The 57,671-nt window shown below is 71.8% G+C and carries 53 protein-coding genes, 1 tRNA gene and 1 riboswitch (2 of these 55 cut by a window edge); of the genes, 49 read left to right on the plus strand and 5 right to left on the minus strand.

Annotated elements, in window-relative coordinates:
• From carB to ACFQU3_RS15160, 15 genes are all read left to right on the plus strand, one after another.
• Positions 1–2,076, plus strand: the 3' portion of a protein-coding gene (carB, locus tag ACFQU3_RS15090; protein ID WP_385911165.1) for a carbamoyl-phosphate synthase large subunit. The gene continues 1,257 nt to the left of window position 1, outside the view; 2,076 of the gene's 3,333 nt are visible here — the last part of the coding sequence; its start codon lies beyond the left edge, outside the window; the stop codon is at positions 2,074–2,076.
• The gene (locus ACFQU3_RS15095; RefSeq protein ID WP_385911167.1) at positions 2,073–2,963 is read left to right on the plus strand and encodes a dihydroorotate dehydrogenase electron transfer subunit; all 891 of its coding nucleotides are present in this window, start codon (positions 2,073–2,075) and stop codon (positions 2,961–2,963) included. Before carB ends, ACFQU3_RS15095 begins: the two co-directional genes overlap by 4 nt.
• Complete coding sequence (locus ACFQU3_RS15100; protein ID WP_385911169.1) at positions 2,963–3,913, plus strand: dihydroorotate dehydrogenase; 951 nt, start codon at positions 2,963–2,965, stop codon at positions 3,911–3,913. Before ACFQU3_RS15095 ends, ACFQU3_RS15100 begins: the two co-directional genes overlap by 1 nt.
• Before the next feature lie 29 nt (positions 3,914–3,942).
• Positions 3,943–4,785, plus strand: coding sequence for an orotidine-5'-phosphate decarboxylase (gene pyrF / locus ACFQU3_RS15105; RefSeq protein WP_385911171.1), 843 nt, complete (start codon positions 3,943–3,945; stop codon positions 4,783–4,785).
• A gap of 84 nt (positions 4,786–4,869) precedes the next feature.
• Positions 4,870–5,346, plus strand: coding sequence for a hypothetical protein (locus ACFQU3_RS15110; protein ID WP_385911173.1), 477 nt, complete (start codon positions 4,870–4,872; stop codon positions 5,344–5,346).
• A 69-nt stretch (positions 5,347–5,415) separates the two neighbouring features.
• Positions 5,416–5,826: a hypothetical protein gene (locus ACFQU3_RS15115; RefSeq protein ID WP_385911174.1), complete on the plus strand. Its 411-nt coding sequence runs from the start codon at positions 5,416–5,418 to the stop codon at positions 5,824–5,826.
• A gap of 153 nt (positions 5,827–5,979) precedes the next feature.
• On the plus strand, positions 5,980–6,297 hold the full coding sequence (gene mihF / locus ACFQU3_RS15120) for an integration host factor, actinobacterial type (RefSeq protein WP_385911176.1): 318 nt from the start codon (positions 5,980–5,982) through the stop codon (positions 6,295–6,297).
• Positions 6,297–6,914, plus strand: a complete 618-nt coding sequence (gene gmk, locus ACFQU3_RS15125; RefSeq protein WP_188031844.1) for a guanylate kinase — start codon at positions 6,297–6,299, stop codon at positions 6,912–6,914. Before mihF ends, gmk begins: the two co-directional genes overlap by 1 nt.
• A gap of 100 nt (positions 6,915–7,014) precedes the next feature.
• The gene (gene rpoZ, locus ACFQU3_RS15130; RefSeq protein WP_045192274.1) at positions 7,015–7,278 is read left to right on the plus strand and encodes a DNA-directed RNA polymerase subunit omega; all 264 of its coding nucleotides are present in this window, start codon (positions 7,015–7,017) and stop codon (positions 7,276–7,278) included.
• Positions 7,279–7,305: 27 nt separating this feature from the next.
• The gene (coaBC, locus tag ACFQU3_RS15135; RefSeq protein WP_385911179.1) at positions 7,306–8,544 is read left to right on the plus strand and encodes a bifunctional phosphopantothenoylcysteine decarboxylase/phosphopantothenate--cysteine ligase CoaBC; all 1,239 of its coding nucleotides are present in this window, start codon (positions 7,306–7,308) and stop codon (positions 8,542–8,544) included.
• A gap of 81 nt (positions 8,545–8,625) precedes the next feature.
• On the plus strand, positions 8,626–9,846 hold the full coding sequence (gene metK / locus ACFQU3_RS15140) for a methionine adenosyltransferase (RefSeq protein WP_385911181.1): 1,221 nt from the start codon (positions 8,626–8,628) through the stop codon (positions 9,844–9,846).
• A 16-nt stretch (positions 9,847–9,862) separates the two neighbouring features.
• Complete coding sequence (locus ACFQU3_RS15145; protein ID WP_385911183.1) at positions 9,863–11,899, plus strand: primosome assembly protein PriA; 2,037 nt, start codon at positions 9,863–9,865, stop codon at positions 11,897–11,899.
• Between the two features lie 57 nt (positions 11,900–11,956).
• Entirely contained in the window at positions 11,957–13,234 is a 1,278-nt protein-coding gene (locus ACFQU3_RS15150; protein ID WP_385911185.1) for a saccharopine dehydrogenase family protein, read from the plus strand.
• An 81-nt stretch (positions 13,235–13,315) separates the two neighbouring features.
• Entirely contained in the window at positions 13,316–13,876 is a 561-nt protein-coding gene (locus ACFQU3_RS15155; RefSeq protein WP_385911187.1) for an ArsR/SmtB family transcription factor, read from the plus strand.
• Positions 13,873–15,186 (plus strand): MFS transporter, encoded by a 1,314-nt coding sequence (locus ACFQU3_RS15160; protein WP_385911189.1) that lies wholly within the window; start codon positions 13,873–13,875, stop codon positions 15,184–15,186. Before ACFQU3_RS15155 ends, ACFQU3_RS15160 begins: the two co-directional genes overlap by 4 nt.
• A 20-nt stretch (positions 15,187–15,206) precedes the next feature.
• Here ACFQU3_RS15160 and ACFQU3_RS15165 read toward each other — a convergent pair whose 3' ends face one another.
• Complete coding sequence (locus ACFQU3_RS15165; protein WP_385911191.1) at positions 15,207–16,016, minus strand: hypothetical protein; 810 nt, start codon at positions 16,014–16,016, stop codon at positions 15,207–15,209.
• 331 nt (positions 16,017–16,347) lie between these two features.
• On the opposite strand from ACFQU3_RS15165, the gene def reads away from it, so the two are divergent.
• From def to ACFQU3_RS15240, 15 genes are all read left to right on the plus strand, one after another.
• Positions 16,348–16,893: a peptide deformylase gene (gene def, locus ACFQU3_RS15170; RefSeq protein ID WP_385911193.1), complete on the plus strand. Its 546-nt coding sequence runs from the start codon at positions 16,348–16,350 to the stop codon at positions 16,891–16,893.
• Position 16,894: 1 nt separating this feature from the next.
• Positions 16,895–17,842 (plus strand): methionyl-tRNA formyltransferase, encoded by a 948-nt coding sequence (fmt, locus tag ACFQU3_RS15175; RefSeq protein WP_385911195.1) that lies wholly within the window; start codon positions 16,895–16,897, stop codon positions 17,840–17,842.
• Positions 17,835–19,406, plus strand: coding sequence for an RsmB/NOP family class I SAM-dependent RNA methyltransferase (locus ACFQU3_RS15180; RefSeq protein ID WP_385911197.1), 1,572 nt, complete (start codon positions 17,835–17,837; stop codon positions 19,404–19,406). The genes fmt and ACFQU3_RS15180 overlap by 8 nt, the downstream gene beginning before the upstream one ends.
• A gap of 52 nt (positions 19,407–19,458) precedes the next feature.
• Positions 19,459–20,049 (plus strand): class I SAM-dependent DNA methyltransferase, encoded by a 591-nt coding sequence (locus ACFQU3_RS15185; protein WP_385911199.1) that lies wholly within the window; start codon positions 19,459–19,461, stop codon positions 20,047–20,049.
• 67 nt (positions 20,050–20,116) lie between these two features.
• Complete coding sequence (locus ACFQU3_RS15190; RefSeq protein ID WP_385911201.1) at positions 20,117–20,254, plus strand: hypothetical protein; 138 nt, start codon at positions 20,117–20,119, stop codon at positions 20,252–20,254.
• 19 nt (positions 20,255–20,273) lie between these two features.
• Positions 20,274–20,930: a ribulose-phosphate 3-epimerase gene (rpe, locus tag ACFQU3_RS15195; RefSeq protein ID WP_385911203.1), complete on the plus strand. Its 657-nt coding sequence runs from the start codon at positions 20,274–20,276 to the stop codon at positions 20,928–20,930.
• 110 nt (positions 20,931–21,040) lie between these two features.
• A riboswitch (FMN riboswitch) is annotated at positions 21,041–21,169 on the plus strand.
• A 153-nt stretch (positions 21,170–21,322) separates the two neighbouring features.
• The gene (locus tag ACFQU3_RS15200) at positions 21,323–22,084 is read left to right on the plus strand and encodes a nicotinamide riboside transporter PnuC (RefSeq protein WP_385911205.1); all 762 of its coding nucleotides are present in this window, start codon (positions 21,323–21,325) and stop codon (positions 22,082–22,084) included.
• Positions 22,085–22,087: 3 nt separating this feature from the next.
• Positions 22,088–23,215, plus strand: a complete 1,128-nt coding sequence (gene ribD, locus ACFQU3_RS15205; protein ID WP_385911207.1) for a bifunctional diaminohydroxyphosphoribosylaminopyrimidine deaminase/5-amino-6-(5-phosphoribosylamino)uracil reductase RibD — start codon at positions 22,088–22,090, stop codon at positions 23,213–23,215.
• Between the two features lie 24 nt (positions 23,216–23,239).
• Positions 23,240–23,845, plus strand: coding sequence for a riboflavin synthase (locus tag ACFQU3_RS15210; protein ID WP_385911209.1), 606 nt, complete (start codon positions 23,240–23,242; stop codon positions 23,843–23,845).
• Complete coding sequence (gene ribB, locus ACFQU3_RS15215) at positions 23,842–25,083, plus strand: 3,4-dihydroxy-2-butanone-4-phosphate synthase (RefSeq protein ID WP_385911211.1); 1,242 nt, start codon at positions 23,842–23,844, stop codon at positions 25,081–25,083. The genes ACFQU3_RS15210 and ribB overlap by 4 nt, the downstream gene beginning before the upstream one ends.
• Positions 25,080–25,562, plus strand: coding sequence for a 6,7-dimethyl-8-ribityllumazine synthase (ribH, locus tag ACFQU3_RS15220; protein ID WP_385911213.1), 483 nt, complete (start codon positions 25,080–25,082; stop codon positions 25,560–25,562). The genes ribB and ribH overlap by 4 nt, the downstream gene beginning before the upstream one ends.
• A gap of 44 nt (positions 25,563–25,606) precedes the next feature.
• Positions 25,607–25,870: a phosphoribosyl-ATP diphosphatase gene (locus ACFQU3_RS15225; protein WP_385911215.1), complete on the plus strand. Its 264-nt coding sequence runs from the start codon at positions 25,607–25,609 to the stop codon at positions 25,868–25,870.
• Positions 25,871–25,884: 14 nt separating this feature from the next.
• A complete protein-coding gene (gene hisG, locus ACFQU3_RS15230; protein ID WP_385911217.1) occupies positions 25,885–26,730 on the plus strand; it encodes an ATP phosphoribosyltransferase in 846 nt (281 codons plus the stop codon).
• Positions 26,731–26,761: 31 nt separating this feature from the next.
• Complete coding sequence (locus ACFQU3_RS15235; RefSeq protein WP_385911219.1) at positions 26,762–27,253, plus strand: PH domain-containing protein; 492 nt, start codon at positions 26,762–26,764, stop codon at positions 27,251–27,253.
• Positions 27,250–27,834 carry a flavin reductase family protein gene (locus tag ACFQU3_RS15240; protein WP_385911221.1) on the plus strand — a complete coding sequence of 195 codons (585 nt, stop codon included), beginning with the start codon at positions 27,250–27,252 and terminating at the stop codon, positions 27,832–27,834. Before ACFQU3_RS15235 ends, ACFQU3_RS15240 begins: the two co-directional genes overlap by 4 nt.
• A gap of 129 nt (positions 27,835–27,963) precedes the next feature.
• Here the strand turns inward: ACFQU3_RS15240 and ACFQU3_RS15245 are convergent, their stop codons facing one another.
• The 3 genes from ACFQU3_RS15245 to ACFQU3_RS15255 form a co-directional block, all read right to left on the minus strand.
• Positions 27,964–31,824, minus strand: a complete 3,861-nt coding sequence (locus tag ACFQU3_RS15245) for an IPT/TIG domain-containing protein (protein WP_385911223.1) — start codon at positions 31,822–31,824, stop codon at positions 27,964–27,966.
• Positions 31,825–32,008: 184 nt separating this feature from the next.
• Positions 32,009–33,205: a CynX/NimT family MFS transporter gene (locus tag ACFQU3_RS15250; RefSeq protein ID WP_385911225.1), complete on the minus strand. Its 1,197-nt coding sequence runs from the start codon at positions 33,203–33,205 to the stop codon at positions 32,009–32,011.
• A 2-nt stretch (positions 33,206–33,207) separates the two neighbouring features.
• A complete protein-coding gene (locus ACFQU3_RS15255) occupies positions 33,208–33,795 on the minus strand; it encodes a hypothetical protein (protein WP_385911227.1) in 588 nt (195 codons plus the stop codon).
• A gap of 46 nt (positions 33,796–33,841) precedes the next feature.
• Here ACFQU3_RS15255 and hisF point away from each other — a divergent pair, with 46 nt between their 5' ends.
• Entirely contained in the window at positions 33,842–34,615 is a 774-nt protein-coding gene (gene hisF, locus ACFQU3_RS15260; RefSeq protein ID WP_385911229.1) for an imidazole glycerol phosphate synthase subunit HisF, read from the plus strand.
• A 4-nt stretch (positions 34,616–34,619) separates the two neighbouring features.
• On the opposite strand, the gene ACFQU3_RS15265 is transcribed toward hisF, so the two are convergent.
• Positions 34,620–35,261: a TIGR03085 family metal-binding protein gene (locus ACFQU3_RS15265; RefSeq protein ID WP_385911231.1), complete on the minus strand. Its 642-nt coding sequence runs from the start codon at positions 35,259–35,261 to the stop codon at positions 34,620–34,622.
• Between the two features lie 74 nt (positions 35,262–35,335).
• Between ACFQU3_RS15265 and ACFQU3_RS15270 the strand changes: the two genes are divergently transcribed.
• From ACFQU3_RS15270 to ACFQU3_RS15355, 18 genes are all read left to right on the plus strand, one after another.
• Positions 35,336–36,364, plus strand: a complete 1,029-nt coding sequence (locus ACFQU3_RS15270) for a GNAT family N-acetyltransferase (protein ID WP_385911233.1) — start codon at positions 35,336–35,338, stop codon at positions 36,362–36,364.
• Between the two features lie 49 nt (positions 36,365–36,413).
• Positions 36,414–38,306, plus strand: a complete 1,893-nt coding sequence (locus tag ACFQU3_RS15275) for an ABC transporter ATP-binding protein (RefSeq protein WP_385911235.1) — start codon at positions 36,414–36,416, stop codon at positions 38,304–38,306.
• Positions 38,303–40,114 carry an ABC transporter ATP-binding protein gene (locus ACFQU3_RS15280; protein WP_385911237.1) on the plus strand — a complete coding sequence of 604 codons (1,812 nt, stop codon included), beginning with the start codon at positions 38,303–38,305 and terminating at the stop codon, positions 40,112–40,114. The genes ACFQU3_RS15275 and ACFQU3_RS15280 overlap by 4 nt, the downstream gene beginning before the upstream one ends.
• A 75-nt stretch (positions 40,115–40,189) precedes the next feature.
• A complete protein-coding gene (gene hisI / locus ACFQU3_RS15285) occupies positions 40,190–40,585 on the plus strand; it encodes a phosphoribosyl-AMP cyclohydrolase (protein WP_385911297.1) in 396 nt (131 codons plus the stop codon).
• Between the two features lie 327 nt (positions 40,586–40,912).
• Positions 40,913–42,496, plus strand: coding sequence for an anthranilate synthase component I (locus tag ACFQU3_RS15290; RefSeq protein ID WP_385911239.1), 1,584 nt, complete (start codon positions 40,913–40,915; stop codon positions 42,494–42,496).
• Positions 42,493–43,077, plus strand: coding sequence for a Trp biosynthesis-associated membrane protein (locus ACFQU3_RS15295; RefSeq protein ID WP_385911241.1), 585 nt, complete (start codon positions 42,493–42,495; stop codon positions 43,075–43,077). The genes ACFQU3_RS15290 and ACFQU3_RS15295 overlap by 4 nt, the downstream gene beginning before the upstream one ends.
• Before the next feature lie 61 nt (positions 43,078–43,138).
• Positions 43,139–43,408, plus strand: a complete 270-nt coding sequence (locus tag ACFQU3_RS15300) for an HGxxPAAW family protein (protein ID WP_385911243.1) — start codon at positions 43,139–43,141, stop codon at positions 43,406–43,408.
• A gap of 5 nt (positions 43,409–43,413) precedes the next feature.
• The gene (trpC, locus tag ACFQU3_RS15305) at positions 43,414–44,250 is read left to right on the plus strand and encodes an indole-3-glycerol phosphate synthase TrpC (RefSeq protein ID WP_385911245.1); all 837 of its coding nucleotides are present in this window, start codon (positions 43,414–43,416) and stop codon (positions 44,248–44,250) included.
• A gap of 2 nt (positions 44,251–44,252) precedes the next feature.
• The gene (gene trpB / locus ACFQU3_RS15310) at positions 44,253–45,521 is read left to right on the plus strand and encodes a tryptophan synthase subunit beta (RefSeq protein ID WP_385911247.1); all 1,269 of its coding nucleotides are present in this window, start codon (positions 44,253–44,255) and stop codon (positions 45,519–45,521) included.
• Positions 45,518–46,318 (plus strand): tryptophan synthase subunit alpha, encoded by an 801-nt coding sequence (gene trpA, locus ACFQU3_RS15315; protein WP_385911249.1) that lies wholly within the window; start codon positions 45,518–45,520, stop codon positions 46,316–46,318. The genes trpB and trpA overlap by 4 nt, the downstream gene beginning before the upstream one ends.
• On the plus strand, positions 46,315–47,301 hold the full coding sequence (gene lgt / locus ACFQU3_RS15320; RefSeq protein WP_385911251.1) for a prolipoprotein diacylglyceryl transferase: 987 nt from the start codon (positions 46,315–46,317) through the stop codon (positions 47,299–47,301). Before trpA ends, lgt begins: the two co-directional genes overlap by 4 nt.
• Positions 47,302–47,500: 199 nt before the next feature.
• Positions 47,501–52,066 (plus strand): glutamate synthase large subunit, encoded by a 4,566-nt coding sequence (gltB, locus tag ACFQU3_RS15325; protein WP_385911253.1) that lies wholly within the window; start codon positions 47,501–47,503, stop codon positions 52,064–52,066.
• Positions 52,059–53,516 carry a glutamate synthase subunit beta gene (locus tag ACFQU3_RS15330; RefSeq protein ID WP_385911255.1) on the plus strand — a complete coding sequence of 486 codons (1,458 nt, stop codon included), beginning with the start codon at positions 52,059–52,061 and terminating at the stop codon, positions 53,514–53,516. Before gltB ends, ACFQU3_RS15330 begins: the two co-directional genes overlap by 8 nt.
• Before the next feature lie 178 nt (positions 53,517–53,694).
• Positions 53,695–55,152: a pyruvate kinase gene (gene pyk / locus ACFQU3_RS15335; protein WP_385911257.1), complete on the plus strand. Its 1,458-nt coding sequence runs from the start codon at positions 53,695–53,697 to the stop codon at positions 55,150–55,152.
• Positions 55,153–55,266: 114 nt separating this feature from the next.
• Positions 55,267–55,349 (plus strand) — tRNA-Leu (locus ACFQU3_RS15340).
• Between the two features lie 141 nt (positions 55,350–55,490).
• Positions 55,491–56,102: an ANTAR domain-containing response regulator gene (locus ACFQU3_RS15345; protein WP_385911299.1), complete on the plus strand. Its 612-nt coding sequence runs from the start codon at positions 55,491–55,493 to the stop codon at positions 56,100–56,102.
• Between the two features lie 151 nt (positions 56,103–56,253).
• The gene (locus tag ACFQU3_RS15350) at positions 56,254–57,399 is read left to right on the plus strand and encodes a branched-chain amino acid ABC transporter substrate-binding protein (protein WP_385911259.1); all 1,146 of its coding nucleotides are present in this window, start codon (positions 56,254–56,256) and stop codon (positions 57,397–57,399) included.
• A 114-nt stretch (positions 57,400–57,513) separates the two neighbouring features.
• A protein-coding gene (locus tag ACFQU3_RS15355) for a branched-chain amino acid ABC transporter permease (RefSeq protein ID WP_385911261.1) crosses the window boundary here: on the plus strand, positions 57,514–57,671 show its 5' portion. Its footprint extends 832 nt past the window's final position; the window shows 158 of its 990 coding nt (coding positions 1–158); it begins with the start codon at positions 57,514–57,516; the stop codon falls past the right edge of the window.

Below are 57,671 nucleotides of genomic sequence, written 5' to 3' on the forward strand. Positions count from 1 at the left end.
GAGCGCGCCCTCGAGGAGGCGAAGGTCCCGACCGACGGTCGGATCGTCCTCGTGCAGCAGGCGCTGCGCGGCGGGTGCACGGTGGAGGAGGTCCACGCGGCCACGGGGATCGACCCGTGGTTCCTCGACCAGATCGCCCTGATCAACGACGTGGCGGCGATGCTCGCCGACGCCGCCCAGCTGACGCCTGAGCTGCTCCGCCTCGTCAAGCGCCACGGCTTCAGTGACGCCCAGGTGGCCTCGATCCGGCGTATGCCGGAGGCCGTGGTCCGCGGGGTGCGGCACGCCCTCGGCGTGCGCCCGGTCTACAAGACCGTCGACACGTGCGCGGCCGAGTTCGCGGCCACGACCCCCTACCACTACTCGACCTACGACGAGGAGACCGAGGTGGCGCCGCGCGAGCGCCCGGCCGTCATCATCCTCGGCTCCGGTCCGAACCGCATCGGTCAGGGTGTCGAGTTCGACTACTCCTGCGTGCACGCGTCGTTCTCCTTGCGCGACAAGGGATTCGACACAGTCATGGTCAACTGCAACCCCGAGACGGTGTCGACCGACTACGACACGAGCAGCCGCCTGTACTTCGAGCCGCTGACCCTCGAGGACGTCCTCGAGGTCATCCACGCCGAGAGCCAGGCCGGGCCGATCGCCGGGGTCATCGTCCAGCTGGGCGGGCAGACGCCGCTCGGCCTGGCGCAGGCGCTCGAGGACGAGGGCGTGCCGATCGTCGGCACGTCGCCCAGTGCCATTCACCTCGCCGAGGACCGGGGGGCCTTCGGCCAGGTGCTGGCCAAGGCGGGGCTCATCGCGCCCAAGCACGGCACGGCGTACAGCTCGGACGAGGCCCTCGTCATCGCTCGGGAGATCGGCTACCCGGTGCTCGTGCGGCCCTCGTACGTCCTCGGCGGCCGCGGCATGGTCATCGTCTACGACGACGACTCGCTCGTGACGTACGTCGAGAAGGCGACCGAGGCCTCGCCGGACCACCCGATCCTCATCGACCGGTTCCTCGACGACGCCATCGAGATCGACGTCGACGCGCTCTTCGACGGCGACGAGATGTACCTCGGCGGGATCATGGAGCACGTCGAGGAGGCCGGCATCCACTCGGGCGACAGCTCGTGCACGCTGCCGCCGGCGACGCTCGGCGACGGCGAGCTGGTCCGGGTCCGGGAGGCGACGCGCAAGCTCGCAGAGGGCATCGGCGTGCGTGGCCTCATGAACGTCCAGTTCGCCCTCGCCCAGGACATCCTCTACGTCATCGAGGCCAACCCCCGCGCCTCGCGCACGGTGCCCTTCGTCGCGAAGGCCACCGGTGTGCCGCTCGCGAGCGCGGCCGCCCGCGTGATGCTCGGCGCGACGGTCAAGGAGCTGCGCGAGGAGGGCATGCTGCCCCCGACCGGCGACGGCGGCACGATGCCCGCGCACGCGCCGGTCTCGTGCAAGGAGGCAGTGCTGCCGTTCAAGCGGTTCCGCACCAAGGAGGGTGTCGCCGTCGACTCGCTCCTCGGGCCGGAGATGCGCTCGACGGGTGAGGTCATGGGGATCGACGTCGACTTCGGCTCCGCCTTCTCCAAGGCCCAGCAGGGCAGCGGGTCGGCACTGCCGCGCTCCGGAGCGGTCTTCGTGTCGGTCGCCAACCGCGACAAGCGCGCGATGCTCTTCCCGGTCAAGCGCCTCGTCGACCTGGGCTTCACGATCCTCGCGACGAGCGGCACCGCAGCCGTGCTCAAGCGCAACGGCATCGAGGCCACGGTGGTCCGCAAGATCACCGAGCGCGACACGGACGCGACCGCCGAGAAGTCCATCGTCGACCTCATCCTCGACGGCACCGTGCAGATGGTCGTCAACACGCCCTCTGGCCAGGATGCCCGCGCCGACGGCTACGCCATCCGCGCGGCGACGACGAGCGCCGACAAGCCGATCATCACGACGATCGCGACCCTCGCGGCGGCCGTCCTCGGCATCGAGGCGCAGCTGACCGAGGAGGTGCGGGTCAAGTCCCTCCAGGACCACGCCCGCGACCTCGACCTCTACGGCCGGCGGGAGTCGCTCGCCGGGGCCGGAGCCCGCGCATGAGCGAGGCCACCCTGCGCGCCCGCGTCGCCCAGGAGGTCGCCGAGGTCATCGCGACCCGCCGGGTCGGCGCGTACCAGCACCTGACCCTCGTGGCGCCCGGTGTGGCCGAGCTCGCCCGACCGGGCCAGTTCGTCGCCCTCGCGGTCGGCGGCGAGACGTCGGGCACGCTGCTCCGGCGCTCGTTCTCGATCCACAAGGTCAGCCCCTCCGGCACCTACGGCGGCACCGTCGAGATCGTCGTCTCGGCGGTCGGCAGCGGTACGCAGTGGATCGTCGACCGCGCCCCGCACGACACGATCGACGTCGTCGGCCCGCTCGGCAAGGCGTTCCCGCTGCCGACCGACCCGGTTGCGTGCGTGCTCGTCGGCGGCGGCTACGGCAGCGCCCCGCTCTTCTGGCTCGCCCGCGACCTGCGCGAGCGCGGCTGCCACGTCGAGATGGTGCTCGGTGCCGCGAGCGAGGACCGGCTCTTCGGCGTCGTCGAGGCGCGACGGAGCAGCGACGGCGTCACGGTCACCACCGACGACGGATCGGCCGGCCAGCAGGGGTGGGTGAGCGACGTGCTGCCCGAGATCATCACCCGCACGAAGGCCGGCGTCGTCTACGGCTGCGGGCCGATGGGCATGCTGCACTCGATCACGCAGGTGGCCGAGGCGCACGGCGCCGTGGCCCAGGTCGCGGTCGAGGAGTCGATGGCGTGCGGCGTCGGCGTCTGCATGACCTGCGTCATGCCCGTCGTCGGCGCCGACGGCCGGACGCGCATGGTCCGCTCGTGCGTCGAAGGCCCGGTCTTCCGCGGTGACCGCGTCCGGTGGGACGCCTTCGACGGAGGACACGCCCACGTCCCCGACGACGCCGTTGGCGCCCCGAAGGTGGGTGGTCACTGATGGTGGACCTCTCCGTCGACCTCGGGGTCGGACGCCGCCTGCCGAACCCGCTCATGACGGCATCCGGCTGCGCGGCCAACGGTCGCGAGCTGCACCGCTTCTTCGACGTGGCCGAGCTCGGGGCCTTCGTCACGAAGTCCGTCATGGCCGACCCCCGCTCCGGCCGCGGCACGCCGCGCATGGCCGAGACCCCGTCGGGCATGCTCAACTCGATCGGCCTGCAGGGTCCGGGGATCGACGTCTTCGTCGACGAGGACCTGCCCTGGCTCCAATCGGTCGGTGCGCGCGTGCTCCCGTCCATCGCCGGCAGCTCGAGCACGGAGTACGCCCACGTCGCGGCGACCCTGCGCGCGAGCCGCGCCTTCGACGCCGTCGTCGGCGTCGAGGTCAACATCTCCTGCCCCAACGTCGCCAACCGCGGCCTCGTCTTCGCGTGCGACCCGATGGCGTCGGCCAAGGTCATCGCGCTGGTGCGTGAGCAGCTGCCGCGCGACATCCCGGTCTTCGCCAAGCTGAGCCCCGACGTCACCGACATCACGGCGATCGCGGCCGCGTGCGTCAAGGCCGGCGCCGACGGGCTGACGATGATCAACACCCTCCTCGGCATGGTCATCGACACCGACCGGATGCGACCGCAGCTCGGGGGCGTCACGGGTGGCCTGTCCGGTCCCGGCATCCGGCCCGTCGCCGTGCGAGCCATCTGGCAGGTGCGTCAGGCGATGTTCGAGGGACGCATCCCGACGGTGCCGATCATCGGCGTCGGGGGAGTCCGCACGGGCCGCGACGCCCTCGAGCTCGTCGCCGCCGGTGCCAGCGCGGTCCAGGTCGGCACCGTCGTCTTCAACGACCCGTCGGCCCCGGTCCGGGTACTGCGGGAGCTGTGCGAGCTGCTCGAGTCCAAGGGCTACGCCCACTTCACCGACGCCGTCGCCGTGGCCCACGGCCGGTGACCGCGAGCGACCAGAGAACGGCGGCCGACGTGACGCAACCCTTCGGAGCCCGGCTCCAGCACGCCATGCGCGAGCACGCCCCGCTGTGCGCCGGCATCGACCCGCACCGCCGGCTCGTCGAGTCGTGGGGGCTGACCTACGACGTCGCCGGCCTCGAGCGCTTCGCCCTGACGTGCGTCGAGGCGTTCGCCGGCCGGGTCGCCGCCGTGAAACCGCAGGCGGCGTTCTTCGAGGTCTTCGGCAGCAGGGGCATCGCCGTCCTCGAGCGTGTGCTCACCGAGCTGCGCGAGGCGGGCACGCTGACGATCCTCGACGCCAAGCGCGGTGACATCGGCTCGACCATGACGGCCTACGCGGAGGCGTACCTCGGCAAGGACGCCGTCGCACCGCCGGACGCCCTCACGGTGAGCCCGTACCTCGGCTACGAGTCGCTGCGTCCGGCGATCGACCTCGCCGAGCAGACCGGTCGAGGCCTGTTCGTCCTCGCCCTGACCTCGAACCCCGAGGGCGCGAGCGTCCAGCACGCGACTCGCGACGGCGAGTACGTCGCGGGATCGATGGTGCGTGGAGCGGGCGCCGACAACGCCGGCGCCCGCAGCCGCGGCGAGCTGGGCAGCATCGGGCTCGTCATCGGCGCCACCGTCGGCACCGCGGTGCACGACCTCGGTCTCGACCTCGTCGGGGCGGCGACCCCGGTGCTCGCCCCGGGCTTCGGTGCGCAGGGCGGCACCGTCGATTCCATCTCCGAGACGTTCGGGAGCGCGCGCGACCAGGTCCTGGTCGCCTCGAGCCGCGAGATCCTGGCCGCCGGCCCCGAGCCGAGCCGCCTCGTCGGGCAGCTCGGGCGCGTCTCGGACTCGCTTCGCCGCTGAGGGCCCCCGGCTCGGGTGCAGGGTATGACCTGCCGCATGACTCGAGGCATGACTCGGAGCCTGACTCAGGGTATGACTCACGGTATGACCCACACCGTGTCCGCCCGCCGACTGCTCGCCGTGGCCGCGCTCGCGCTGGCCCTGCCTTTCACCGCGGCGTGCGGGTCGGGCACGCCGCCGCCCACGACGGACTCGCGCCCGGTTGCCTCGAGCTCGGTCGTCTCCAGCTCGGCTGCCTCGACGACGTCGAGCGAGACGACGCCCGCCGCGGGCGACGAGGCGTACTGCGACGCGCTCAAGGACGGCCAGAAGCAGCTCGAGTCGATCTGGAGCAACATCACCGACCAGGCCGCGCTCAAGCAGGGCCTCGCCGTGCTGCAGAAGATCAGGGACTCCGCGCCGGCCGAGGTCGAGCAGGCCTGGGGTGACTTCATCGCGTTCGTCGAGGCGGCAGCGGCCGGCAACACCAGCGCCCTCGTGGGTGCCATGGAGAAGATGCAGGCGGCCGGGACGACGATCGAGGCCCACGCGAAGGCGACGTGCAACCTCGACATGTCCTGACGCGGTCCTGAGCCCACCCGCGGTCGGACACCCCGGGCCGGGCCGGGGCGCACGGCATACGGTGTCCCCATGCGAACGACCGCACTGCGCGTGAGCAGGTCGAGCCGGTCGAGTCGGTCGGTCCCGTGGGTGGCCCTCCTGCTGCTGGCGACGGCACTGTCCCTGGCGGCCTGCTCCAACGGGTCCCCGTCGTACTGCGACGCGGTCACGGCCGCCGAGCAGGAGTGGAGCGAGGCGGGCGCGAGCCTGCGCGACCCCGCCGCCGCGGCCCGCTTCGTGACGACCGTGAGACGCATCGAGGCGAGCGCGCCGGAGGAGGTCAGGGCCGACTGGAGGAAGCTGCTCGACCTGTTCGAACGGTTCACCGTCGACAACCCCGACCTCAGCTCGCTCACGAAGCAGATGGCAGAGCTCGAGAGCGCGGCGAAGCGGGTCGAGACGCACGCGAAGGAGACCTGCGGCGTCGACCTCGGTCGCTGACACCGCGACGGGAGCACGTCTCGCGCGCCATGCTGGCACCCCGCGTTGCGGCGCGGACGGACGACTGGCTAGGTTCGGCGGAGACAACACGCCAGACGTGAACGACGGCGGGGCGCACGGGCGTTTCCGCAGGCAGCGAGGAGACCGAAGACCGTGGCGCTTCCACCGCTCACCCCCGAGCAACGGGCCGCAGCACTCGAGAAGGCTGCAGCCGCACGGCGGGAGCGAGCCGCGGTCAAGAACCGGCTCAAGTACTCAAGCGGCTCGCTCGCCGAGGTCCTCGAGGACGGCAAGGCCGACCCCGTCATCGGCAAGATGAAGGTCACCGAGCTGCTCGAGTCGATGCCCGGCGTCGGGCGCGTTCGGGCCAGGGCGATCATGACCGAGGTCGGCATCGCGGAGTCTCGCCGTGTCCGCGGGCTCGGCGCCAACCAGGTTGCTGCGCTGCTGCGCCGCTTCGAGAAGCCGTGATGTCGGCTGAGCAGACCGCGGAGACGACCCAGCACGACGCACCCGAGAGACCGCGCGGCCGCCTGACCGTGCTGGCCGGTCCGACCGCGGTCGGCAAGGGGACCATCGCCGCGTACGTGCGCACGCACTTCCCCGGCGTCTGGTTCTCCGTCTCGATGACGACGCGTCACCCGCGCCCGGGCGAGGTCGACGGCGTGCACTACCACTTCGTCGACGACCACGAGTTCGACCGCCTCGTCGAGGCGGGGGAGTTCCTCGAGTACGCCGTCGTGCACGGCGCGGCGAAGTACGGCACGCCACGCGGTCCCGTCGAGCGGGTCATCCGGGAGGGTCGTGACGCGCTCCTCGAGATCGACCTGCAGGGCGCGCGCCAGGTGCGTGAGACGTGGCCCGACGCGCTCTTCGTCTTCCTCGAGCCCCCGAGCTGGGACGAGCTCGTGCGCCGTCTCGTCGGCCGCGGCACCGAGGGGGAGGCCGAGCGGGAGCGGCGCCTCTCGACCGCGCGGGCCGAGCTGGCCGCGAGGAGCGAGTTCGACGAGGTCGTCGTCAACGACGATGTTCGTCGTGCGAGCGAAGAACTCGTATCATTGATGAGGTCGGGACGCGCCGAACGGTGAGTCCCGACCTGATGTGTGCACGCTGAGCGGCGCGATCCGCACCCGGCCGACGTCCCAGCGCACACCTCGAACCCGCTGAAACCAACGAAACGAGATCACTGTGTCCGGTACCCAGGCTGCTCCCATCGGCATCACCAACCCGCCGATCGACGACCTCCTGACCGCCGCCGACTCGAAGTACGCGCTCGTCATCTACTCCGCCAAGCGCGCCCGTCAGATCAACGCGTACTACTCCCAGCTCCAGGAGGGGCTGCTCGACTACGTCGGGCCCCTCGTCGAGACCGAGGTCCACGAGAAGCCCATGTCGATCGCCCTGCGCGAGATCAACGAGGGCCTGCTGACCTCCACGCCGACCGAGGCCTGAGCCCTCCCGGGCCGGCCGGTGCCGCAGATGCGTGTCGTCCTCGGCGTGAGCGGTGGGATCGCTGCCTACAAGGCGGCGTCCCTGCTGCGCCTTCTCACCGAGCACGGCCACGACGTCACGGTCGTGCCGACCGCGGCGGCGCTCCGGTTCGTCGGGGCACCGACGTGGTCCGCCCTGTCGGGCAAGCCGGTCAGCACCGAGGTCTGGACGTCGGTGCACGAGGTGCCGCACGTACGCATCGGCCAGTCGGCCGACCTCGTCGTCGTCGCACCGGCCACGGCCGACCTGCTCGCCAAGGCCGCGCACGGCCTCGCCGACGACCTGCTGACGAACACCCTGCTCACCGCCCGGTGCCCCGTCGCCTTCGCTCCGGCGATGCACACCGAGATGTGGGAGCACCCGGCCACGCAGGCCAACGTCGCGCTGCTGCGATCACGCGGCGCTCACGTCATCGACCCCGCAGTGGGGCGCCTCACCGGCAAGGACTCCGGAGCGGGCCGCCTGCCCGAGCCCGAGCAGCTGTATGCCGCCTGCCTCGCGATCGTCGAGGGCCGGGCGCCGGGCGTGGCCGACGAGGCTACCCGCGACCTCGAGGGGCGGCGCGTGGTCGTGTCCGCGGGTGGCACCCGCGAACCGCTCGACCCGGTGCGCTACCTCGGCAACCGCTCGTCGGGCAAGCAGGGGCTGGCCATCGCGCGGGCCGCTGCCGACCGCGGTGCGAAGGTGACGCTCGTCGCCGCCAACGTCTCGCTGGCCGTGCCCGACGGAATCGACGTCGTGCCCGTCGAGACGACGCTCGAGCTGCAGCGCGCGGTCGAGGAGGCCGCCGCCGCGGCAGACGTCGTCGTCATGGCGGCCGCGCCGGCCGACTTCCGACCCGCCACGGTCAGCCACAGCAAGATCAAGAAGTCGTCCGCTCCCGACGCCGGTCTTCGCCTCGACCTCGTCGAGAACCCCGACATCGTCCGAGGCCTCGTGTCCGCCCGTGACGCGCGCGGGTCGAGCACGCCGTTCGTCGTCAGCTTCGCGGCCGAGACCGGCGACAGCGTCGGCAGCGTCATGGACCACGCCCGCGCGAAGTTCGCCCGCAAGGGCAGCGACGTGCAGGTCGTCAACGAGGTCGGCACCGACCTCACGTTCGGCAAGGACGACACCACCGTCCACATCCTGCGCCGCGGCACCGACGACGTCGTCACGGTCGGGCCGGCCACCAAGGACGCCGTCGCCGACGCCCTCTGGGACGCCGTGTCACCCCTGCTCGGCTGAGCACTAGACTCTCGCCCCAACGCGCCCGCGCCACCCGCGCACGCCCCGCACACCGCCACGCACCCGACCTAGGGAGAGCAAGTGTCCGCACGTCTGTTCACGTCCGAGTCCGTCACCGAGGGCCACCCGGACAAGATCTGCGACCAGATCAGCGACTCGATCCTCGACGCGCTGCTGACGGAGGACAAGAACGCTCGCGTCGCTGTCGAGACGATGGTGACGACCGGGCTCGTCCACGTCGCCGGCGAGGTGTCGACGACCGGCTACGTCGAGATCCCGAAGATCGTGCGCGACACCATCCTCGAGGTGGGCTACGACGGTTCGCAGAAGGGCTTCGACGGTCGCACGTGCGGCGTGTCCATCTCGATCGGTGCCCAGTCGCCCGACATCGCGCAGGGCGTCGACACCGCCCACGAGAACCGTCACGGTGGCGTCGACCCGCTCGACAAGCAGGGCGCCGGCGACCAGGGCCTGATGTTCGGCTACGCGTGCGACGACACCGCCGAGCTGCTCCCGCTCCCGATCTTCCTCGCGCACCGGCTGGCCGAGCGCCTGACCCAGGTCCGCAAGAACGGCGAGCTCGCCTACCTGCGTCCCGACGGCAAGACCCAGGTCACCATCGCCTACGACGGCGACCGGGCCGTCAGGCTCGACACCGTCGTCCTCTCGACGCAGCACGCACCCGACGTGTCCCTCGAGGGCATGCTCGAGCCGGACATCAAGGCCCATGTCTTCGCGCCCGTCCTGGCCGAGCTCGCCGACAACGGCACCGACCTCGACACGTCCGACTTCCGCGCGCTCATCAACCCCACGGGCCGTTTCGAGATCGGTGGCCCGATGGGCGACGCCGGGCTGACCGGCCGCAAGATCATCGTCGACACGTACGGCGGCATGGCCCGCCACGGCGGCGGCGCCTTCTCCGGGAAGGACCCGAGCAAGGTGGACCGCTCGGGTGCCTACGCGATGCGCTGGGTCGCCAAGAACATCGTCGCCGCGGGTCTCGCCAGCCGCTGCGAGGTGCAGGTGGCGTACGCGATCGGCAAGGCACAGCCCGTCGGGCTCTACGTCGAGACGTTCGGCACCGAGACCGTCCCGGTCGACAAGATCCAGGACGCGATCACGTCGGTCTTCGACCTGCGCCCCGCGGCCATCGTCGACGCGCTCGACCTGCTCCGCCCGATCTACAAGCCGACCGCTGCCTACGGCCACTTCGGCCGCACCAAGGCCGACGGCGTCGACAATGGCTTCACGTGGGAGCGCACCGACCGTGTGGATGCCCTGAGGTCCGCCGTCTCCGCCTGAGACTAGATTCGCCCCCGTGGGCGAGACCGACGACATCGAGCAGCGACCGGCCGGGCGGCCGGTCGCTGCCGTCGTCGTGGAGACCGCCCTTGCGCACCTCGACCGGGTCTTCGAGTACGCCGTCCCCGAGGAGCTCGATGCCGACGCCGTCCCGGGGGCCAGGGTGCGGGTGCGCTTCTCGGGCCGCGAGCTCGACGGCTTCGTCGTCGAGCGTCGGGAGCGCCCGACCCACGAGGGCCGGCTGACACCACTGCGCCGCGTCGTGAGCCCCGAGCCCGTGCTGACGCCCGAGGTGCTCGCGCTGTGCCGTGCCGTCGCCGACCGGTATGCCGGCACGCTGAGCGACGTGCTGCGGCTCGCCGTCCCCAAGCGCCACGCCACGGCCGAGAAGGCACTCTCGGCCGAGTGCCCGCCGCAGGAGCCCGTCACGGTGCCCGACGCGGGTCCGTGGACGGCCTATCCGGCCGGGACGGCCTGGCTGCGACGCGTTGCCGCCGGCGAGGGCCCGGCGGCTGCGTGGGCTGCCCTTCCAGGACGCTCGGGGGACGCGGACTGGCCCGCGGCCCTGGCGGTCGCGGCCGCAACCGCGCTCGCAGCGGGACGCGGCGCGGTCCTCGTCGTGCCCGACCACCGTGACCTCGAGCGCCTCGACGCGGCCCTGACCGGCCTGCTCGGCAAGGGCCGGCACGTGCGCCTCACGGCCGACCAGGGGCCCCAGGCGCGCTACACCGCGTGGCTCAAGGTCCTGCGCGGGCACGTCAAGGTCGTCATCGGCACCCGGGCTGCCGCGTTCGCGCCCGTGCACGACCTCGGCCTCGTCGCGTGGTGGGACGACGGCGACGACCTGCTCGCCGAGCCGCGGGCGCCGTACCACCACGCCGGGGTCGTGCTGGGCCTGCGAGCAGCGGCCACCGGGGCTGCCCTGCTCACCGGAGGCTTCACCCGTAGCCTGCGCGTCCAGGTCGCCGTCGAGGCAGGCGCGGTCGCGCCCGTCGACGCCGACGCGGCGACGCTGCGAGCCGCTGCGCCCCGCGTCACGGTCGCGGGCGAGGGCGTCGACGAGGAGCGTGACGGGCCCGCTTCCCGCGCCCACCTCCCGTCGCGAGCCTGGCGCGTCGCCAAGGACGCGCTCGTCGACGGGCCGGTGCTCGTCCAGGTGCCACGTCGGGGCTACCTGCCGTCGCTCAGCTGCGCCGAGTGCCGCACTCCGGTGCGTTGCGCACGCTGTCGCGGACCCGTTGCGCTCGGCGCCTCGGGAGCCGCCCCGGCATGCCGGTGGTGCGGGCTGCAGCTGGCGCCGCAGGGCTTCGAGTGCGGTCACTGCGGCTCGCGGCGGCTCCGCTCGTCCGTCACCGGTGCCAAGCGCACCGCGGAGGAGATCGGGCGGGCCTTTCCCGGCGTCACGGTGCACACGTCCGGCTCGGGGGAGGTGCTCGCGACCGTGTCACGTGAGCCGTCGCTCGTCATCGCGACACCCGGCGCCGAGCCGGTCGCCGAGGGCGGTTACACCGGCGTGCTGCTCCTCGATGCCTGGGCGAGCCTCGACCTCCCGGTCCTCGACGCGCCACTCGAGGCGGTGCGTCGCTGGATGGCGGCGGCCGCGCTCGCGCGGGAGGGGCGAGCCGTCGTGCTCTGCGGTGCACCCGAGGCGGTCGCGCTGCCCGCCGTCGAGGCGCTCGTCCGCTGGGACCCCACCTGGCTCGCGGCCCGAGAGCTGGCGGAACGACGCGAGCTCGGCCTGCCGCCGGCGGCGCGTGTCGCGCAGCTCACCGGCGCTCGCCGAGCGCTCGAGGAGGCCCTGGAACAGGCCGATCTGCCGGCCAGCGCACAGGTGCTGGGGCCGGTGCCGCTCGTCGGGGGCGCGGCCCCGCGCCGACCGCCCTCCGACGGCGAGGTCTCGCGGACGCCTGCAGACCACCACGTGCTCGTCCGGGTGCCCGCCGTCGACACCGCTGCGCTCGCCCGATCACTGCTCGCGGTCAAGGCGTTCCGTTCGGCGCGCAAGGAGACGGACGTCGTCACCGTACGGGTCGACCCGCTCGACACGTTCTGAGTGACCGGGCACACGCGCACAGGGCGTCCGACCGGCGGCCGTGGCAGCATGGCGGCCATGCCCGCACGCGAGCTCGACATCGTCCTGTACGGCGCGACCGGCTTCGTCGGGCCCCTGACCGCCGTACACCTCGCCCGGCACACCGGCCCGGACGTGCGCGTGGCGCTCGCGGGCCGCTCACGGCCCAAGCTCGAGGCTCTCCGGGCCGAGCTGGGCCAGGATGCCGCACAGTGGGAGCTCGTCACCGTCGACGCGTCCGACGGGCCCGGCCTGCGCGTCCTCGCGGCGCGGACGCGGGTGCTCGCCTCCACGGTCGGCCCCTACGTGGCCTACGGCAAGGAGGTCGCCCGAGCGTGCGCCGAGGAGGGCACGCACTACGCCGACCTGACCGGTGAGCTGCTCTTCGTCCGTTGGTCGCTCGACGAGCTCGACGTGACGGCGCGCGAGACCGGGGCAGCGATCGTCCACGCGTGTGGCTTCGACTCCATCCCGTCGGACCTCGGTGTCCTGACCACCGCGCAGCGGGTCGCCGCGGACGGCGAGGGCACCCTCGCCGCGACCACCCTGCTCGTGCGGTCGCTCAAGGGCGGGCTCTCCGGCGGCACCATCGACTCGATGCGGCGGCAGGCCATCACGGCGCGGTCCACGCCCGGCGCCCGGCGCGTCCTCGGTGACCCGTACGCGTTGAGCCCGCGCCGCGCCGACGAACCGTCGTCGGGACGGCGACGCAGCTCCGGTCTCCGCGGCCGGCTGCGTCGGCTCGTGCCGATCGACCGTGACCCGGGCACCGGACGCTGGACCGGTCCCTTCGTCATGGCGTCGTTCAACACGCGCATCGTGCGGCTCTCCAACACCCTGTCCGACTGGTCGTACGGCCGCGACCTCCGGTACCGCGAGGTCACCGACTTCGGCTCGGGCCCCATGTCCCCGGTCATGGCCGGCGGGATGGCCGTCGGGCTCGGTGGCCTCGTCACAGGTCTGTCGTGGACGCCGACGCGCGCCGTCCTCGACCGCTTCCTCCCGAGGCCCGGCGAGGGGCCGGACCCCGAGGCTCGCGCGGCGGGCCGCTTCCGCTTCGACATCCGCGCCACGACGACGACCGGCGCCCGTTACCGCACGCGGGTCGGCGCCGACCGCGACCCGGGCTACGGCGGCACCGCGGTGATGTTCGGCGAGACGATCCTGTCGCTCGCCCTGGACGCCGACGTGCCGCAGCGGGTCGGCGTGGCCACGCCCGCGACCGCCCTTGGCGAGGTGCTCGTCGACCGGCTCCGCGCCCAGGACTTCACCTTCGAGGTCGAGCGCGACGATTCGGGCGGACCCGTCACGGGCTGAGCGGGGGCACGGACTCGGGTGACCCGCCACCTCCAAAGAGATGCTTGACGGTCGTGCGCGCCACCCGGCATACTCCCAAACGTGTCTTTGGAGGAAGAGCGGATCAGCGAGCTCCGCGCCACGGCGCACCCCCTGCGGCTGCAGATGCTCTCGCTGCTGACGGGCGCCGAGCTGAGCGCCGCCGAGGTCGCTCGCGAGCTCGACATCACGCAGGCGAACGCGAGCTACCACCTCCGGCTGCTCCAGTCGGCCGGCCTGCTCGAGGTCGCCGGCGAGGAGACGGTCCGCGGAGGGAAGGCCAAGAAGTACCGCCACCGGTGGGACGCACCGGTCGTCCGCTCGCAGGCGAACCGCGACGAGGACCGGCTCGCCTACGTTCGAGTGCTCGCCGACATGATCCCGAGACGGTTCGTCGAACGCGAGCCCGGCATCCCGAGCCGGTTCACCGACGCCGACCTCTGGGTCGAGCCCGAGGTGTGGGACCGGGTCGTCGCCCTCGTCGAGGAGGCGAGCGGGCTCATGCACGCCTCCGCGCGCCCTCCGCGGACCCGCGGGACGGTGCGAGCGGCGCTCTCCGTCGCGGCCTTCCGGCTGCGCGGGGACAAGGCCAGGGCCGACCTGCCCGGGCCGGTGTCGTCATGAAGGTGCAGGAGTCGTTCGGCGCCCTGACAGACCGGCGCTTCGCGTGGTACTTCACCGCCCGCACGGTCTCGACGGCCGGGCACGTCATGGTGCCCGTCGCGCTCGCCTTCGCCGTGCTGCACATCGACCAGTCCGCCGCTGCTCTCGCTCAGGTGCTCGGAGTGCGCACCCTGACGATGGTCGTCTTCCTCCTCGTCGGGGGAGTGGTCGCCGACCGGTTCTCGCGGATCGTCGTGCTTCAGGTCTCGCACGTCCTGACGTTCGTCACCCAGGCGCTCGCCGCCACGCTCATCATCAGCGGGCACGCCACCCTGACGCAGCTGACCGTCATCGAGGGCGTCAACGGCGCCGTCGCGGCCTTCACGATGCCCGCCATGATGGGCATCGTCCCTCTCGTCGTCGACCGCGCCCGGCTCCAGCAGGCCAACGCGCTGCTCTCGTTCAGCCGCAGCGGGCTGGCCATCATCGGCCCCGCCGTCGCGGGGCTGCTCGTCGTGGGCGTCGGCCCGGGGTGGGCGCTCGCGGTCGATGCCCTGACGTATGCCGTCGCCATCGTCTGCCTCACCCGCGTCGGACTGCCGCGTCCCTCCGATGACACACGGTCGCGCCGCCAGTCCATGGTCCGCGAGCTGCGGGAGGGGTGGAGCGAGTTCACCAGACGTGAGTGGCTCTGGGTCGTCGTGCTCGCGTTCGGGTTGACGAACGCCATCCACGCCGGTGTCATCGGCGTGCTGGGGCCGCTCGTCGCGAAGTCCACCGAGGCGATCGGTGAGGCCGGCTGGGGCCTCGTGCTCAGCGCCGAGGCGGTCGGCACGGTGCTCATGACCCTCGTCATGCTGCGGCTGAGCCTGGCGCACCCGTTGCGCGCCGGCATGGTCGCGGTCTGTGTGCTCGCGGTGCCGATGGCCCTGCTCGGCGTGGCCCCGGCGATCGTCCCGGTCGCCGTCGGCTTCCTCCTGGCCGGCGCCGCCGGCGAGGTGTTCGGTGTCGGCTGGAACACCGCCCTGCACGAGCACGTCCCGGTCTCGGTGCTCTCGCGCGTCTCGAGCTACGACGCGCTGGGCTCGTTCGTCGCGATCCCCATCGGCACCTTCCTCTACGGCTGGCTCGCCACCATCGCAGACCTCGAGACGCTCATGGTCGTCAGCGCGGTCGTCTACGTCGTCATCTCGCTGTCCGCCCTGCTCTCGCGCTCGGTCCGCGACCTCGGCCGTGCCACGGAGGAGCCCGACGAGCCCACGGCTCGCCGTGGCCCCGCCCGCGGCGCACCCGGTCCCGAGGGGCCGGTGGCTGTCGGCCCCGGATCCTGAGGGGGCCGACAGCACCAGCGTCAGCCGACGACGACCCCGTTGTGGGCCGCGATGACCTTCTGCAGGGCCCGCGAGTCGACCAGCGTCGGGTTCGACGACGACTGGTGGCTCCACCCGTAGGCGTAGTCCATGACAGGAGACGGAACCAGGCGGTCCCACTCGGCGTGCATCGCGCGCATCTGGTCAGCCGTGGGCAGGCGGTAGTAGCCGCCCGAGATCCCCTCCTGGCCGAAGGCCTGGTAGACGGGGACGATGGCGGCGCGCGGGATCCCCGCGGCGAGGGCGGCATTGACCTTGTCGGTGATCTTGCGCACCGGGCAGGTCGGCGAGGCCGTCGAACACGGGTAGGGGTCCAGCCCGACCAGGTCGACGTGACTGCTCGCAGGCTTGAAGGCACCGTAGTCGGCGATCTTCGACAGGACGATGAACGACTTCTGGACGCCCCCGGTGCGGGACCGGATGTAGTCGGCGCGGCTCGCCAGAGCTGCGGCGCCACCCGGGCAGTCGGCGATGTGAGGCTCGTCCGACAGGTAGTAGCCGAAGACCCGGGTGTTGGACGCCAGCTTGTCGATCGTGGCGCGGAAGGTCGCGTCTGCCGGTGTCGGGCACTTCTGGCCCAGCCAGACCAGACCCTTGACCCCGGTCGGCAGCGTCGCGACACCCGAGACGCCGGTGTCGAAGACGTTGAACCCGAGGCCGGCGGGTGCCGTGGACCCCTTCAGGTTGGTGATGAAGTGCTTGGTCGTCCGGGAGACGGCCTGGCCGGTCTGCGGTGCGCTCGTGACGAGGAGGGCGACTACCGCGGCGATGGTGAGGAGGAGACGCTTCATCGAACGGCACCCTCCGCTCCGGCGTGGAACGGGCAGCGGTCTCGCCCGGCTCGCGGTTGAGGGGAGGCTTCCGGACGGGGGTTGCTGTGGTGCATCGTGACTCGCTCTCTGGTTGCGTAGAGACTGTGCAGCCTCGGAGAAGGGGGTGAATGATCCCCTAATGTCCCTGATGCGTGGGCAGTCTAGGGCGTTTTCGCCACACTTCGCGGGGCCGTCTCACGGCTCGCGCCGGCGTCCGACCGCGGGCGTCTCGCTGGCGCCCCGCTGTCCTACGGGTGACGCGGCCACCTAGGATTGGCCCTGCCCACCGGCCCAGACTGAGGACGACACCGTGTCGATCAAGGACATCCGACTCTTCGGTGATCCGGTGCTGCGCACGCCAGCTGTCGACGTCGTCGACTTCGACAAGCAGCTCCGGGTGCTCGTCAAGGACCTCGAGGACACCATGCTGGACGCCCCTGGCGCCGGCCTGGCCGCCCCGCAGATCGGTGTCGGGCTGCGGGTGTTCACGTACTGGGTCGACGGCGTGCTCGGGCACCTCGTCAACCCGGTCCTCGACCTGTCGAGCGAGGAGCAGGACGGGCCCGAGGGCTGCCTGTCGATCCCGGGGCTCGCCTTCGACACGAAGCGGGCCCTCTCGGTGGTCGCCAAGGGCCAGAACATGCACGGCGAACCGGTCGTGCTCGAGGGCACCGAGCTGCTGGCCCGGTGCGTCCAGCACGAGACCGACCACCTCGACGGCATCCTGTTCCTCGACCGCCTCGACCCCCAGGCGCGCCGTGAGGCGATGCGGGCGATCCGTGAGGCCGAGTGGTTCGCCGAGAACCAACCCGAGGTGCGCATCAGCCCGCACTCGACCTTCGGCCGGGCGATGTGACATGAGGGTCGTCTTCGCCGGCACCCCCGACGCGGCGGTGCCGAGCCTCGATGCGGTCGCGTCATCGAGTCACGAGCTCGTCGCCGTCGTCAGCCGCCCCGAGGCTCCCGCCGGTCGTGGGCGGCGTCTTGAGGCCTCTCCCGTGCGGCGCCGTGCCGAGGAGCTGGGCGTCCCGGTGCTGACCCCGGGCCGGGTCAAGGATCCCGACTTCCTCGACGACCTGCGAGAGCTCGCACCCGACGCATGCCCCGTCGTGGCGTACGGCAACCTCATCCCGGCGGACGCTCTCGCGATTCCGAGACTCGGGTGGGTCAACCTGCACTTCTCGCTGTTGCCCGCCTGGCGCGGTGCGGCTCCGGTGCAGCACGCCCTCATGGCCGGTGACGAGGTGACCGGCGCGTCCACGTTCGTCATCGAGAAGGGTCTCGACACCGGCCCCGTGCTCGGCGTCATGACGGAGACGATCCGTCCTCGCGACACGGCAGGCGACCTGCTCGCGCGGCTCTCGACGGCTGGGGCCGGCCTGCTCGTCGCGACGCTCGACGGGCTGGAGTCGGGGCAGCTCGTCGCGAAGCCCCAGCCCGCCGAGGGCGTCTCGCTGGCGCCGAAGATCGAGGTCGACGACGCACGCATCGCCTGGGAGCGGCCGGCTCTCGCGGTCGACCGGCTCGTCCGCGGCTGCACGCCCGCCCCCGGCGCCTGGACGACGTTCCGCGGCGAGCGGCTCAAGGTCTCGCCCGTGACGGTGGTGGCCGCCGACGAGGTGCCGGGAGACATCACCCTCGTCCCCGGTGCGCTGCTCGTGACGAAGAAGGCCGTCTTCGTCGGCACCGGCACGCTGCCGGTCCGCCTCGGCACCGTGCAGGCGCACGGCAAGAAGCCGATGGCCGCGGCCGACTGGGCGCGCGGCACGCGCATCGAGGTGGGGGAGCGAGTCGGAGATGAGTGACGAGCGAGGTTCGGCCGGGCGTCAGGGAGGACGCGACCGCGGCCGCGACGGCAGTGGTCGTCAGGACGGCCGTCGGGGAGAGCGCCAGCGTCCTCAGGCGCGTGAGCGGTCGGCCGGGCACCGGTCGGAGCAGCGCCCGTCCGAGCGGGCGCGGCGCACCGACGCGACACGCGTCGCGGCATACACGGCGATGCGGGACGTCGCGGCCGGCGGCTACGCCAACCTCGTCCTACCGAAGCTCTTGCGCGACAAGCAGATCCGCGGACGCGACGCCCGGTTCGCCACCGAGCTCGTCTACGGTGCGACGCGCCTGTCCGGGCTCTACGACGCGGTCATCGCCGCGGCAGCCGCGCGTTCCCTCGACACGATCGACGCCAACGTGCTCGACACGCTGCGCCTCGGCGCCCACCAGCTGCTCGGCATGCGTGTCCCGACGCACGCCGCGGTCGACGAGACCGTGGCCCTGGCGCGGCAGGTCAACGGGGCCGGTGCGTCCGGCTTCGTCAACGCCGTCATGCGCCGGATCAGCGAACGTGACCCTGACGAGTGGCTGGACGTCGTCACCGAGGGCGTCACCGACCCCGTCGAGCGCCTGGCGCTGCGTACGTCGCACCCGGTCTGGGTCGCCAAGGCGCTGCGCGCGGCGCTCATCGGCCACGGCGTCGCGTCGGCCGCCGATGTCGAGGCCTCGCTCGCGACCCTGCTCGAGAGCGACAACGCTCCGGCGAAGGTGTCGCTCGTCGCGCGGCCCGGGCTGGCCTCGCTCGACGAGCTCGAGCACGACGGTGCCGAACGTTCCGGGCTCAGCCCGGTCGGTGCCACGCTGCCAGAGGGTGACCCCGGCGCCATCCCCGCGGTTCGTGACGGGCGCGCCGCCGTGCAGGACGAGGGCTCGCAGCTGCTCGTCCTCGCCCTGGCGTCCGCCGAGGTCCATGGCGAAGCGGCCGCGACGGAGCGATGGCTCGATCTCTGCGCCGGTCCCGGCGGCAAGGCGGGCCTGCTCGCAGCCCTTGCCATCGAGCGGCGAGTTCCCTTTGTGGCCAACGAGATCAGTGAGCACCGCGCGGACCTCGTGTGGCAGACCCTGGCGGCAGCGCGCGTTGCCGCCCGGGATGCGGACGTGAGTCTCAAGGTTCGGCACGGCGACGGACGCGACCTCGGTGAGACGGAGCCCGCAGGCTTCAGCCGGGTGCTCATCGACGCACCGTGCACCGGGCTGGGCGCGCTGCGGCGGCGTCCCGAGGCGCGGTGGCGGCGCACCCCTGACGACGTGGCAGTCCTCGCCGGGCTCCAGCGCGAGCTCCTGTCGTCCGGGATCGACGCGACGGCCCCGGGAGGGCTCGTCGGCTACGCGACGTGCAGCCCGCACCTCAACGAGACGCGGTTCGTGGTGCTCGACGTCCTCAAGCGACGTGATGACGTCGAGCTGGTCGACGCACGGGAGCTGTTCATCGACGCCACAGGCCGCGAGCTGCCGGGTCTCGGGGAGGGTCCGTTCGTGCAGCTGTGGCCCCACGTCCACGGCACGGACGCCATGTTCTTCGCCCTGCTGCGCAAGCGCTGAGCGGACCGAAACTCGCTCGCCCCGACGGCGCTCCGGTGGGCAGGGTGGGGGCATGACGGCATACCCGACGGACGACCTCGTGCCCAGCCCGTTCGACGAGAAGGTGGCGCCGACGTACGACGCGGGCTCGGCCCACATGTTCGACCCGGCCGTGCTGGGGCCGACGGTCGACGTGCTGCACGAGCTCGCAGGGTCAGGCCCGGCGCTGGAGCTCGCCATCGGCACCGGTCGGGTGGCGCTGCCGCTGCACGAACGTGGGGTGGAGGTCCACGGGATCGACTTCTCGGAGGCCATGGTCGCCGAGCTGCGGAGCAAGCCCGGCGGCGACCGCCTGCAGGTGGTGGTCGGCGACATGACGACGACGCGGGTCGGCAGCGGCTACCGGGTGGCGTACCTCGTCTACAACACGATCACCAACCTGCTGACGCAGGACGACCAGGTCGAGTGCTTCCGGACCGTTGCCGAGCAGCTCGCTCCCGGAGGGTCGTTCGTCGTCGAGGGTCTTCGTCCCGCAGCTGCGTCGGCTGCCACCCGGGCAGAAGGCGGTGCCGTTCCACGTGGGGGAGCGGCACGTCGGCTTCGACACCATCGACGTCGTCTCGCAGCGCTCGGTGTCGCACCACTACGTCCGGACCGGACATGATGGGCAGGATGGGCAGGATGCGCAGGGGCGTCCGCTGGCGACCTACGAAGCGTCGGCGCACCGCTACGTGTGGCCCTCGGAGCTCGACCTCATGGCGCGGATCGCCGGCCTGACCCTGCGCGACCGGTGGGCCGACTGGACGAAGGCTCCGTTCACGGCGGAGTCGGAGTCGCACGTGTCGGTCTGGTCGAAGCCCACCGCGTGACCGCCTCTAGGCTGTGCGCGTGCAGATCTCACCGAGCATCCTCTCCGCCGACTTCGCCAACCTCGAGGCCGAGCTCGGGCGCATCGCGAACGCCGACTGGGCGCACGTCGACGTCATGGACGCCCACTTCGTGCCGAACCTCACCCTCGGGCTGCCTGTCGTCGAGGCCCTGCTCAAGGTGAGCCCCGTCCCGATCGACGCGCACCTCATGATCGAGGACCCCGACCGGTGGGCGCCCGGCTACGCCGAGGCCGGGTGCCAGTCGGTGACCTTCCACGTCGAGGCCGCCCGTGACCCGAGGAGGCTCGCGCGGACGCTGCGCGCGGCCGGCGCGCGGGCCTCGATGGCCCTCAAGCCGGGCACCGACTTCGGGCCGTACGAGGAGCTGCTCCCCGAGGTCGACATGGTGCTCGTCATGACGGTCGAGCCGGGGTTCGGCGGCCAGTCGTTCATGGCCGACCAGATGCCGAAGGTACGCCAGGTGCGCGAGGCGGTTCGCCGGCACGGCGGCGAGATCTGGATCCAGGTCGACGGCGGCGTCAGCGCGGACACGATCGAGCAGTGCGCGGATGCCGGCGCCGACGTCTTCGTCGCGGGCTCGGCGGTCTACGGCGCCGAGGATGCGGCGGCCGCCGTCGAGGACCTGCGCGTCCTTGCCGCCTCTCACCACCACTGACTCGACCCGTCCCCGTCACCACCGTCGTACGCCGACGGTGCCCATCCGTCGTGGCGGCCGTCACGTGGGCGCGGTGTGCGCGGCCGGTTGCGGCGGGTGCATACTGGCTCTACGTGCTCCGGGGTCGGTGTAATTCCGAGCCGGCGGTTACAGTCCGCGACCCGACCGCATCCAGCGGCCGGTTGACCTGGTGAAACTCCAGGACCGACGGTGAAAGTCCGGATGGGAGGCAGCACGAGGCAGGCCAGGCTCGCTCGCGAGCCGCGCCGACCTCGCGACACGAGCGATGGATCCGTCCGGCTCGTGCCGCCCGCGTCGGGGCACCGGTCCGCGCAGAGTGTTCCCCGGAGTTCGTCCGTGCACCCGACGAACGACCAAGGACGAACACCCTCATGCAGGCTCTTGCTCTCGCGGACGACGCGAAGAACGTCTTCCAGCAGACCCTCGACGCGTCCATTCCGATCGGCCCGTACCAGCTGCACTGGACCGAGCTGGTCGGCGTCCTCATCGGCCTCGCCTCGGCCTACCTCGGCATGCGCCGGTGGGTGTGGGCCTGGCCGGTCGGCATCATCGCCAACGTCATGCTCTTCTTCGTCTACCTCGGCGCCCTCTTCGGCGCCGACGAGCGGGTCCCGCTCTTCGGGCAGGCCGGACGCCAGGTCTTCTTCATCCTCACGAGCCTCTACGGCTGGTGGCGCTGGTCGCAGGTGCGCAGGCTCAACCACGCGGACGACGTGAGTGGGGCCGCCATCACCCCCCGGTGGGCCACGGTCCGTGAGCGCACGGCCGTCCTCGTCTTCTGGCTCGTCGGGACGGTGGTGGTCCACCAGGTCTTCGTCTGGCTGTGGAACCTGGCCCCCAACCCGTTCTTCACGCCGGAGTGGTGGTTCTACTGGTGCGACGCCTGGATCTTCGTCGGTTCGATCGTCGCCACCTACGCCATGGCGCGCGGCTGGAACGAGTTCTGGCTCGCGTGGATCGGCGTCGACCTCGTCGGGGTCCCGTTCGGCTTCGCGACGAACTACGTCCCCACCGCGGTGCTCTACTCCTTCTACGGCCTGTTCGTCATCTACGGCTTCACGCAGTGGGTCAAGGCGTCGCGGCTCGAGAAGCCCGACACCGAGCCCCAGCTCGCCGGGACGGCGACGAGCTGACCCATGGGAGACACGGCAGCACCGGCCTGGATGCGGCGAGCGCTCCAGCTCGCCGCGGCGGGACCGTGGCCTGACGCCAACCCACGCGTCGGCTGCGTGCTCGTCGCGCCCGACGGGACCGTCGTCGGTGAGGGCTTCCACCACGGCGCGGGCACACCTCATGCGGAGGTCGAGGCGCTGCGGTCGGCAGGTGACGCGGCCCGGGGCGCCACGGCGTACGTGACGCTCGAGCCCTGCTCGCACACGGGTCGCACCGGTCCCTGCTCGGAGGCTCTGCTGCGGGCGGGCGTCGTACGCGTGGTCTTCGCGCAGTCGGACCCGAACGTGGATGCTGCCGGGGGAGCCGAGCTGCTCCATGCGGCGGGGGTCCAGGTCACCGGGGGTGTCCTCGCCGACGAGGCGGCCGCGCTCAACGACCGCTGGGCGCGCACGGTGGCGCTCGGACGTCCGCTCGTGACGTGGAAGCTCGCGACGACCCTCGACGGACGCAGCGCCGCCGCCGACGGCAGCAGCCAGTGGATCACCGGCGAGGCCGCGCGCGCCGACGTCCACGTGCTCCGTGCGACCCGCGACGCCGTCCTGGTCGGCACCGGCACCGCCCTGGCCGACGACCCGCGCCTCACCGTGCGCATGCCGGACGGCTCGCTCACCGAGAGACAGCCGGTACGCGTCGTCATGGGTCTGCGTGACATCCCTCCCGCGGCGCGCCTGCGCGAGGCCTCCGGCGAGGTCGTCCACCTCGCGACGCGCGACCCGCGGGAGGCCCTCGGCGTCCTGTGGGAGAAGGGGATCCGTGACGTGTGGCTCGAGGGCGGACCGACGGTCGCCGCAGCGTTCCTCCGCGCCGGGCTCGTCGACGACGTGTACGCGTACGTCGCGCCGGCCCTGCTCGGCGCCGGCAGCTCCGCCGTGGGTGACCTCGGCATCGGGTCCATCGACGGGCTGCAGCGTCTCGAGCTCGTCGACGTCGACGTCGTCGGGGGCGACGTGCGCATCCATGCCGAGGTGCCGAGCGGCCGAGCGACACCCACCGGGCACACGACCCAGCACACCACGTTCCACACTCCCGACCAGACCACCCGCCACACCACGCAGCGTGGCGGCGAGCACGAGCCAGCCGTCAGCCACTGACGCGAGAACCCTGAGGAGACAGTCATGTTCACCGGAATCGTCGAGGAGCTCGGCACGGTCTCGGCCATCGAGCGCGGCGCCGAGTCCGCCGTGCTGCGCATCGACGGGCCCGTCGTCGTGAGCGACGCCACGCACGGCGCCTCGATCGCCGTCAACGGCGTCTGTCTCACCGTCACCGAGCACGACGCGACGAGCTTCACCGTGGACGTCATGGCCGAGACGCTCGAGCGCAGCAGCCTCGGTTCCCTGGCTCCCGGCGACCGCGTCAACCTCGAGCGCGCGATGCCGGCCGACGGCCGGTTCGGCGGCCATGTCGTCCAGGGGCACGTCGACGGCACCGCAACCATCACGGCGCGAACGCCCGGGGACCGTTGGGAGACGGTCGACTTCACGCTCCCAGCGGGCCTCGCGGCATACGTCGTCGAGAAGGGCTCGATCACGGTCGACGGGGTCTCGCTCACCGTGGCCCAGGTGGGTGACGACGCCTTCGGAGTCTCGCTCATCCCCACGACGCTCGCCCTGACGACGCTGGGGCACAAGGGGGTCGGCGACGTCGTCAACCTCGAGGTCGACGTCATTGCCAAGTACGTCGAACGACTGCTCACCCACCGACAGGAGGTCGCGCCATGACCACGCTCTCGACCATCGAGGCCGCCCTGGAGGCACTACAGGCCGGTCGTCCCGTCCTCGTCCTCGACGACGAGGACCGCGAGAACGAAGGAGACCTCGTCCTCGCGGCAGAGACAGCCACAGAGGAGTGGATGGCGTGGACCATCCGGCACTCGTCCGGCTACCTGTGCGCGCCGATGCCCGACGAGGTCGCCGACCGGCTCGAGCTGCCGCTCATGGTCGCCGACAACCGTGACCCGCTCCGCACGGCCTACACGATCTCGGTCGACGCAGCCTCGGGCGTGACGACGGGCATCAGCGCGGCCGACCGCCTGCGCACGGTGCAGGTGCTCGCCGACGTCGACTCGACTCCTGCCGACCTCATCCGCCCCGGCCACATCCTGCCCCTGCGAGCCCGTCACGGTGGGGTCCTGACGCGTCCCGGGCACACGGAGGCGGCTGTCGACCTCACGCGCCTCGCGGGTCTGTCGCCCGTCGGTGTCATCGGCGAGCTCGTCCACGACGACGGCACGATGATGCGCTTCGACGCCGTCGTCGAGCTCGCACACGAGTCCGGCCTGCCGGTCATCACCATCGAGCAGCTGATCGACCACCGCCAACGCCTCGACCGCGTCGAGCGGCTCGCCACGACGCGTATCCCGACCGTCCACGGCACGTTCACCGCGCACGGTTACCGCGACACGCTGACCGGCGACGAGCACGTCGCACTCGTCAGCCCGCGTGGCCTGCAGGGCCTGAGCCGCTCTGGCCCGGTCCTGACCCGGCTGCACTCCGAGTGCCTCACGGGTGACGCCTTCGGGTCGCTGCGCTGCGACTGCGGCCCGCAGCTCCAGTCGGCCCTGGCGCGGGTCGGGCGCGAGGGTGGCGTCGTCGTCTACCTCGGCGGGCACGAGGGACGCGGCGTCGGTCTGGTCGACAAGCTGCGCGCGTACGCCCAGCAGGACCGCGGGGCCGACACGGTCGACGCCCAGACGGCACTCGGGCTTCCCGTCGACGCACGGGAGTACGCCGCGGGCGCGGCCATCCTGCACGACCTCGGCGCCACGCAGATCGTGCTCCTGACGAACAACCCCAGCAAGGTCGCCGCGCTGCGGCACCTCGGCCTCGACGTCGTCGCGGTCGAGCGGCTGCACGGGCCGATGGGCGAGGAGAACGAGCAGTACCTCATCACCAAGCGCGAGCGCCTGGGCCACGACATCCCGGTCGCGAGCGGCCGGCACGGCAAGGAGACGGCATGAAGGACGGCGCCCCCACCATCACGACGGACGGCAGCGGACTGCGCGTTGCCGTCGTCGCCGCGAGCTGGCACGAGCAGGTCATGGGTGGCCTGCTCGACGGTGCGCGTCGCGGTCTCGCCGACGCCGGCGTGACCGAGGTCGACGTCGTCCGGGTCCCGGGCACGTTCGAGCTGCCCGTGGCCTGCGCGGCCCTTGCCGAACGCTACGACGCGCTCGTCGCGCTCGGGGTGGTGATCCGCGGCGGCACACCCCACTTCGAGTACGTCTGCCAGGCGGCCACGGTCGGACTCACCGACGTGTCGGTGCGCACGGCGACGCCCGTCGGCTTCGGCGTCCTCACCTGTGACGACGAGCAGCAGGCCATCGCCCGGGCGGGGCTGCCGGGCTCGGACGAGGACAAGGGTCACGAGGCCGCCACTGCAGCCGTCGCCACCGTCGTCGCGCTCCGTGCGGTCGACCGGCGCGTCGCCACCAGTTGAGCGCCGGTGAGACCGTCGCCGGGCGGCCCGTAGGGTGGTCCACCGTGAAGAGCTTTGAGCAGCTGTATGCCGAGCTGGCCGAGAAGGCGCAGACGCGACCCGAGGGTTCGGGGACCGTGGCGCAGCTCGACGCCGGCGTGCACGCCATCGGCAAGAAGATCGTCGAAGAGGCGGCCGAGGTCTGGATGGCCGCGGAGTACCAGTCGACCGACGCGGCGGCCGAGGAGATCAGCCAGCTGCTCTACCATCTGCAGGTCCTCATGATCGCCAAGGGCATCTCGCTCGACGACGTCTACACCCACCTCTGAGGATCCCCACTCCCATGCTGCGAATCGCCTTGCCCAACAAGGGCGCCCTGTCCGAGGCCACCGTGGAGCTGCTGCGCGAGGCGGGCTACCGCACGCGCCGCGACACGAAGGAGCTCGTCGTCACCGACGTCGAGAACGACGTCGAGTTCTTCTACCTCCGTCCCCGCGACATCGCCGTCTACGTCGGGTCCGGCACCGTCGACGCCGGTGTGACGGGCCGCGACCTCCTCCTCGACTCCGGCTCGTCGGCCGTCGAGGTCATGGAGCTCGGCTTCGGCGCCTCGACCTTCCGGTATGCCGGCAAGCCCGGTCACGTGGGCACCGTCGACGACATCGCGGGCAAGCGCGTCGCCACGTCGTATGCCGGTCTCGTCCGCGCCGACCTCGCCTCCCGGGGGCTGACGGCCGAGGTGGTCCGCCTCGACGGCGCGGTCGAGACGGCCATCACCCTCGGGGTCGCCGACTGCATCGCCGACGTCGTCGAGACCGGGACGACCCTGCGGCAGCAGGGGCTCGAGGTCTTCGGTGACCCGATCCTGCGCTCGGAGGCCGTCCTCATCCGCGGCGACCGTCCCGGCGAGGCCCAGGCCATCGAGGTGCTCCAACGCCGCGTGGCCGGGGTCATCACCGCCCGCACCTACGTCATGCTCGACTACGACTGCCCGAAGGAGCTCGTCGACCGCGCGTGCGAGCTGACACCCGGGCTCGAGTCGCCGACGGTCTCGCCGATGCAGGACGAGGCCTGGGTCGCCGTGCGTGCGATGGTGCCCCGCATCGGGCGAAACCGCCTCATGGACGAGCTGTACGACCTCGGCGCCCGCGCCATCCTCGTCACCGACATCGCCGCCTGCCGGCTCTGACCCGGCACGGCGGGAGGACGGACGTGAGCAGGTGACCGAGCAGACCGGGTCGTCCTCCACCGACGCGCTGGCTCCGTTCCGGCCCAGGCGTGGGCGTGCGGTGGCCATCGGCGTCGTCTGGGCCTCGCTCGCCGTCTTCGGCGTCATCGCCGTGGTCATGCCGGCGCAGGCCGGCGGCCGCTGGGGCCTCGGTGACCGGCTCATGTTCTTCGGGCTCGGGGTGGCGATCGCCTTCATCGCCTGGCGCTACGCCTCGATCGTCGCGGTGCCGAGCCGTGAGGGACTCGTCGTGCGCAACCTCGTCCTGACCCGCTCGCTCGAGTGGCCCGAGATCGTGGCGATCCAGTTCGGCGGTGGCGAGCCGTGGGTGACGCTCGACCTCGAGGAGGGCGACACCGTCGCCGTCATGGCCATCCAGAAGGCTGACGGTCCGGTCGCGGGGCGGGAGGCCTCCCGACTCGCCGCGCTCGTCCAGGCCTTCGGCGAGGCGGCCGAGCCGCGCCGGCCCGGGGACCTGACGTGACGACCGACGCCACAGACCCCACCGACGCCAGCGACCCCACCGACCGGCCCGCCCCCACGCCGGACCGGATGCGTCACGCCCTGGGGCACTTCGCGACCGGTGTCACGATCGTCACCGGCTTCGCCGACCGCGGGGAGCCGGTCGGGTTCGCATGCCAGTCGTTCGCGTCCGTCTCGCTCCACCCGCCCCTCGTCCTCTTCTGCGCCGACCACCGGGGACGGTCGTGGCCGCGGATGCGCGAACAGGGTCGCTTCACCGTCAACGTCCTGGGCCATGACCAGCGCGACCTCATCGGTCGCTTCGGATCGACCTCGGGCGCCCGCTTCGAGGGCCTCGACTGGACGCCGTCGGCCCACGGCGGCCCGAGCCTTCCCGGCGTACTCATGCGGGTGCACTGCATGGTCGAGCAGGTCCACGTCGCCGGCGACCACGACGTCGTCATCGGCCGCGTCCGCGACCTCGAGGACGGCGAGTCCGGCCGGCCGATGCTCTTCTACCGCGGCCGCTTCACGGTGACCGAGCGGCGTGCGCCGGCCGGCGCCGACGACGGCGCCCCGCCGATGGACGACTACTGGGGCTGAGACGGCTGGAGGACGGCGGGCATGTCGCCGACGGCGTCGCAGATGCTGGGGGCATCGACGCAGGCTCCCACCTCACGGGCGGCCGACAAGGCCCGGGACCCGCGGCGGTGTGGTCCCGGGCCGTGTCGGTCAGCGGAAGTGGATGAAGTTCGACGGCCAGGAGTAGCTGCCGCGCGCCATGATCCGGCGACCGCTCATCGACGTGTAGGTCCTGCCGAGGACCGTTCCGCCGTATCCGCTCTCGGAGATCGCGATCGTGTCACCGTCGGCGCTGACCCAGTCCACGTAGGCGACGTGGTTCGAGTTCCACTGCGCGATGTCACCGACACGGGGCCTCTGGTCGACGACGAAGCCCTTGTCGCGAGCGTAGTTGTCCCACGTGGCGGCGTTGCCGAGGTTGCCCGGGTTCCGCACGCCGTCGCGCGCGAGCCGGTAGGCGGCGAAGTTGGTGCAGTTGTTGCCCCATGCGTCGACGGGGTAGTTCCACGCGCGCTGACCGTAGTAGCCGAAGCGTTCGATGCAGTTCTGCGTGGCGCGCGAGTAGCAGCTCCAGTTCGCCGGTGCCGGACCGCCGGTGATCGCCCAGAGGACCGACGAGGTGCCGTACACCGCGACGTTGGCGTTGCCGAGCACGCGCACGACGGAGCCGGCGCCGCTCGTCTTCGTCGACCAGAGCGACACGCCGCTCCGGTTGCGCACGACGAAGTTGCCATCGGCCTGCATCGAGGCCGTGCTGCCGGTGCCGGTCGTGAACGTGGCCCACTGGCGCACGCCCGCGGCCGAGCTGAGCACGAGGTTGCCGTCGGTGCCCATCTTGAGGAACCACGCCCGGTTGGCGGACATGATCTGCTCGCCAGACCGGAGCACCTGGCCGGGAAGCATCCGGTCGTAGCGGATGCCGCGGTGGTCCCAGACGGTCGTCGTGCCCTGACGCACCTGGAGCAGGCCGTCGTTCGTCAGGGTCAGCAGCGAACCCGTCCAGCCGTTGGTGCCGCTGGACCACGCGACGGTGCCGTTGGCACGCCACATGACGAGGTTGCCGTCGGGCCGGACCTGGAGCCGGTTGCCGGCCCCGATCGTGCCGCTCGCCCAGCGCCGTACGCCGGTGGCGGTCGTGATCACGAGGTTCCCGTCCGCCTGCATCGTCGCGAAGTAGCTGCCCGTCGAGGAGCGCAGCGCGGTGCCGGACGACAGGACCTGTCCGTTCTGGAGCGTCGCTCCCGCGACGTAGGTGAACGCACGGTCCCTGACGACGGTGCCGGCCGGCGTGGTCACGCGCAGGGGCACGGCCCCGGTCGCGATCCGCGCAGGCACGACAGCCGTGATCTGCGTGGCGGAGATCCGGGTGAACGAGGTCGCTGCGACGCCGTTGAACCACACGCCGCTGACGTTGGTGAAGGACGTTCCTCGGAGGGTGACGACCGTGCCACCCCGCAGGGGGCCCGCCGACGGGGTGACCGAGGCGACCACGGGCGGGTCCTGGAAGGTGAAGCGGCCGGCGGCCACGACGGGCGACGTGCCGCCGGGCGTCGTGACGCGCACGTCGACGACGGACTCGGCATGCGGCGGCAGCGTGACTCGCAGCTGGGTCGCGGAGACGCGCGTGACCGCCGTGGCCGGCGTCGAGCCGAAGACGACTGCCGAGACCCGGTCGAACCCCGTGCCGGTCAGCGTGACGACCCCGCCGCCGCGCGTCGGTGCGAGGGTGGGCGACACCGACGTGACGGTCGGCACGGGCTGGTAGGTGAACATCGCCGCTGCGGACGCGGCCGAGACGCCACCGGGCGTCGTGACGCGGACGAGCAGCGTGCCCGCGGTGGCTGCAGGCGTGGTGAACCGCAGCTGCGTGTCTGACACCCGCACGAGGCCGGTGGCCGGCCGGCCACCGACGTCGACCGCTGAGGCGAGGGACAGGTTGGTGCCGGTGAGCGTCAGGACGGTGCCGCCGAGCAGCGGTCCGGCGGGGGCGGACAGCGCGGTGACGGTCGGGACGCCGACGTAGGTGAAGGTGGCGCGCGCGTTCTCCGGGCTCGTCCCGTTGGGGTTGGTCACGCGTACGGCGACGGTGCCCGCAGCGTGCGCAGGAGCGGTGACGCGCAGGGTCGTCTCGGACACGCGGACGAGGCCGGTCGCGGCGACGCCGCCGAAGCGCACCTCGCGGGCGTCACCGAGATGCGTGCCCGTGATCGTCACGACGACTCCGCCCTGCAGGGGACCGGCCGTCACCGAGAGGCCGGTCACGGTGGGCGGCGAGCCGTACGCGTACCGCGCTCCCGCTGAGACCGGCGACGTTCCGCCGGGTGTGGTCACGCGGACGTCGACCGGGCCGGACGCGTGCGCCGGGGTCGTGACGCGCAGCGTCGTGGGGGACACTCGCACGATCGCCGTCGTCACCGTCGTGCCGAAGCGCACCGCGGTGGCGCGGGTCAGTCCGGTGCCGGTCAGCGTGACGACCGTGCCGCCGCGCGGCGGGCCCGTCTGTGGGCTGAGCGAGGTGATGGTCGGGACGGCCTCGTACGCGAAGGTGCTGGCCGACGTCGCTGCGGAGGTGCCGTACGCCGTCGAGACGCGGACGCTCACGAGGCCGGCGGCGTGGGCCGGGGACGTGACGCGCAGGCTCGTGCTCGACAGGACGGTGAAGCGCGCCGCGGTCGTCCCGAAGGTCACCTTCGTCGCGCCGCCGAACCGGGCACCGGTCAGCGTGACGACCGTGCCACCGCTGACCGGTCCCGCGGTGACGGAGAGCGAGCCGACGCTCGGGGGAGGCGCGTACGCGTAGCGGGCGCGCGATGTGACGGCGCTCGTGCCGCCTGGCGTCGTCACGCGCACGTCGACGGTGCCGGCGGCGTGCGCCGGGGCCGTGACACGCAGGGTCGTGGCTGACACGCGCACGACCTTGGTCGTCGTCGTGGTGCCGAACCGGACCGACGTCGCCCGGGTGAGGCTCGTCCCGCTCAGCGTGACGACGGTGCCGCCGCCCGTCCCACCGGCCGCCGGCCTCACGGCCGTGATCGTCGGAACTGCCTCGTACGCGTACGCGTTCGCCGACCACGGGGCCGACGTGCCCGCCGCGGTGGTCACCTTGACGTTGACGAGTCCCGGGTGTGCGACCGCCGGGGCGGTGACGCGCAGGCTCGTGCTCGAGAGCACCGTGAAGCGCGTGGCCGCGGCGCCGCCGAACCACACGGAGCGTGCGCCCGTGAACCGCTGGCCGGTGAGCGTGACGACGGTGCCGCCGCGGACCGGTCCTGCGGTCACCGACAGCGACGAGACGGACGGCTTCGTGACGGGCGTGGTGGTCGGCGTGGTGGTCGGCGTGGTGGTCGAGGTGTAGCTGAAGCGCGTCGCGGCCGTCGCGGCCGACGTGCCGCCGGGCGTCGTGACCCGCACGTCCACCGGTCCGGCCACACGAGCTGCGGGGACCGTGACCCGGACCTGCTGGGCCGACAGGCGCGTCAGGCCGGTCGCGAGGGTGCTGCCGAAGCGCACGGCGCTCGCACGGTAGAGACCGGTGCCGGTGAGGACGACGGACGTCCCACCCGCCGTCGTGGCCGAGCGGGCCGACAGCGCAGTGACGGTGGGCACCGGGTCGAACGCGAACGTGGAGCGGTTCGAGACCGGCGACGTGCCGGACGGTGTGCTGATCCTGACGTCGACGAGACCGGCGGCGTGGGCGGGTGTGACGACGCGGACGCGGGTGCTCGACACCTGGGTGATCCGGGTGACGGCGGTCGATCCGAACCAGACCGTCGTCGCGCTGCCGGCAGCCGTGCCCGAGACGTCGACAGTAGTGCCGCCCGCCACGGGGCCGGCGACGACCGAGAGGGCCACGGCTACAGGCGCCTCGGCCGCGACGGCCGAGGAGGCCCCGGTGAGCCCGGGCACGCCGGCGACGACGGCGAGGGCGAGCAGGGCCGACAGCAGACGCCGAATGGTCCGTCGGTCGGCACCGCGTGGGTGTTCGGTCAGCGGGGTGGGGTGGGGCAGCATTCGCCGGTCTCCTTGCAGTCAGCACGTCCGGCGAGCATTCTGCACAGGCGAATCGTCCCTTGTACGGCGTTTCGCCCTAATTGGGTCGCCCCATCGGTCCCACCAGCACCAGATGTAGTGGTCCAGGCCGTCGTCGCCGACGGCCGGCTCAAGCCGACGCGGGCGATGCGGGGGTCGACCCGGGCTAGTCGACGCGGGGCAGGTCGGGCCGCAGGCGCACGACCGCCACGCCCTGGGCGACCCCGACGAGGGCGAGGATCGCCCACACGAGCGACAGGCCACCCGTGACGTCACGGACGAGACCCATGGCGAGCGGCCCGATGGAGGCGACGCCGTAGGAGACGAGGAACCCCATCCCGGTGAGGCGCCCGCTCGCCTCGGGCGTCTGCGCGCAACGCACCAGCAGCACGAGCGCGAGGGAGAATGCAGCACCCTGCCCGAGGCCGGTCACGACGGCCCACAGCCACGGGGCGGTCATCGGGGCGAGCCAGATGCCGACGCACCCCGCGACGCCGAGCGCCGCCGCCGGCAGCAGGAGCCGTCGCATGTCCGCCTCACGGTCACTGAGGACCGGGCCGAGGAGGCCCGACACGATCTGCGCGCCGCTGAACGCGGCCGCGAGGTAACCCGCTGACGCTCGCGACCAGCCGTGCTCGACGTAGGTCGGGGCGAGCCAGGTGACGGCGGAGTAGAAGCACCACGACTGGAGCGCGAGGTAGCCCGCGACGAGCCAGGCTGTGCGGTGACGCCACGGCAGCCGGCCCGGACCCTCCTCGTCCGGCGTGTGGTGCGGGTTGGCTCGCACGGTGAACGGCGCCCACGCGACGAGGCCGACGACCGCGACGACCGACCATGAGCCGAGGGAGGCCTGCCAGCTGCCGAAGCGGTCCGCCAGGGGCACCGCCAGCGCGTAGCTGGCCGAGGCCCCGCCCATCATCGCGAGCATGTAGAGCCCGGTGACGAGACCGGTGCGCTCGGGCGGGAAGTACGTCTTGACGAGCCGGGGGAGCAGCGTGCCCGCCACGGCGATGCCGACGCCACAGGCGAACGTGCCCCCGTAGAGCACGACCCTGCTGTCGCCTGCGAAGCGGCTCAAGGTGCCGCCGAGGATGCTGACGACGGCGGCGAGCACGGCGGCGGACGCACCGGTTCGGTGGGCGATCCGGCTCGCGACCGGTGCGAAGAGGCCCATGCACAGCACCGGGAGCGTCGTCAGGGCACCGGCAGCGGCGTGGCTCAGCCCGAGGTCGGACCCGATCGCGTCGAGCAGGGGCGGGACGCTCGTGATCGCGACGCGCAGGTTCGCCGCGACCGCCACGAGCGCCACCGCCATCACCCAGACGGGCGGCAGGGGCCGGATGGCGCGGTCTCGTCGAAGCACCCTCAGAGACTAGATGTGTCGATGACGAGGTCGGCGCGCCGCCTGGTCCGGTCGGCGTCGAAGAGCGCGTCCTCCTGGTCCGCCCAGCGCTGCCAGTGCGGTCGGTAGGTCTCGCCGTCGCGGGCGATCCCGCGGCGCTGCCGCAGGGCGAGGTCGGCGTCGACGAAGACGGTGACGGCGGCATACGCCCTGGCTGGGTCGACGCTCGCGCCGCACCCGTCGACGACGAGGAACCGGCAGGACGGCACGTCGCGGGTGCCTGCCCACCGGTCGCGCACCCAGCTCCACTCCCGGTATGCCGCGGGCTCACCTCTGGACAGCGGCTCGAGCACCTGCCGGGTGAGCAGCCCCGGGGCCTCTGCGAGGCCGTCCCAGCCCGGGTAGAGGTGGTCCAGGTGGAGCACGGCGACCGTGTCGGCCGCTGCGAGGGCGTGGGCGACACCATGAGCGAGGGTCGTCTTGCCGGCACCGCTTCGCCCGTCGATGGCGACGACGACGACCTCACCGCACCGAGGCTGCGCCGCCAGCGCGCGAAGGACGACGGCGTCGACGTCCTCCTGGCGCGGTGCCCGGGTCACGTCGTCCCACATGGGCGCGACCCTACCCACCCGCGCGCTCTGCCCTAGATTTGACGCCATGCCCGTCGCCACCAGAGTCATCGCCTGCCTCGACGTCGACGCCGGTCGCGTCGTCAAGGGCGTCAACTTCGAGAACCTCCGCGACGCCGGCGACCCCGTCGAGCTCGCAAAGGTCTACGACGAACAGGGCGTCGACGAGCTGACCTTTCTCGACGTGACGGCGAGCAGCGGCAACCGCGAGACGACCTACGACGTCGTCCGCCGCACCGCCGAGCAGGTGTTCATCCCGCTCACGGTCGGCGGCGGCGTGCGCACCGTCGACGACGTCGACCGGCTCCTGCGCGCCGGCGCCGACAAGGTCGGGGTCAACACGGCCGCGATCGCGCGGCCCGAGCTGATCGCCGAGATCGCAGCACGTTTCGGCGCCCAGGTGCTCGTGCTGTCTGCGGACGTGCGTCGCCGTCTCGGCGACGACGGACGGCCCACCGACGACTTCGTCATGACGACGCACGGTGGCCGCACGCCGGTCGAGCTCGATGCCGTCGAGTGGTGCGCGCGGGCCGCCGAGCTGGGAGCGGGCGAGATCCTGCTCAACTCGATGGACGCCGACGGGACGAAGGACGGCTTCGACCTCGAGCTCATCCGCCGCGTGCGGGCGGCCGTGTCGGTCCCGGTCATCGCGAGCGGTGGCGCGGGCCGCGTCGAGCACTTCGTCCCGGCCGTCGAGGCCGGCGCCGACGCGGTGCTCGCCGCGAGCGTCTTCCACTTCCGAGAGCTCACGGTCGGCGAGGTCAAGAGCGCGCTGCGCGCGGCCGGGATCACCGTGCGCTGACCGGTCAGGAGAGGCCGAGCTGCGCACCCTGCAGGGCGGCGATGTCGTCGGCGTCGCCCTCGAGCTCCACGCGCGCGACCGACGTGCGCCCGTACGCGTACAGCACGAGCTCGCCGGGGGCTCCCCGCAGGATGACGGTGCCGTGCTCGTCGGGCAGCTTGGCGGCATGCCGGCCGTGGCCCTCGGCGATGAGCACGATGCCCGTCGCCGACCTGCGGAACATCAGGCGCGCCGTGCGGCGCAGCGCGGCCCACAGCTTGCCCTCCAGCTGCGGCGAGAGCTCGCGCGGCGTCCAGTCGGGCTGGGCGCGAAGCACGTCCTCGTGGTGCACGAAGAACTCGACGAGGTTGGTGACCTCGTCGACCTTGGGCTGCGACATCGGGTTCCACACCGGGGCGCCGCGTCGCACCCGGTCGACGAGGGCCGCGTAGTCGCCGTTCGCGATCCTGCGCTGCTCCCGCTCGAGGTGCCCGGCGAGGAACGGCACCACCCTGCCGAGCGAGAGGTCGGGCCGCCCGTCGCGGACCACGATGTGGGCGGCGAGGTCACGGGTCTGCCAGCCTTCGCACAGCGTCGGCCGGTCAGGTCCGAGACGGTCGAGGTCGTCGCAGAGCAGAAGCCGTTCGGACTGGGCGTGGCGGGTCATGCCGTCATCCTCTCAGGGCGGTGTCCCGACGAATCTCGGTGGCTCGGGAGCCATGGGCTTCGTAGGGTCGGATGGTGATCGAGCTCGTGCGCCCCACCGTCGACCTGGCCGACTCGTGGTGGGCGATGGTCGACGAGTTCGGCCATGGGACGATCCACGGCTCGGGGTACCACGCCCGCGACCGGCGGGTGCTCGCCGAGCCGGACGCGTTCGAGGCCTGGGTCGACTGGCTCGGGCGCCAGGAGCACCCCGACGAGCCGCTCCCACCCGAACGGGTCCCGTCGTCCTACCGGTGGATCGTCGAGGAGGGCCGGGTCGTCGGGACCATCGCCGTCCGCCACGCGTTGACGCCGTCGCTCGTGGCCGAGGGCGGGCACATCGGGTATGCCGTCGCCCCGGGTTCCCGACGTCGCGGCATCGCCCGTGCGGCGCTCGGCGAAGCGCTCCATCTGGCGGCGCGTCGCGGCATCGACCCCGTGCTGGTGACGTGCGACGCGACGAACGCCGCCTCGGCGCGGACCATCGCGTCCTGTGGAGGCGTGCTCGAGGACGAGCGCGACGGCGTGCGACGGCACTGGGTCCGCACCGGTGCACCGGCCGCGCCGATCGGGCCGGAGCCGGTCGAGACCCGCGCGGCACGGCTGGTCCCGATCACGGCCGCTGAGGCCAGGGCCATGCTGGCCGGCAGGACGCGACGCGACTGGGCCGACGGCTACCCCCGCGAGGACGACCTCGACGCGGTGCGGATGATGCCGCCCACGGGGCCTGACGCGTGGTCGCCGCGGCATGTCGTGCGCCGCGCGGACGGTCGCGTCGTCGGGTCGATCGGCTGCGTCGGCCCGCCCGACGACGGCGTCGTCGAGGTCGGCTACGGACTGGTGCCCGCCGCTCGAGGCGGTGGGCTCATGACGGACGTCCTCTCGGGCATGGTGCGCTCGCTCGAGGCCGCCGGCCTGCGCGTCGTGGCCCACACCGCGCCCGACAACGTCGCGAGCCACCGCGTGCTCGCTCGGCTCGGGTTCGAGCGGCTCGGGTCTCAGACGGACGGTTCCGAGTGGCTCTGGAACAGAAGGAGCGCGGCGGGCGTTGTCAGCGACGCGTGAGAGGCTGAAGGTTCGACCAGAGAGCACGTCACCAGGGGAGCGGAGCACAGTGAACGTCCCGACCACCTCGACCCTGCGGGAGGGTCTGGCCGTCATCGGGCGGGGCATCAAGGGCCAGCCGCGCTGGTTCTCCCTCGCCGTGCTCGGCAGCATCGTCTACGGCGTGATGACGAGCCTCACGGCCGCCGCCATCGGCTTTGTCGTCGACCGCGCCGTCACGCCGGCCATCGCGGCGCGTCACGTCACCGCAGGACAGCTCTGGTTCATCGGTGGCGTCATGGCGGCGGTCGTGCTGACGACGACCGTCGGTGTCATCGGCCGGCGCCTCGCCGGCGGTGTGGCCATGTTCAACCTCGGCGCGATGTACCGCCGTCGCGTCACGCGCCAGTACCTCCGGCTCCCGCTCAGCTGGCACCACCGGCATCCCTCGGGCCAGCTCCTGTCCAACGCCAACGCCGACGTCGAGTCGACGTGGAACATCTTCGCGCCGCTGCCCATGGCTCTGGGCGTCGTCGTCATGCTCGTGTTCGGCATCGTCCAGATGGTCGTCGTCGACCCGTGGCTCGCCGTCGTCGGACTCACCGTCTTCCCGATGCTCTTCCTCGCCAACGTCGCGTTCCAGCGCGCGATGTCACCACGGGTCACGCGCGCCCAGCAGCTGCGCGCCGACGTCTCCGAGGTGGCCCACGAGAGCTTCGAGGCCGCCCTCATCGTCAAGTCCCTCGGGCGCGAGGACCACGAGGCGGAGCGCTTCCGGGCCGTCACCCACGAGCTGCGCGACGCCAACATCGAGGTCGGGCGCACGCGCGGGCGGTTCGACCCCGCCATCGAGGCCATCCCCACCATCGGCACCCTCGCCGTCCTCTTCGTCGGCACCCTCCGGGTGCGCAGCGGACAGCTCTCTGCGGCGGAGGTCGTGCAGATCGCCTACCTCTTCTCGATCCTCGCCTTCCCGGTCCGCGCCCTCGGATGGGTGCTCGGCGAGCTCCCCCGAGCGGTGGTCGGCTGGAACCGTGTCTCGGCGGTGCTCGACGCGACGGGGGGCATGGCGTTCGGCGAACGTGCCCTCCCCAGAGGCACGGCGAGCCACCTGCAGGCCGAGCGACTCGCGTACGCCTACGAGATCGAGACCGACGACGGTGGCACCGACCTCAACCCTGCGGTCGTCGGCGTCACCCTCGACATCGCACCGGGGTCGACCGTCGCGCTCGTCGGCCCGACGGGCAGCGGCAAGTCCACCCTCACCAACCTCGTCATGCGCCTGGTCGACCCCGACAGCGGTGCCGTGCTGCTCGACGACGTCGACCTGCGCGAGGTGCGGCGCGGCGGCATCAGCGACATCGCGGCTCTCGTCGCCCAGCAGACGTTCATGTTCGACGACAGCGTGCGTGGCAACATCACGCTCGGCGCGCAGCATGACGACCACGACGTGTGGCGCGCGCTGCACGTGGCCCAGGGTGCCGGCTTCGTCGAGAAGCTGCCCGACGGGCTCGACACCCACGTCGGCGAGCGCGGAGCCAGTCTCTCCGGTGGGCAACGCCAGCGGATCGCCTTGGCCCGTGCGGTGGTCCGGGAGCCGCAGCTGCTCATCCTCGACGACGCGACCTCGGCCGTGGACCCCAGTGTCGAGCAGGCCATCCTCGGCCGGCTGCGTGAGGCGAGCTCGGGCACCACGGTGCTCGTCGTCGCCTACCGGATGGCCACGATCCTGCTCGCCGACGAGGTGGTCTACCTCGAGGCTGGGCGGGTGGTCGACCACGGCTCCCACGAGCAGCTCCTCGGCCGGTGCGCCGGCTACGAACGGCTCGTCACGGCGTACGCGCGCGAGGCCGCCGAGCGCCAGGCGATCGCCGCCGACGAGGAGTTCGACGACGGGCTCGACGGGATCGAACGGCTGCGCGGCACCGCGGGTGCCGGCACCGCCGAGGAGGTCTCCCGATGATGATGCCGTCCGCAGCCCTCGTCGAGCACCACGGCGTCGCCACCGGCAAGGACATGACGACGTGGCAGACCTTGCGTCGTGGCGTCGAGCTGTCCCCCGAGCTGCGCAAGGGCATCTGGGTCACCGTGGCGCTCGCCGTGCTCTCGACGCTCGGCCGGGTCCTCGTGCCCTTCGTCGTGCAGCGCATCACCGACGACGGCATCCTCGGCGCGACCGGGCCCGACACCGGGGTCGTCGCCGTCTACATCGGCGTCGCGCTGGTCGGTGTCGTCGTGACCGCGGTCTCCGCCTACCTCGTCAACGTGCGGCTCTTCCGGTCGTCCGAGAGTGGCCTGGCGACCTTGCGACTCAAGGCGTTCCGGCACATCCACGACCTCGCGATGCTCACCCAGAACACCGAGCGTCGAGGGTCGCTCGTCTCGCGCGTCACCTCCGACGTCGACACGATCTCGATGTTCGTGCAGTTCGGCGGGCTCATGCTCATGATCAACCTCGCGCAGATCACGCTCGCCACGGTGCTCATGTTCGTCTACAGCCCGCTGCTCGGCCTCGTCGTGTGGCTCTGCTTCGTGCCGCTGTTCGTCATCATCCGCAAGTTCCAGGGCATCGTCGGGCGCGCCTACACCCGCGTGCGCGAACGCGTCGGCGACATGCTCGGGGCGATCTCCGAGGCTGTCGTCGGCGCGCAGGCCATCCGGGCCTACGGCGTCGAGGACCGCACCGCCGAGCGCATCGACGCCGCGGTCGAGGCGCATCGCAAGGCAGCCATCGGGGCGCAGGCCCGTTCGGTCATCGCCTTCACCTCAGGACAGCTCGTCTCGGGCCTGACGACGGCCGTGGTCCTCGTCGTGGGCACGGTCCTCGCCGCGCGGGGCAGCCTGACCCTCGGCGAGCTGCTCGCCTTCCTCTTCCTCGTCAACCTCTTCACGATGCCGGTCCAGCAGGCCACCGAGATCCTCAACGAGATGCAGAACGCAGTCGCCGGGTGGCGCCGCGTCATCGGCATCATCGACACCCCGGCCGACGTCTCGGATCCCGGGGAGTCGGGCGTCACGCTCCCGCGCGGGCCCATCAACGTCCAGTTCACCGGAGTCGGGTTCGCCTACCCCGGGGGCCCGCCCGTCCTGCACGACATCGACCTGACCATCGCGCCGCGCAGCCGCGTCGCCATCGTCGGCGAGACCGGCTCGGGCAAGTCCACCCTCGCCAAGCTGCTGACCCGGCTCATGGACCCCAGCAGCGGTCGGGTCCTGCTCGACGGGGTCGACCTCCGCGCCGTCCGGTTCTCGTCCTTGCGCTCGCGCGTCGTGCTCGTGCCCCAGGAGGGGTTCCTCTTCGACGGCACCCTGCTCGACAACATCCGGTTCGGTCGGCCGCAGGCGAGCGAGGACGACGTCCGGCTCACGCTCACCGAGCTCGGGCTCGACGCCTGGGCGGCGACCCTCCCGCTCGGGCTCGCCACCGACGTCGGCCAGCGCGGCGAGTCGCTGTCGGCGGGCGAACGTCAGCTCGTCGCCCTCGCTCGCGCCTACCTCGCCGACCCCGACCTCCTCGTCCTCGACGAGGCCACGTCGGCGGTCGACCCGAACACCGAGGTCCGGCTGCAGCGAGCCCTCGACTCGCTGACCCGCGGTCGCACGTCCATCGCGATCGCGCACCGTCTCTCGACGGCGCAAGCGGCCGACGAGGTGATCGTCGTCGACGCCGGCCGCGTCGTCGAGAGGGGCCACCACACCGAGCTCGTCCGCCTCGGCGGGGTCTACTCGCGCCTGCACGAGTCGTGGGTCGCGCAGCAGCACGCCGTGTGACCGTGTCGTGATGCGTGTCTGACCCGTGGCCTCCCGGGTCGGGGCGCGGTCGCCAACCGGCAGAATGACCGGGTGATGCACGAGACCGACCCGACCGCTGACGTGACGCCCGACCCGTCGCGGCTCGACCCGACGATCGCCGAGCTGCTCAAGCGCGATGAGCACGGGCTGGTGGCCGCCGTCGTCCAGCAGCACGACACCCGTGACGTCCTCATGGTCGGCTGGATGGATGACGAGGCCCTGAGACGCACGCTGACCGACGGCCGCGTCACGTTCTGGTCGCGCAGCCGTCAGGAGTACTGGCGCAAGGGAGACACGAGCGGCCACGTCCAGTGGGTCAAGGGGGTGCGGCTCGACTGCGACGGCGACGCGCTTCTCGTCTCGGTCGACCAGGTGGGCGCCGCCTGCCACACCGGCGACCGCACCTGCTTCGACGCCCGCATCCTGCCCGCGACGGTCGGGCAGCCCTGACCCCGGTGCAAAGTACCCACTCGACTTCGCGTGTCACTCGTCGAGTGGGCAGTTTGCACCCACGATCCGTGAACGGCAGCGGGTGCCCACTCGTCGAGTGGGCAGTTTGCACCCACGATCCGTGAACGGCAGCGGGTGCCAACTCGTCGAGTGGGCAGTTTCCACCCGCTGTCCGTGCGACGAACCGGGCGGCCAGCCCTGACCCCGGTGCAAAGTGCCCACTCGACTCAGGGGGTGCCATCTCGTCGAGTGGGCAGTTTGCACCCGGCGGGGTCCGTGGGACGAGCCGGGCACACGGCATTCGACCGGGTGGGCCAGAATGGCTCGGTGCCCGACTCGAACACCTCGCTCGCCCCTGCGCCCGCGCCACACGCAGACCTCGCGTGGGGGCGGACCTGGCCGAGTCTCGAGGTGTTCACCGAGCTCGCGCTCGAGCACCGTCGCGTCATCCCGGTCGTACGCCGGGTGCTGGCCGACGCGGAGACACCTGTCGGTGTCTACCGCAAGCTCGCCAAGGACGCCCCGGGAACGTTCCTGCTCGAGTCCGCCGAGCACGGCGGCGTGTGGTCGCGCTACTCCATCGTCGGGGCCCGCAGCGCGGCCACGCTGACCGAGCGGGACGGCCAGACGCACTGGATCGGTGAGCCGCCCGTCGGCCTGCCGACCGAGGGAGACCCCACCGAGGCAGTCCGTGACACCGTCACGGTCCTCGCGACCCCACGGATCCCCGGCCTGCCACCGCTGACCGGTGGGCTCGTCGGCGCCATCACCTACGACGCGGTGCGGCGCTGGGAGAAGGTGCCCGACGGCGGGCGCGACGAGCTCGACCTGCCCGAGGTCGCGATGATGCTCGCGACCGACCTCGCCGTCTTCGACCACAGCGACGGCTCGCTCCTGCTCATCGCCAACGCCGTCAACCACGACGCGACCGACGAACGCATCGAGGACGCCTGGGCGGATGCGGTGAGCCGTCTCGACCGCATGGCCGGCGAGCTCGCGGCGCCCGCCCCCAGCACCGTCGCGACGATCGAGCCCGTCCCGAGCGAACCGACGAGCAGCCACACCCAGCCCGAGTACGAGGAGATGGTCGAGGAGGCCAAGGAGGCGATCCGTGCGGGCGAGGCCTTCCAGATCGTCGTCTCACAGCGCTTCACCGTCCCGTGCCGGGCCGACGCCCTCGACGTCTACCGGGCCCTGCGCGTCAGCAACCCCAGCCCGTACATGTACCTGCTGCGCATCCCGCACCCCGACGGCACGGCCTACGACATCGTGGGCTCGAGCCCCGAGGCGCTCATCAAGGTGACCGGCCGGCAGGCGATCACCCACCCGATCGCCGGGTCGCGCCCACGCGGCAAGAGCCCCGACCACGACGCTCACCTCGCGGAGGAGCTCCTCGGTGACGCCAAGGAGAGAGCCGAGCACCTCATGCTCGTCGACCTCGCGCGCAACGACCTCCAGCGCATCTGCCGGGCCGGCTCGGTCGACACCGTCGACTTCATGTCCATCCGTCGCTACAGCCACATCATGCACATCGAGTCGACGGTCGTGGGTGACCTGCGCGACGACCAGAGCGCCTTCGACGCGCTCGTCGCGACCTTCCCGGCCGGGACGCTCAGCGGCGCGCCGAAGCCCCGGGCGATGGCACTGATCGACGGCTACGAGGGCCTGCGCCGCGGACTGTACGGAGGTGTCGTCGGCTACCTCGACTTCGCCGGCGACCTCGACATGGCGATCGCCATCCGCACCGCGTTGATCAAGGACGGTCGCGCACACGTCCAGGCGGGCGCGGGCATCGTCGCCGACTCCGTGCCCCACCTCGAGTACGAGGAGACGGTCAACAAGGCCGCGGCCGCGCTGCGGGCCGTTGCCGCGGCGGCCGGGCTCCGTCCGTTGGGTGACCGCTCCACATGACCGTCGACAAGAAGCGCGCCGCGCTCGTCGTGCTCGTCCCGGCCGCCGCGTTGCTGGGCCTCACGACCCGGCCGTGGGCGACGGGGGAGTCCCGCGACGTGCTCAGCCAGGCCGTCACGGACGTCACCGGCGGGGCCGCGGCGCCCGGCGTCGTCGGGCTGGCAGCCGTCTGCGTCGTGGCCCTGCTCGGCCTCATGACGGGTGGCCGGGTCATCCGGACGGTGTCGGCCGGGGTCCTGGTGCTGGCCTCCCTCGGAGCCTTCGCGATGACGCTGCTCGTGGCCCTCCGGCCGGTCGACACGGTCGCCGACGCGGTCGCCCGAGAGCTCGCTCGCACGACAGCTCCGGACGCCACCGGATCGACCACGGTCTGGGCCTGGACCGCCGTCGGAGCGGCGGCCCTGCTCGCCGTCGGAGCCGCTCTCACCGCCCTCTCGAGCAGGTCGTGGGCGGGGCTGTCCGGACGCTACGAACGAGGAGAGAAGCCCGCGAGCGGACCCCGCGGCGAGGTGCGCACGACATGGGACGAGCTGACCGACGGCCGTGACCCGACCCTGCGCGACGCCCCCGACGAGACCTGACACAATGTCGGGCGAGGGCGCGCCACGACTCGGCGCCGCCGGCCGGACCAGAGAGGACGCCATGGAAGAGCAGCACGAGGACCACGGACACAGCGTCGCCGCGTGGACGGCGGTGGGCATCATCCTGCTCGGCTCGGCCATCGCCTCCGTCGCCGTGCTCCTTCCCAACATCGTCCTCGGCATCGTGGGCGCCGTCGTCATCATCGCCGGCGCGATCGCCGGCAAGGTCATGTCCATGGCCGGTTATGGCAGCACGGGCCACCACGCGCAGGCGGGCGCCGTCGTCGACGCCCCCGACGAGCTCGGTGCCGAGACCCTCGGCAAGAGCTGAGAGCAGTGCCGACCGTTCTCGACGGGATCATCAGCGGCGTCCGCGAAGATCTCGGGCGTCGCCGTGCGACCCTGCCGCTCGCCGAGCTCGAGGCGCGGATGGCCGACGTCGCGCCCGCGATCGACCCGATGCCCGGCATCCGCTCTGCCGAGGGTGTCGCCGTCATCGCCGAGGTCAAGCGGTCGAGCCCGAGCAAGGGGGCGCTCGCCGACATCCCCGAGCCCGGTCGCCTCGCTCAGGCGTATGCCGCCGGGGGAGCGAGCGCGATCAGCGTGCTCACCGAGGAGCGCCGGTTCTCCGGCAGTCTCGCTGACCTCGACGAGGTCCGCTCCGCAGTGCGGACTCCTTTGCTGCGCAAGGACTTCATGGTCGACTCCTACCAGGTCACCGAGGCCCGCGCGCACGGCGCCGACCTGATCCTGCTCATCGTGGCCGCGCTCGACGACGCGCTCATGCGTGACCTGCACGACCAAGCCCGTGAGCTCGGAATGACTGCCCTTGTCGAGGTCCACGACGCCGCCGAGCTCGACCGGGCACTCGCCCTCGACCCCGTCCTCGTCGGTGTCAACGCGCGCAACCTCAAGACGCTCGACGTCGACCCGCGCACCGTCACCGGCCTGCTGCCGCGCATCCCCGCGGGCGTCGTCGGGGTGGCCGAGTCGGGCGTCACGGGCCCGGCGGACGTGGCCGCCTACGTCCGATCCGGAGCCGGCGCCGTTCTCGTCGGCGAGGCGCTCGTCAAGGACGGCGCCCCCGAGCAGGCCATTCGGGCCTTCATCGACGCCGCCGGCGCGGTCCGGGCCGAGGCCCGTTCCGCTTCTGCCGTCACGGCAGGGGAGTGAGCATGACCACGACATCCAACGTGCCGGCATACGGACGCTTCGGGGGGTTCGGCGGACGCTACGTCCCCGAGGCGCTCATCCCAGCGCTCGAGCAGCTCGAAGAGGTGTGGCGCAAGGCGGTCGTCGACCCCGAGTTCGTCGGGGAGCTCGAGCGGCTCCAGCGCACGTACACCGGCCGGCCCAGCATCATCACCGAGGTGCCGCGCTTCGCCCAGCACTGCGGCGGTGCGCGCGTCATCCTCAAGCGGGAGGACCTCAACCACACCGGCTCGCACAAGATCAACAACGTCCTCGGCCAGGCACTGCTCACGAAGCGCATGGGCAAGACGCGCGTCATCGCCGAGACGGGCGCCGGGCAGCACGGTGTCGCCACGGCGACCGCGGCCGCGCTCCTCGGCCTCGACTGCGTGATCTACATGGGTCGCAAGGACACCGAGCGCCAGGCCCTCAACGTCGCCCGCATGCGGCTGCTCGGGGCGCGCGTCGTGCCCGTCGACCACGGCAGCCGCACGCTCAAGGACGCCGTCAACGAGGCGTTCCGCGACTGGGTCACCAACGTCGCGACGACCCACTACGTCCTCGGCACGGTGACCGGGCCGCACCCGTTCCCCGAGATGGTCCGCGACTTCCACCGCATCATCGGTGTCGAGGCGCGCCAGCAGGTCCTCGACCTGGTTGGCCGGCTGCCCGACGTCGTCTGCGCGTGCGTCGGTGGCGGCTCCAACGCGATGGGCATCTTCCACCGGTTCATCGACGACGCGTCGGTGCGGCTCGTCGGGTTCGAGGCCGGCGGCGAGGGCGTCGAGTCGGGCAAGCACGCCGCGCGCTTCTCCGCGGGGTTCCCCGGCGTGCTGCACGGCGCCTACACCTACGTCATGCAGGACGACGACGGCCAGACCATCGAGTCGCACAGCGTCTCGGCCGGGCTCGACTACCCCAGCGTCGGTCCCGAGCACGCCTACCTGCTCGAGTCGGGCCGGGCCGAGTACCGCCCGATCACCGACGACGAGGCGATGGAGGCGTTCTCGCTGCTGTCGCGCACCGAGGGCATCCTGCCGGCCATCGAGAGCGCGCACGCGCTCGCCGGCGCCATGAAGCTCGGCCGTGAGCTCGGTCCCGACGCCGTCATCCTCGTCAACCTCTCCGGTCGCGGCGACAAGGACGTCCACACGGCCGCGCAGTGGTTCGGCCTCATCGACGACGAGGGCCGCGTGGCGGACGGCAGTCTGCCCGACGACCCGGGCGCCAAGGGCATGGGGGAGCAGCAGTGAGCGTCGGACCCGTTCTCGACACGTGCCGCGCGGAGGGTCGCGCGGCACTCATCGGCTACCTGCCGGTCGGCTTCCCCACCGTCGAGGGCTCCATCGAGGCGATGAAGGTCCTCGTCGAGTCCGGCGTCGACATCATCGAGATCGGCGTGCCCTACAGCGACCCCGTCATGGACGGCCCGGTCATCCAGGACGCCGCGGTGTGCGCGCTCGCCGGCGGCGTCCGCCTGGCCGACATCTTCACCGCGGCCCGCGAGGTCTCCGGCCTGGGTGCCGGGGCGCTCGTCATGACCTACTGGAACCCCGTGCTGCGCTACGGGGTCGAGCGCTTCGCGGCCGACCTCGCCGCCGCCGGCGGGGCGGGGCTCATCACGCCCGACCTCATCCCCGACGAGGCGGCCGAGTGGATCGCCGCAGCCGACACCCACGACCTCGACAAGGTGTTCCTCGTCGCGCCGAGCTCCACCCCCGACCGGCTTGCCGCCGTGACCGCCGCGTGCCGCGGGTTCGTCTACGCGACCGCCGTCATGGGGGTCACCGGGGCGCGGACGAGTGTGGGCGAGGCAGCCGACGCCCTCGTCTCGCGCACGCGAGCGCACACCGACCTGCCCGTCTGCGTCGGTCTGGGGGTCTCGACGGGCGCGCAGGCCGCCGAGGTCGGACGCTACGCCGACGGCGTCATCGTCGGCTCGGCGCTCGTGCGCTGCCTCACCGAGGCCGCGACCGTCCAGGACGGCCTCGAGGCGCTCGGCGGCCTGGCCCGTGAGCTGGCCGACGGCGTCCGCAGGAGCCGGTCGTGACCGTGCTCAGCGGTGTGCCCGCCGCCCTCGTGGCCGTGCTCCCCGCCGAGATCCCGTCGCCCAGCGTCGGGGTCTGGCACCTCGGACCGCTGCCGATCCGGGGGTATGCCCTGTGCATCCTCGCCGGCATCGTCGTCGCGGTCTGGCTGACGCAGAAGCGCCTCGAGGCCCGCGGCCATCGCAAGGGCATCTCCATCGACATCTCCGCGTGGGCGGTGCCCTTCGGCATCATCGGCGGTCGCCTCTACCACCTCATCACCACGCCCCAGCCGTACTTCGGCGAGGGGGGCGACCCGTGGAAGGCCTTCGCGATCTACGAGGGGGGCCTCGGCATCTGGGGCGCCGTCGCGCTCGGTGCGCTGGGCGCCTGGATCGGCTGTCGCAAGAACGGCGTCGCTTTCCGCGACTTCGTGGACGCCGCGGCACCCGGGCTCGCGATCGCGCAGGCGATGGGCCGCTTCGGCAACTGGTTCAACAACGAGATCTACGGCGGCCCGACCGACCTGCCGTGGAAGCTCAAGATCTACGAGTGGGACACCGCGTCCGGCCACGCCGTCCTCGACGCGCAGGACAACCCCGTGGTCAAGGGGTACTTCCACCCGACGTTCCTCTACGAGGCGCTCTGGTGCCTGCTGCTCGCGGCGTTCCTCGTGTGGCTGGGACGACGCCGCAACCTCAGGTCGGGACAGACGTTCGCGGCCTACGTCATGGGCTACCCGGTCGGGCGCATCGTCATCGAGAACATGCGCACCGACTCGGCCAACCTCATCCTCGGCCAGAGGGTCAACACGTGGGTGTCGATCCTCGTCTTCCTGCTCGGCGTCTACCTCTGGCGCCGGTTCGGCTCGATGGAGCCGCCGCCGGCCCCGCCGAGCCCCGAGGACGACGATGGCGCCGAAGATCCTTCGGCAGGCGCCGCCGACGACGAGGCAAACGCCGCCACCGCCACCGAGCCCAAAGTGGACCGTCCGGCGCAGTCCTGACACGACCAACATCACGGCGTCCGTCTCGGATCGAGCACGGCGTCTCAGGATTCGGAATCGTGAGTATCAACAGGTAGGACGAGCGGCTCCTCCGATATCGTCGTGCAGAACGCCTGTGGCCAGTGCCGTCCACATGCCTTGAGTCATGTCGTGTGGCCGTGTCGCGGTCGCGGCCCGGTCCCAGCAGAAGGACGGTGAAATGTCGCCGCACACCCGCACCCGTGCCCTCTTCAGTGCACACCCGGAGAACTCCGGTCTCTACCGCCGCGAGTTCGAGCACGACGCCTGCGGTGTCGCGCTCATCGCGACGATGCGGGGGACGGCAGGTCACGACATCGTCGAGCACGCCCTCACGGCGCTGCGCAACCTCGACCACCGCGGCGCCACCGGCGCCGACCCGCTCGTCGGTGACGGCGCGGGCATCCTGACGCAGATCCCCGACGAGTTCTTCCGGGCGACGGTCCCGTTCACGCTCCCCAACAACGGGGCGTATGCCGCCGGCATCGCCTTCCTGCCGCAGAACTCCATCGAGCGGGCCGCGGCCAAGGCGCGCATCGAGGAGCTCGCGGTGGCCGAGAACCTCAAGGTCCTCGGCTGGCGAGAGGTCCCGGTCGAGGGCGACCTCGTCGGCGCGGTCGCCCGCGACTGCATGCCCGCGTTCGAGCAGCTCTTCGTCAGCAGCTCGATCGGCCGCCAGGTCGCTCTCGGGCTCGACCGGCTCGCCTTCTGCCTGCGCAAGCGCGCCGAGCACGAGGTCGACGTCTACTTCGCCTCGCTCAGCTCGCGCACCATCGTCTACAAGGGCATGCTCACGACGGGCCAGCTCGAGCCGTTCTTCCCCGACCTGTCCGACCCGCGCTTCGCGACCGAGCTCGCGCTCGTCCACTCGCGCTTCTCGACGAACACGTTCCCCTCGTGGCCGCTCGCGCACCCGTACCGCCTCATCGCGCACAACGGCGAGATCAACACCGTCAAGGGCAACCGCAACTGGATGCATGCGCGCGAGAGCCTGCTCACGAGCGACATCATCCCGGGCGACCTCGAGCGGCTCTTCCCGATCTGCACGCCCGACGCGTCCGACTCGGCGAGCTTCGACGAGGTGCTCGAGCTGCTCCACCTCGGTGGCCGCTCGCTCCCGCACGCCGTGCTCATGATGATCCCCGAGGCGTGGGAGAACCACGCCACGATGGACTCCGCGCGCAAGGCGTTCTACGAGTTCCACTCGACGTTCATGGAGCCGTGGGACGGCCCGGCCAACGTCTGCTTCAGCGACGGCACGCTCGTCGGCGCGGTGCTCGACCGCAACGGCCTTCGTCCGGGCCGCTACACCGTGACCGACGACGGCCTCGTGGTGCTCGCGTCCGAGTCCGGCGTGCTCGAGCTCGACCCGGCCACCATCGTCCAGCGCGGCCGGCTCCAGCCCGGGAAGATGTTCCTCGTCGACACCGAGCACGGCCGCATCGTGAGCGACGAGGAGATCAAGTCCCAGCTGGCCGCGGCCAAGCCGTATGCCGAGTGGCTCCACGGCGGTCTCATCCACCTCGAGGACCTCCCGGAGCGCGAGCACATCGTCCACACGGCCGCGTCGGTCGCGCGCCGCCAGCAGACGTTCGGCTACACGGCCGAGGAGCTGCGCATCCTGCTGACCCCCATGGCCAAGTCCGGTGGCGAGGCCCTGGGCTCGATGGGCACGGACACGCCGATCGCCGTCCTGTCGTCGCGCCCCCGCCTGCTCTTCGACTACTTCACGCAGCTCTTCGCGCAGGTCACCAACCCGCCGCTCGACGCGATCCGCGAGGAGCTCGTCACCTCGCTCGGCACCTACATGGGGCCCGAGGGCAACGCCCTGTCGGCGTCGCCGGCGCACGCGCGGCAGCTCGTCCTCGAGTTCCCCGTCATCGACAACGACGAGCTCGCCAAGATCGTCCACATCAACGCCGACGGCGACCTGCCGGGCTACGCGACGCACGTCGTCCGTGGTCTCTACGACGTCACCGGCGGGGCGGCGGCGATGCGTGACCGCCTCGAGGAGATCTTCGCCGAGGTGTCCCAGGCGATCTCGCGCGGAGCGCGCTTCGTCGTGCTCTCCGACCGCGACTCGGGCCGTGACCTCGCGCCCATCCCGTCGCTGCTGCTCACCGCGGCGGTGCACCACCACCTCATCCGTGAGAAGACGCGGACCCAGGTCGGCCTGCTCGTCGAGGCCGGCGACGTGCGCGAGGTCCACCACGTCGCACTGCTCATCGGCTTCGGCGCCGCCGCCGTCAACCCGTACCTCGCGATGGAGACGGTCGAGGACCTCGTCCGAGCCGGCGAGATCGAGGGTGTGACGGCCGAGAAGGCCGTCGCCAACCTCATCAAGGCGCTCGGCAAGGGCGTCCTCAAGGTCATGTCGAAGATGGGCATCTCGACCGTGGCGTCCTACCGCGGGGCGCAGGTGTTCGAGGCGATCGGCCTGTCGCAGGCGCTCGTCGACCGCTACTTCACGGGCACTGTCTCGCAGCTCGGCGGCGTGGGCCTCGACGTCATCGCGCGCGAGACGGCCGAGCGGCACGCGCGGGCCTACCCGACCGACGGCGTCCACCAGCCGCACCGCGTGCTCGAGGTCGGTGGCGAGTACCAGTGGCGCCGCGAGGGCGAGCCGCACCTCTTCGACCCCGAGACGGTGTTCCGCCTCCAGCACTCGACGCGCCAGCGCCGCTACGACATCTTCAAGCAGTACACCCAGCGCATCGACGACCAGACGTCGCGTCTCATGACGCTGCGCGGTCTCATGGGCTTCAGGCCGACCGGTGTCACGGGCCGGTTGCCGGTCCCGATCGAGGAGGTCGAGCCGGTCAGCGAGATCGTCAAGCGCTTCAACACCGGGGCCATGAGCTACGGCTCCATCTCGCAGGAGGCGCACGAGACGCTCGCGGTCGCGATGAACCGCCTCGGTGGCCGCTCCAACACCGGTGAGGGCGGCGAGGACATCGAGCGCCTGCTCGACCCCGAGCGGCGCTCGGCGGTCAAGCAGGTCGCGTCGGGCCGGTTCGGCGTGACGAGCCTCTACCTCACGCACTCCGACGACATCCAGATCAAGATGGCCCAGGGCGCCAAGCCCGGTGAGGGTGGCCAGCTGCCCGGGCACAAGGTCTACCCGTGGGTGGCCAAGACGCGGCACTCGACGCCCGGCGTCGGCCTCATCTCGCCGCCGCCGCACCACGACATCTACTCGATCGAGGACCTGGCGCAGCTGATCCACGACCTCAAGAACGCCAACCCGGCGGCGCGCATCCACGTCAAGCTCGTCTCCGAGATCGGCGTCGGCACCGTCGCGGCGGGCGTGTCGAAGGCGCACGCGGACGTCGTGCTCATCTCGGGTCACGACGGCGGCACGGGGGCCTCGCCCCTCACGTCGCTCAAGCACGCCGGCGCCCCGTGGGAGCTCGGTCTCGCCGAGGCCCAGCAGACCCTCGTGCTCAACGGCCTGCGCGACCGCATCGTCGTCCAGGTCGACGGGCAGCTGAAGACCGGCCGCGACGTCGTCGTGGCCGCGCTCCTCGGCGCCGAGGAGTTCGGCTTCGCCACCGCGCCGCTCGTCGTCTCGGGCTGCATCATGATGCGCGTCTGCCACCTGGACACCTGCCCGGTCGGTATCGCCACGCAGAACCCCGAGCTGCGCGCCCGCTTCTCCGGCAAGCCGGAGTTCGTCGAGACCTTCTTCGAGTACATCGCCGAGGAGGTCCGCGAGAACCTCGCGGCGCTCGGCTTCCGCTCGATCGAGGAGGCCGTCGGCCAGGTCGGCAGCCTCGACCTCGACAAGGCGATCGCCCACTGGAAGGCGTCGGGCCTCGACCTCTCGCCGATCCTCGCCGTCGCCGACAACCCCACCGGCGGGACGCTGTACCAGTCGGCCACGCAGGACCACGGGCTCGACAAGGCGCTCGACAACGAGCTCCTGAGCCGCGCGCTGCCCGCCATCGAGGGCGGCGAGCAGGTCCGCACCGAGATCGCGGTCCGCAACGTCAACCGCACGGTCGGCACGATGCTCGGCCACCACGTGACCAAGGCGCACCCGCACGGCCTGACCGACAACACGATCGAGCTCACCATGACCGGCTCGGGCGGGCAGTCCTTCGGGGCGTTCCTGCCGGCCGGCGTCACGATGCAGCTCTTCGGCGACGCCAACGACTACGTCGGCAAGGGCCTCTCGGGCGGCCGCGTCGTCGTGCGTCCGCACCGGGCGGCAGACATCGTCGCCGAGGAGAACGTCATCGCCGGCAACGTCATCGCCTACGGCGCGACCATGGGCCAGCTCTTCCTGCGCGGCACCGTCGGCGAGCGCTTCTGCGTCCGCAACTCGGGCGCCCACGCCGTCGTCGAGGGCGTGGGTGACCACGGCTGCGAGTACATGACCGGCGGCGTCGCCGTCGTCCTCGGTCAGATCGGTCGCAACTTCGCGGCCGGCATGTCGGGTGGCGTCGCGTACGTCCTCGACCTCGACCGCGCGCTCGTCAACCCCGAGCTCGTCGACCTCATCCCGCTGCGCGACCAGGACGAGGCAACGCTCCGCGAGCTGCTCGAGAGCCACGTCAGGTGGACCGAGTCGCCCGTCGCGGGCGCGCTGCTCGACGACTGGGCGAGCGCACGCGAGCGGTTCACGCTCGTGCTGCCGCGCGACTACCAGCGTGTCCTCGACGTCCGTGCCGAGGCCGAGGCCCACGGCCTCGACCTCGACGGGCCCGACGTGTGGAACCGGATCATGGAGGCTTCCCGTGGCTGACCCCCAAGGCTTTCTCACCACCCGCGAGCGCGAGCTCCCGGCCCGCCGTCCGGTCCCGGTCCGCATCCGGGACTGGAAGGAGGTCTACGAGGAGCAGGAGCTCGGTCAGCTCCAGCGCCAGGCCGGACGCTGCATGGACTGCGGCATCCCGTTCTGCCACTCGGGCTGCCCCCTCGGCAACCTCATCCCGGAGTGGAACAACTTCGCCTGGCGAGGTGACTGGTCCGATGCCATCGAGCGCCTGCACGCGACGAACAACTTCCCGGAGTTCACCGGCCGGCTCTGCCCGGCGCCGTGCGAGACGGCCTGCGTGCTCGGCATCAACCAGCCGGCCGTGACGATCAAGCAGGTCGAAGTGACGACGATCGAGCGCGCCTTCGACGAGGGGCTCGTCCAGCCACTGCCGCCGGAGCGTCTCTCGGGCAAGACGGTCGCCGTCATCGGCTCCGGTCCCGCCGGGCTCGCCGCCGCACAGCAGCTGACGCGCGCCGGTCACACGGTCGCGGTCTTCGAACGGGCCGACAAGCCCGGTGGCCTGCTCCGCTACGGCATCCCCGAGTTCAAGATGGAGAAGTCGGTCGTCGACCGTCGCCTCGCGCAGATGGAGGCCGAGGGCACCCGCTTCCGCAACAGCATGAACGTCGGCGTCGACATCACGGGCCGCCAGCTGCGTGACCGCTACGACGCCGTCGTGCTGGCGCTCGGGGCCACGGTGCCACGCGACCTCGACGTCCCGGGCCGCGAGCTCGGTGGCATCCACCAGGCCATGGACTACCTGCCGCAGGGCAACCGCGCGGCACTCGGCGAGCAGGTCGAGGACCAGATCCTCGCGACCGGCAAGCACGTCGTCGTCATCGGCGGTGGCGACACCGGCGCCGACTGCATCGGCACGGCACACCGCCAGGGCGCGGCGTCCGTCACGAGCCTCGAGATCATGCCCCAGCCGGGGGACGAGCGCCCGTCCAACCAACCGTGGCCGACCTACCCGATGCTCTACCGCGTCGCGAGCGCGCACGAGGAGGGCGGCGACCGCATCTACGCCGTCAGCACGACCGAGTTCGTCGGCGACGACGACGGCAACGTGGCGGCCCTGCGCCTCACCGAGGTCGAGCTCGTCGAGGGCAGGCTCACGCCGAGGCCCGGTACCGAGCGCGAGATCCCGGCGCAGCTGGTGCTCTTCGCGATGGGTTTCCTCGGGCCCGAGGGCCCGGGTGTCGTCGAGCAGCTGGGCGTCGACCTCGACGAGCGCAGCAACGTCAAGCGCGACAAGAACTTCATGAGCTCCGTGCCGGGCGTGTTCGTGGCCGGTGACGCGGGGCGGGGTCAGTCGCTCATCGTGTGGGCCATCGCCGAGGGCCGCGCGGCCGCGGCGGGTGTCGACGCATGGCTCACCGGCTCGAGCTCGCTGCCGCGCCCGATCGCCCCGACCGACCGGCCGCTCACCGCCTGACGACCCGCGCCGGGTCGCCCTCCGGCTCCCAGCGAGGCTTCCAGCGAGCCTCGCGACGGCAGCCCACGACACGGCATACGCGAACGGTTTCCCACAGCCCCAAGGGAACCCACGCAGGTTCGTCCCACAGGGCGAACCTGCGTGGTGACCCACGTCACAGCACCCATAAGGTTGAAACATGCGTCGCGCCAAGATCGTCTGCACGATCGGACCCAAAACCTCCTCACCCGCCCAGCTCCGCGCTCTCGTCGACGCGGGCATGGACGTCGCCCGCCTCAACCTCTCCCACGGTGACCACTCCGTGCACGAGCAGGTCTACCGCGACGTCCGTGCAGCGAGCGACGCGTCCGGCCGCGCGGTCGGCATCCTCGTCGACCTCCAGGGCCCCAAGATCCGCACCGGCCGGTTCGCCTCCGGCCCGGTGACGCTGAGCCCCGGCCAGCGCTTCACCATCACGACCCGCGACGTGGAGGGCGACGACACCGTCGTCGGCACCACGTATCCCGGCCTGCCGGGCGACGTGAGCCCCGGCGACCTCCTGCTCATCGACGACGGCAAGGTCATGCTCAAGGCCGTCGAGGTCACCGACACCGACGTGCTGACCGAGACCGTCGTCGGCGGCGAGGTCAGCAACAACAAGGGCATCAACCTGCCCGGCGTCGCGGTCAGCGTGCCGGCCCTGTCCGACAAGGACCGCGAGGACCTCCGATTCGCCATGCGTCTCGGGGTCGACATGATCGCCCTGTCGTTCGTCCGCTCGGCCGAGGACATCGACGACGTCCACGCGATCATGGACGAGTTCGGCGACCGCATCCCCGTCATCGCCAAGATCGAGAAGCCGCAGGCCGTCGAGAACCTCGAGGGCATCGTCGCGGCGTTCGGCGGCATCATGGTGGCCCGCGGCGACCTCGGCGTGGAGATGCCGCTCGAAGAGGTGCCGCTCGTCCAGAAGCGCGCCATCGAGCTCGCCCGTCGCGAGGCCAAGCCGGTCATCGTCGCGACCCAGGTGCTCGAGTCGATGATCGAGAACCCCCGGCCGACGCGCGCCGAGGCCTCCGACGCCGCCAACGCGGTCCTCGACGGCGCCGACGCCCTCATGCTCTCCGGTGAGACGTCCGTCGGCGCATGGCCGATCGACGCGGTGCGCACGATGGCCCGGATCATCGAGTCCACCGAGGAGCATGGCTACGACCAGATCGTCCGGATGAAGACCAACCCGAAGACGGTCGGGGGAGCGGTGACCAAGGCCGCTGCCGAGATCGGTGAGATCGTCGGGGCACGGTTCCTCATCACCTTCACCGAGACCGGCGGCTCGGCCACGCGCATGGCGCGCATCCGGCCACGGCTGCCCATGCTCGCCTTCACGTCCGAGCAGCGGGTCCGGTCCCAGCTCGCCCTCGTGTGGGGCATCGAGACCTACCTCGTGCCGCGCATGCACCACACCGACCAGTTCGCGATGCAGGTCGACCTCAAGCTCATCCCCGAGGGGCGCGTGAAGGAGGGCGAGCGCGTCGTCATCGTCGCCGGCTCGCCTCCCGGCATCCCCGGGTCGACGAACGCCCTGCGCGTGCACCGCGTCGGCGACGCCGTCAACCGCGCCGCCCCGGCCTACCGGCCGGAGGAGGTCACCGGCTGACCCGCCGCGCCCACGGCGGTCGCACGCGTATGCCGTGACCGCACGTTCAGTGGATGCCGCCGGCCGCGCCCGGCGGCATCGGTGCGTCCGCGGGTATGCTGGCGCGGCACCTCGGCCGGGGTGGTGGAATGGCAGACACGGGGCACTCAAAATGCTCTGACCGAGAGGTCGTGCGGGTTCGAGTCCCGCTCCCGGCACGCGTCACAGGGCCGCGTCCGACCGGGCGCGGCGCGGCAGACGGTCACCGCCCCGAAACGCGGCCGAAACGTGCGCCCGGTTAGGCTTTGCCCGTGAGCACAGACGAGAGCACGACGCCGAAGACGACCCCCACCGCAGCCATCGACACCGGCTCCGGCGCGCCCAACCCGGTCACCGGTGCGACCCGCATCCTCGTCGCCGAGGACGAGGCGCTGATCCGTCTCGACCTCGTCGAGATGCTCGGAGAGCAGGGCTACGACGTCGTCGGCCAGGCGAGCAACGGCGAGCAGGCCGTGGCGCTGGCCAAGGAGGTCAAGCCGGACCTCGTCATCATGGACGTCAAGATGCCGGTGCTCGACGGGCTCTCCGCCGCCGAGCAGCTGCACGAGTCGAAGCTCTGCCCCGTCATCATGCTCACCGCCTTCTCGCAGACCGAGCTGGTCGAGCGCGCCCGCGACGCCGGCGTCATGGCTTACATCGTCAAGCCCTTCACGGCCGACGACCTGCGCCCGGCCATCGACATCGCGACCTCCCGCTGGCAGGAACTCAAGGCCCTCGAGGCCGAGATCGCCGACCTCGGCGAGCGGCTCGAGACCCGCAAGCTCGTCGACCGCGCCAAGGGCGTGCTGATGAGCCAGCTGAAGCTGAGCGAGGCGGACGCGTTCCGGTGGATCCAGAAGACGGCGATGGACCGCCGGCTCGGGATGAAAGAGGTCGCGGAGGCCGTCATCAACGGCTTCCCCGCGTCCTGATCGCCGGGTCACCGCAAATCGTCCCGATGTAGGTCACGCGCAGGTCACGACACGGTCACCGATCGCGAGGATGTGGTGACCCGGGCGCGAACTTGGGCCTAGTCTCCTGTCAGCCCTCGACCGAGGGATGTGTGACATCAGGAGGACACCCGTGCGTTCCACCCTCAAGTTCGCTGTGCCGCTCGCGGTCGCAGCTCTCGCCCTCGGTGCCTGTGGCACCAAGGGTGGCGACACCCCGGCGCCCGGCGGCACTGGAGGTGCCGCTCAGGCCGCCTGCGACCTGAAGATCGGCATGTTCGGTGCCCTCACCGGCCCGAACGCCAACCTGGGCATCTACATCCAGAACGGCGTGAACCTCGCGCTCGACGACTACAACAAGAAGCACCCGGACTGCAAGGTCACGCTCGAGAACTACGACTCGCAGGGTCTTCCCGACCAGGCCCCGGCTCTGGCCAAGAAGGCCATCGACGACAAGAAGGTCGTGGGCATCGTCGGCCCCGCCTTCTCCGGTGAGTCCAAGGCCGCCGACCCCGCGTTCAACGAGGCGGGTCTCGTCACCATCACGCCATCCGCCACGGCCACGAAGCTCTCCACGAATGGGTGGAAGACGTTCTTCCGCGCGCTCGGCAACGACGACACGCAGGGCCCCGCTGCCGCGAAGTACATGAAGGAAACGCTCAAGGTGACGAAGCCGTTCGTCATCGACGACGCGTCCGAGTACGGCAAGGGCCTGGCCGACATCGTCCGCAAGGACCTCGGCGCGGCCGTCGTCGGCAACGACACGATCCAGCAGAAGCAGACCGACTTCAGCGCCTCGGTCACCAAGGTGACCTCCTCCGGTGCCGACTCGCTGTTCTTCGGCGGCTACTCGCCGGAGGCCGCCCCGCTCATCAAGCAGCTGCGCGACGCCGGCTGGAAGGGCACGTTCGTCGTGGCCGACGGTGTCAAGGACCAGTCCTACATCGACAACGCCAAGGACGCCGCCGAGGGCACGATCATCACCTGCCCGTGCGTCCCGCCGGACGTGGCCCCCGACTTCCAGGCCGCGTACAAGGCGAAGTACAACGAGGACCCCAACACCTACTCGGGTGAGGGCTACGACTCCGCCACGATCCTGCTCGAGGGCATCGCCGCCGGCAAGGACCGCGAGAGCATGCTCGACTTCGTCAAGTCCTACGACAAGAAGGGCGTCACGAAGCAGCTCAAGTTCGACGACAAGGGCGAGTCGGCCGACATCAAGGTCTTCGCCTACAAGGTCGAGGGCGGCAAGATCGTCGGCATCGGCGAGATCAAGTAAAGACGAACGTCATCGAACGGGGGGCGGTTGGAGCAGTAGGCTCCGACCGCCCTTCCGTTCGGTTGACGCTCGACCTCTGATCTAGCCCACCGCACCCGGCCCAGGAGGTCTTGGATGCAGTACCTGTTGGACAACTTCTTCTCCTTCACGATCACCGGCCTGACCATCGGCGCGGTCTACGCGCTCGTCGCCCTCGGCTACACGCTCGTCTACGGCGTCCTGCGTCTGATCAACTTCGCGCACTCCGAGGTCTTCATGTTCGGCACGTTCGC

It is taken from the genome of Terrabacter sp. GCM10028922 (genome assembly GCF_042666095.1).
GTDB lineage: Bacteria > Actinomycetota > Actinomycetes > Actinomycetales > Dermatophilaceae > Terrabacter.

Coding starts and splice junctions, on each gene's coding strand:
- hisF (WP_385911229.1), top strand. CDS start 33,842: ATGCCCGTCGCCACCAGAGTCATCGCCTGCCTCGACGTCGACGCCGGT.
- ACFQU3_RS15255 (WP_385911227.1), bottom strand. CDS start 33,795: ATGTGGGACGACGTGACCCGGGCACCGCGCCAGGAGGACGTCGACGCC.
- ACFQU3_RS15095 (WP_385911167.1), top strand. CDS start 2,073: ATGAGCGAGGCCACCCTGCGCGCCCGCGTCGCCCAGGAGGTCGCCGAG.
- ACFQU3_RS15265 (WP_385911231.1), bottom strand. CDS start 35,261: ATGACCCGCCACGCCCAGTCCGAACGGCTTCTGCTCTGCGACGACCTC.
- ACFQU3_RS15100 (WP_385911169.1), top strand. CDS start 2,963: ATGGTGGACCTCTCCGTCGACCTCGGGGTCGGACGCCGCCTGCCGAAC.
- ACFQU3_RS15150 (WP_385911185.1), top strand. CDS start 11,957: ATGCCCGCACGCGAGCTCGACATCGTCCTGTACGGCGCGACCGGCTTC.
- ACFQU3_RS15245 (WP_385911223.1), bottom strand. CDS start 31,824: ATGCTGCCCCACCCCACCCCGCTGACCGAACACCCACGCGGTGCCGAC.
- ribD (WP_385911207.1), top strand. CDS start 22,088: ATGGGAGACACGGCAGCACCGGCCTGGATGCGGCGAGCGCTCCAGCTC.
- ribB (WP_385911211.1), top strand. CDS start 23,842: ATGACCACGCTCTCGACCATCGAGGCCGCCCTGGAGGCACTACAGGCC.
- ACFQU3_RS15200 (WP_385911205.1), top strand. CDS start 21,323: ATGCAGGCTCTTGCTCTCGCGGACGACGCGAAGAACGTCTTCCAGCAG.
- hisI (WP_385911297.1), top strand. CDS start 40,190: ATGCACGAGACCGACCCGACCGCTGACGTGACGCCCGACCCGTCGCGG.
- coaBC (WP_385911179.1), top strand. CDS start 7,306: ATGCGTGTCGTCCTCGGCGTGAGCGGTGGGATCGCTGCCTACAAGGCG.
- ribH (WP_385911213.1), top strand. CDS start 25,080: ATGAAGGACGGCGCCCCCACCATCACGACGGACGGCAGCGGACTGCGC.
- ACFQU3_RS15300 (WP_385911243.1), top strand. CDS start 43,139: ATGGAAGAGCAGCACGAGGACCACGGACACAGCGTCGCCGCGTGGACG.
- ACFQU3_RS15185 (WP_385911199.1), top strand. CDS start 19,459: ATGACGGCATACCCGACGGACGACCTCGTGCCCAGCCCGTTCGACGAG.
- ACFQU3_RS15295 (WP_385911241.1), top strand. CDS start 42,493: ATGACCGTCGACAAGAAGCGCGCCGCGCTCGTCGTGCTCGTCCCGGCC.
- hisG (WP_385911217.1), top strand. CDS start 25,885: ATGCTGCGAATCGCCTTGCCCAACAAGGGCGCCCTGTCCGAGGCCACC.
- ACFQU3_RS15210 (WP_385911209.1), top strand. CDS start 23,240: ATGTTCACCGGAATCGTCGAGGAGCTCGGCACGGTCTCGGCCATCGAG.
- fmt (WP_385911195.1), top strand. CDS start 16,895: ATGAGGGTCGTCTTCGCCGGCACCCCCGACGCGGCGGTGCCGAGCCTC.
- trpB (WP_385911247.1), top strand. CDS start 44,253: ATGACCACGACATCCAACGTGCCGGCATACGGACGCTTCGGGGGGTTC.
- ACFQU3_RS15160 (WP_385911189.1), top strand. CDS start 13,873: ATGAAGGTGCAGGAGTCGTTCGGCGCCCTGACAGACCGGCGCTTCGCG.
- gltB (WP_385911253.1), top strand. CDS start 47,501: ATGTCGCCGCACACCCGCACCCGTGCCCTCTTCAGTGCACACCCGGAG.
- ACFQU3_RS15115 (WP_385911174.1), top strand. CDS start 5,416: ATGCGAACGACCGCACTGCGCGTGAGCAGGTCGAGCCGGTCGAGTCGG.
- ACFQU3_RS15280 (WP_385911237.1), top strand. CDS start 38,303: ATGATGATGCCGTCCGCAGCCCTCGTCGAGCACCACGGCGTCGCCACC.
- ACFQU3_RS15180 (WP_385911197.1), top strand. CDS start 17,835: ATGAGTGACGAGCGAGGTTCGGCCGGGCGTCAGGGAGGACGCGACCGC.
- gmk (WP_188031844.1), top strand. CDS start 6,297: ATGTCGGCTGAGCAGACCGCGGAGACGACCCAGCACGACGCACCCGAG.
- pyk (WP_385911257.1), top strand. CDS start 53,695: ATGCGTCGCGCCAAGATCGTCTGCACGATCGGACCCAAAACCTCCTCA.
- ACFQU3_RS15165 (WP_385911191.1), bottom strand. CDS start 16,016: ATGAAGCGTCTCCTCCTCACCATCGCCGCGGTAGTCGCCCTCCTCGTC.
- ACFQU3_RS15110 (WP_385911173.1), top strand. CDS start 4,870: ATGACCCACACCGTGTCCGCCCGCCGACTGCTCGCCGTGGCCGCGCTC.